This window comes from Niabella sp. ZPM-14 (genome assembly GCF_055693045.2).
Map to the genome: position 1 here is coordinate 744,508 of NZ_CM181148.1, position 57,671 is coordinate 802,178.

Consider the following 57,671-nt stretch of genomic DNA (forward strand, 5'->3'; position numbering starts at 1 on the left):
TCCTTAATCTTTTGAAGCACGGCGGGCCAGGCACTGGCATGCAGCTCCCGGTAGTATTGCTGCTTTTCCGGTTTCAACCCGGTAATGCTTGCATATCGTTTTACATGAACAGCGCTATCCGTATGGCCCGCTGATGTAACGGCTGCCCCGGTTGTATCTTTTTTACATTCGGATGGACCGCAGGCTGATAATAAGGCCGAAAGCAACAAGAGAAAATATAGCTTACTCATCTTCGTTTTATTTATCTTAAAAGTGGTTGAATATTCGTTTAACAGTGCCCGACCCGATTCAACCACGTTGAACTATTCCTTAATCCTTCATCATTCAATAATCGGAATGGTCTCGGCTGTTTTATTTAACTCCAGCACTACCACATAAGGCGTTTCAGATTTCGCAACCGGAATGATCATATGATCTTTTGTTTGTAAAATGTTTACTGCTTGCCCCTTCAATCGATAAGATTTAACAACGGTTCTTTCAGGAATCCTTTTTAAAGCAACGGCCGTGGTGTCTGTGTTCAATATATTTACATAGATTTTGTTTCCTTTCCTGGTGGTGGCAAAGCTGTTACCGGGTTGATAAGGCCCGCCCAGTGTTTCATAGATCGCTTCGCCATTTATTTTCAGCCAGTCGCCTATTTCTTTTAATCGGTCCACTTGTCGTTGCTCAATCCTGCCATCCATCATCGGGCCTACATTTAATAACAGGTTACCATTGCCGCCCGCCGTCCTGCCAAGAATAGAAAGGCTTTCCTGCAGCGACTTCATTTTATCGTTTGGCTTCCAGGCCCACTGCTGGCAGATCGTGAAGCAGCTTTCCCAGGGCATTTCCATATTCAGTTTTCCCACGGCCTGTTCCGGCGTATCATAATCCCCCACCATCTTCGTGTGGTCAATTTTTTTGTTATCGACCCCTGCCATTTCTTTTCCCAGCCTGTTGTTGGTTATAATGGAAGGCTTTAACTGGTGTAAATAGTTGTACATGTCTTTGCCCATCTCATTGGTCCAGGGGCTCTCCCATTGACCGTCAAACCACAACATATATGGATCATAGCTGGTGATCAATTCTTTCAATTGATTTTTCATGAACTGTACATACCGGCTCATGTTGGCTTTCGGGTCAGGATTGTTTCCTTCGTCCGGTGAGTGAACAGGATAATCAGGATGATACCAGTCCAGCACCGAATAGTAAATACAAAATCTGATCCCCTGTTTTTTACAGGCTTCGTTTAAAGCACCTACAATATCTTTCTTATAAGGCGTGTTCATGATGTTGTATTCTGTATACTTCGTGGGCCACAAACAAAATCCGTCGTGATGCCGCGCCGTAATGGTCAGGTATTTCATGCCCGCGTCTTTGGCTGCCTTTACCCATTGGTCGGCGTCAAAAAGCACAGGATTGAATTCTTTATACAGCTGATCATAGTCTTGTTTTGACACCTGCCGGCCGCGGCTCCACCCGATCTCTGTTCCCCGAAGCGCTACAGGCCCCCAGTGTATAAACATTCCGAAACGATCATCCATGAAGTCAGCGAGCGCTTTGGCATTATCTTTCGATTGCGCGTGTAGAGTCGAACAGCAACAGATCAAAAGCAAGGTAAGTACCGGTTGAAATAATTTCATGCGTTAATTTTTAGTATTTGTTTTTGTCAAAAGATCGCTCCAGCGATGAAGCAAAAATATTGTCTCGTTTTGATCGAAGATGGCACCTGATCTTTTCCAGGCGATCACCGGAATACCCAATACAAAACAGCCATTACGGCGATCAGTAAAAAGGATAGCACTTTGTAATTGCCCATTCCACTCCAACCCTTTGCCCGCAACGGCTCCCAAAAAGACTTCCAGTATAACTTACCGCTTTCTTCCGTATGCTGCACCGGAAACATCATCGAAAAGGCCACCTGCATGAGCACACAGCTACAGAACAGGTAAAACGCCATCATCATAAAAGGTATTGATCCGATAAAAGAATCTGTACCGCCGAGCTTGCTGGCAATAAACACGGCCACTCCCAATAGTGACCCCAACCATAGCGTATACTGCGCAGACTTTGCTGATGCTCTCTTCCAGAAAACGCCCATCAGAAAAACACAGGTAATGGGTGGCGCAATATGTGCAATCACATCATTGATCCCTACAAACAAGCTCTCATATTGATTGAGCAAAGGGAGCAAAGCAAGCGATACTATCAGCGCTACGCCTGCTGTCCAGCGGCCTGCAGCCACCAGCTTTTTATCTGTTACATCAGGTCTGAACCGTTTATATAGATCATAACTTGCCAGTGTTCCGATGGAGTTAAGCGCGCCGGCGATCTGGCTCATCAATCCGGAAAGCAACGCCGCCACGAGGATGCCGATCAGTCCTTTAGGAACGAGCTGGGTAATCATCAATGTATAGATGCCTTTAGAGTCAGGCACTTCATGTCCGTCGTGCAGGATCGTGGGCAAGCTGCTCAGATCCAACCCACCGGATTTATATAAGGCATATGCAAACAGTCCGGGCATGACGAAAATGAATACCGGTAATATCTTTATGAATCCGCAAAACAACGCGCCTGCCCGCGCATGATTCTCGTTTTTGGCGCCGAGCGCACGTTGGACAATGGTTTGATCGGCACACCAATACCAGATACCCAACACCGGGTATCCGAGGAAGACCGCCATCCAGCTCATGCCGCTGCTATCGCCTGCCGGTCGCATCATACTCACTTTGTCCATCGAACCTTCCTGTGCCAGGATATCGGTCATCGCTGTCCAACCACCCACTTTGTCCCAGGAAAACCAGGTAATGATAAGAGCACCGGCGATCAGCACCACGCTTTGAACGGTTTCCGTCACCACCACCGCTTTTAATCCGCCAATGATCGTATATAAACCCGTGAGTAAAGCAATAGCGATGACGCTTACGTACATATTGATACCAAACAGCGTTTCTAACACAATGCCGCCCGCCAGGAACGAAAATGCTATGTGGATGATAATGGCTGATATAATCGAAACGAATGCGAGCCAGTCACGGCAGGCCTTATTATATCGCCGCTCCAGGAAGTCCGGCAATGTAGACACACCGGAGCGTATATAAAACGGGATGAAAAACAGCGCCAGCAAAACCAGCGTAAAGGCCGCCATCCATTCAAAATTACCGTACAGCAGCCCTGTATCAAACCCACTCTGCGCCAGGCTTACGAGATGAATGCAGGAAATATTGGTGGCAAACAGGGCCAGCCCGATCATTGGCCAGCGCAGGGTTTTGCCAGCCAGAAAATATTCATTGCTGGTGGTGGCTTCTACCTGCCCTTTCTTTTTCCGTCCTGACCATAGCCCGATCGTCACTATAAAAACAATGTAGGCTATTGTTATGAAAATATCAATCGCTGAAATCATATGCAATCGTTATTTTTTTTATTTGGATGGTTGGTGATGAGTAATACATACGCGATGGAAGGATCTTCCCATATGATGTTTATGCTTCACGTTTTATCCGTCATTATCCCTCTTTCAAATCACAACTGCTTCCGGCCTCCTGCGGCGTAACGTACACACCATCTTTTATCTTAACTGGGTTTACAAAATAATTCTTTAAATGCGGAATGTGTTCTAAGAACAGGGCTTCATGGCCCATAGCGATATGGTTGAACAACACCAGGTGCTGGTGCAATTGCCCCATGTCGCCCACATGCGGAACCACCGGAACACCGAACTTTTTACACAACAAGCTTACGGTAATAAACTCGCTTACTCCGCCCACCCGCACGGCGTCTACCTGGATAAAACCTGCACATCCCGTCTGAAGGTAGTTCTTAAATACGATCCGGTTGGGCACGTGCTCGCCCAATGCCAGCTTAACCGGCGCAATGGCTTCCGACAAAGTGCGGTGGGCCAGAACATCATCGGGATGTGTCGGCTCCTCCACCCAATAAGGATTCATTTTTTTCAGCTCGTGGCAGATACTGATCGCCTGCGGTAAAGTCCACTGCTGATTAGCGTCCAGCATGACCTTTGTATCATCACCGGCCGTTTCCCGCACAATATGCGCGCGGCGGATGTCGCGTTGGGGATCGGCGGAACCTACTTTCAATTTCATTGCCGTGAAACCCGCTTCGATAGCCGCTTTACAGTTGCTCCTTACTTTTTCATCATCATAGTTGAACCAACCTACCGAAGTATCGTACCCGGGGTACCCGCTTTCTGTTATGCCGGCTCTCCCCCCGCGTGTGGCTTGCTGTTCCTCTAATATTTCAATCGCCTGCTCTCTCGTCAGCACATTTTCCAGGTAGGACAAATCGAGCGTATTGACGATGGCTTCCGGTGACAGATCGGTCAGCAATTTCCACAGGGGGACGCCTCTTTTTTTGGCCCACAGATCGTAACAGGCATTGGTCACGCTGGCCAATCCCAGGTGAACAACTCCTTTATGCGGTCCCAGCCAGCGGAATTGTTGTTCGTTAGAAGCGTTTCTGAACCAATTGCCAAAATCGCTCATCAGCTCTTCGATATCCCGCCCTTTTAGCGTGTCGGCATAAAATTTAGCTGCTTCCGCAACCAGCTCGTTTCCGGCACCCACGGTGAAAGCCAGACCAGTAGCGTGAATGCCACTATCGTCGACCAACCCTGTTGCAGCATAGGAGTACACGGGATCCTTATGGATCGCATCGCTGCCCGCGCCCGTAGCCAAAGGAAACCTTCTGTCGGCAATTTCAACTCGTTTAATCATTGTAATATTTATTATATCGGCTGCATCGGCCGTTCCTGCTCATAAGATGAAACGTTCGCGTTCAGTCCTGCATGCTGCGACGATAGCCCAGCTCGGCGCCGCCGCTGACAGGAAGCACGCATCCGGTGATAAAAGCAGCGCGTCCTGATAATAAAAAGACACAGGCATCAGCAATCACCTCTCCCTCGGGGCAGTAACCCAATGCATGGATCTTATTGAGATATTGTTCCATCAATTCTGGTTGGGGTTGCGCTGCCGTCCACGAACGCAGCATCGGTGTCCACACGCCGGCCGGCGCCACAGCATTCACTCTCACGCCTGCGGACGCATAATCTAACGCCATCGATTTGGTTAACGCATTAACGGCTCCTTTGGTCGCCGCATAAGCGGCATGCAGCTCCTGCCCTATTTCAGCGACCAGGCTGCTGGTGTTCAGAATGCTGCCGGAGGAACGCTTTAACGCATCGATCCCATATACGGTTGTATTATAAATGCCTTTTACGTTCACGTTAAAAAGGCGGTCAAAGTCCTCATCGCTGGTGTTGTGTAAGGGTAGCGAAGGATGCGCAATACCCGCATTATTATGAATGGCGTCCAGTTTTCCATACTCCTGAATCGTTTGCTCTATGGCATTCTTTACGTCGAAGGCGCTGCTGACATCACCTGAAATTCCCAGATGATGCGGTCCCAATTCGGTGATCACCTTTTCGATCTCTACTTCGTCCAGTGCAAAGACCACTACAGAAGCGCCCTCCCGCGCATAAGCTTTAGCACAATGATATCCGATCCCCGTTGATCCCCCGGTTATAAAAATGACTTTATCTCGTAATAACATGGCTAAGACACGCTTGATTTATTTTGTAAAAGTATCGATCCCTGCTTTAAAAAATATGGAGTATGCCCATTCATATATGGATTATTCTATGACCGCATAGCTCTATTCTAATTTGTTACCGTATATTGCAGTACAGCTGTAGCCTTGTTATAATGAAAAGTCTTAAAATAAAAGATGGATTTTCCGGTGAATTACAAATTAATATTCCCAGGGAGGTTATTATCAATCATCTCAGAAAAAAACAATTCCTGGGCAATTTGTTTATCACGCATATCGGGTATTTTCCAAAGGCCAGGTTTCACTACCGGGAGCGGCCACATGGTTGCGCCGACAATATTCTGATCTATTGTGTAGCAGGTAAAGGGCATTATCAGACCGCGACCGCACGCTACACATTGAAGAGCGGTGAGTTTTTCATTTTGCCCGCGGGAACGTCGCATATGTATGAGGCGGATCTCCGTGATCCGTGGACGATTTACTGGGTCCACTTTAGCGGCAACATGTTGAAGACACTCAATGAATGGATCAGCATCACCGATTTTGTAGCGCCCCAAAAGATCGCCTATGATAAAAAGATCGTAGAGCTCTGGAGCGATATTTATTACGCATTAGAGGTCGGACATGCGGAGCAAAACCTGGCGTATGCCAATCTGAGTCTTTATCGTTTCCTTACATTTTTTCTTTGCCCTGTCGAGATCAACCGCCCGCTGCCGCAAAGCGACGCAGTCAGCGAATCGATCGCCGACATGAAGGCTAACATAGGAAATGCTTTAACGGTAACGGATCTGGCCGAAAAGCAGGGACTGTCAACGTCGCATTACACCTCCCTGTTTAAAAATAAAACAGGTCGTACACCGATGGACTATTTTATCCGTTTAAAGATCCAGTTTGCCTGTCAATTGCTGAAACAGTCGGACCTGAAAATCGGAGTCATCGCGGCAGAATTGGGTTATGAGGACATCTTTTATTTTTCAAGGATCTTTAAAAAAGTGACGGGAAGCGCGCCCATGCTGTACCGGAGAAAGCATTCGGGAAAATGATTATCAGCGTTTTTGTGCGGCTACGAAAACAGCTGACGCCTTTCTCATCCTGTTAAGGTCTACCTTTGCGTCGTATTAAATCTGCTCTGTAAAAAATGAAAATTGCGTTTTGGTCTATCGGCAAAGCTCATGAAGCCTACGTTAAAGCCGGCGTCGAAGACTTTTCGAAAAGGGTGAACAACTACTTTAAACAGGAATGGGAGATCATTCCACCTGTGAAGCATGCGGCCAGGATGACTGTTGATGATGTGAAAAAACACGAAGGCGCGTTGGTGCTTTCAAAATTACAAAAGGAAGATTTTCTTATCGCCCTGGATGAACGAGGCACCCAACTGTCTTCTGAAGGGCTTGCCGCGCAACTGCAGCATTGCACCAACCTGTCGGCTAAACGGGTAGTCTTTCTGATCGGTGGCGCATTCGGGCTGGATGAACCCGTGTTGAAGAGAGCCAATTTTCAGTGGAGCCTTTCGAGGCTCGTGTTTCCGCACCAGTTGGTGCGATTGATCCTGGCAGAGCAGGTCTACCGCGCCTGCACCATCCTGAAGAATGAGAAGTATCATCATCAGTGACCGGCCGCTTACCGGCCGAACGCCGCTGCTGCAGCTCATTAGCGGGGTCGGATGGCAAGGTTGTTAACCAAAGCTCTGCTGAGCTTATCACTCAATCCTCTTCGATATGCCCGCTGAGAAAACTCTTCATTTCCGTCTGAAAATGAGCCGGCAGCATTGCGGTCTCCGGTGGAAAGTTTTTCTGCACATCTCGAAAACTTCTTTTAAATTTACAACAGAGCCGGATGCTGTATTCCCTCTTCCCAACGTAGCCTTACTGTTTTACAATGTGCGCCTGGCAACAGGCTGTAGGCACATGAAACACTGATGCCACAACGAGCGGAGGCACTTTAGAATTTTTATGTTGTGAACTACAAAGAATTTAAAGAAATTGCCCAACTTGCCAGGTGCGTCTGTGATGTTCCCATCGCCTTTATCAGTTTGTTAGACCAGGAAAACAATTATTTAACCGTAGCCGCGGGCATTGACACGCCCCAGGCAGCAATGGCTAATTGTTTTTATACGCACCAGGATAAGGAACAGATCAAAGAGATACAGAATCTATCTAAGGATCCTGAATGGCAGGAGAATGAACTGGTGGCTAATGCTCCCTTTCTTAAGTTCTACGCCGGCATTCCCCTGATACTTAACAACGGCCGCTTTCTTGGTTCGTTATGCCTGTTGGATATTAAGCCGAACTGGCTTTCAGAAACCAAGCGGGACACCCTGCGCATCCTGGCGCGACAGGTGATCCTGATCATGGAACTGGAGCTGGCTACGATCAACCTCGAGAAAAAGATCACCGAGATCAAAAATAAAAATGAGCGGTTGAGAACGATCGCCCAGATGCAATCTCATGAGATCAGGCAGCCCGTTTCCAATATCATCGGGCTGGTGAACCTGGTGGAAGAAACCCAGCATCCGATGAACGGCGAATGGTTGTCCATGTTATCTATTGCGACTAAAATGTTGGACGACCGCATCCACCGGATCGTCAATGAAACGCTGGACCGCCCTGATGTCAAAATGCTGAAGTATAATAAGATGGTGGAAGAGATCGAAGACTATGCTATCATTTTACTGGATGCAGATGGCCACGTGGAGAACTGGAACCTGGGCGCACAAAATATTAAAGGCTACACGGCGAAAGAAATCCTGGGCAAACACTTCCGCATCTTCTATACACCCGAAGATCAGAAAGCCGGACAATTTAACAAGCTGCTGGACCTCGCAGCGGAGAAAGGAGTCGCCCGGGATGAAGGCTGGCGCGTGAGGAAGGACGGTTCACGGTTTTGGGCCAAAGTGGTCATCACTGCCATTCACGACGACAACCGGCAGGTGATCGGGTACACCAAAGTAACGCGTGACATGACCGTTGCTAAAATCGAAAAACAGGAGCAATCTGTTTTTTATTAGGCTACCTCACTTTACGAACACCATCATCAAAAGCCACGGGCTCCTTTAATGATCGCCCTGGTAAAAGTTGATCGTTGTAACCGCCGCCTGGTGGCGTGTATCTCCGCAATTGCAGCATTTCCCGGAAGACCATTCTTTACTGCCACACACATAGCATACTTCTTCTGAAGATCTGGGAAACAGTTTCCTGAAGTCATAATCATGTTCGGGAATGATCAGCAGACCGGCCTTTTCTTCTTTTTCCCGGATGATCGTGAAACTGCCGCTGGCCTCGATAAACAGGCGTTTCACTTCGCCCAGGTGAACAATCTTCTCTGACCGGAGCGTGGAAAAAACGCGTTCCCGCGTCAGTGTCATTTTTTTCAGCATGCCCATATTTACCACACCATCTTTTACCAGCATGTCAATACTGCCCAATGCCCTGGACTCGAACTTCTGTTTGCGTCCCGCGCGCCGTGCAATCCCTCCGCCCACCAGCAATACTATTAAGGCGATGATGATCGTCGGTATTAAACCCCGTTCCGGCGCCTGGATGGGCGTGGCGACCGCAACGCCCAGCGTGATAAGGGATACCCGCTCGACCCGGTTGAGCTGCCCCGACATCCGGCTGCCCATCAGTCTCATCGCGATCATAAAGACGAGGAATATAAACAATGTGCGGATCACGATCTCTATGAAAAATTCAGGAGGGGCTTCCCCGATGATGATGCGCATCCAGTCATCGATCTTGATTTCTTTTTTATCCATCGGTTGATGTTTTTATGGCCTGAATAAATTCTTTTCGCTGACAATGTGGGCACCGGGTTGCTTCTTTCGGGACAAGCGTGCCGCATTCTACGCAGGCGAGCTTATCGGATGGAGATTGGCCTTCTAAAAGCTCAAGGCTTTCTTCCTGGGGGAAGATCGATAAACCTTCACACTCGCCGGAATATGCCAATATGGTAAAGACGCCGCGCGCCTCCAGGTACATGCGCTTGACCTCGCCCAGGTTGAATACATTTTTATTCCGGAGGACTGCAAATACCTGTTGCTTAGATAGCCGGTTCTTTCTCAGCGTCGCTTCCTTCAGCACGCCATCTTTAACCAGGATATTGACCTTCCCGTGTGTCAGCTGTTCAACCTTTTTGTTTTTGAAGGCCCAGTAATTAATGCCTCTTTGAAATATGACAGCAAGCAACAAAGCGAGAAAGGCCTGCAATATACCGCGTTCCGGAATTTGCATAGGCACCGATATGATCGCACCGAGCGTAAGCAATACGCCCATATCGGTATGATTAAGCTGTCCGGTCATTCGTTTGCCCAGCAACTTCATGGTGAGCAACAAGGCGAAAAATATAATGAGCGAGCGCACCAACACTTCTAACATGAACTCCGGCGGTACGTTGCCAAACAAGATGCGTTCCAGATCATTGAGGTGAATCTCTTCTTTTTTCATTCTTATATGTTATGGATGAGATGATAACTTGCCGATCGAGGTGTGACCGAAAATCGACAATCCGCGCGTGGATGGTGAAACTGATTCCCCACCTGCCGGTGGCCCTCGTTTTTTGAGTTGTAAAAAAGTGGATGTGAATGATAACGTTGCGTGAACGGGATTCCGCTGAAAGCCGGTCGGCACAGGACTTGTGTAGATACCGTATAAAAGAATCTTTTGTAACCCTGACAAAATGTATACGTATGCAACACCACACGACTACGATGACACCTACCTCTAAACCTTTATCCTGGCAGCATTACGGCCGTATCCAAAGCGCCAGCGTACAATCATGGCTTTTTAAGATCGACAAGAATGACGGGAACTTCGAGCTTTTCTTATCCAATCCGCTGGAAGAATACTTTATCGGCCGTTTTCCTAACGAAAGAGCCGCCAAGCATCAGGCGGACCGGCTACTTAGAACGATCATTCAGCGTCCTTCCCCTACCGGAGCGGGTGGCATGTAGCAACATCGCTACATGCCCTGGCCATCACGCTACACAAACGCACCGTATTCGGGTTTTGCGATTTCGTCAAACATATTAACCAGGCGATCCAGGCCCTCGGACAGCGCTTGTCCCTCCATCGCCTGCCCATGCCCGGGAATTACAAGTTTCGGATGCAGGTCCCGAAGCTTTACGATAGATGTATAAGCCTTATCCCAGTCTGTCGTAAAATACCGGGGCGGGCCGTTGACTTCGATGTCCTGGATGAGCACTTTATATAACGCATCCTGGCGGACGGTCACGAATGCATCACCGGAAAGCAAAACGCCGTCGCTTTCGCGGAACAAGGCGATCTGACCGGGCGCGTGACCAGGCGTGGGGATCCAACGCCAGTCGGGCAGAAAAGGTACGGTGCCATCCCAGGGCAACGCGATGAGGCGGTCTTTAATATCGATGGATTGATGCGGGTAAATGGAAGCCATTTTTGCCAACATACCGCCTTGTACAGTATTATCGGGTTCGGGGTAATCCTGCTCGCCGGTGAGATAGGGAAACTCCAGGATATGGGCGTATACCGGCACATTCCATTTTTCCAGCAGGTGTACAATATTACCGACATGATCAAAGTGGCCATGAGTCAGGATGATCGCCTGCGGCTGGCTTCCTTCACCAAATCTGTCGTAAGCAAGCTGTTCAATTTCTTCGCCGCAATGGGGCATGCCGGTATCTATCAACACCCAATCATTACTGCCGGGCGCTCCGATCATTACCACATTCACAATCTGATTCGTATAATAAAAAATGTCCGGGCGCAGCTCCCGGCCCGAATTGCTTTTTACCGAAGTAACCGGTATGAATTTGTCATCATCACTCTGTTTCATGCATCATTTTTTTTTGAATGTTATACGAAAGACCTAAACAATTATATCGCCACTTTAAGACGCCGCCGGCCCCGCAACGTTTGGAAGTGTTACCAGCGATACCGACAGGCATCTGAGACAGAAAACCCGCTCAGCGACTGCAGCTTACCTTCGTAGGCCCGCACTGCATCTCCTCCGCATAAGCAATTGGGACATAATATTTTCCGTAAAAGCACTCAAAATCAACCAGGCAGCGCGCTTCAGCCCAAAGATGTATTTATTTTTTTTGTCCGTTCCCGGAAGGAAAATGGTCAGCATGTCACACCACCGCTGCAAATGGAATTCCTTCCCCAAATTGAGCAACTGATGTATCAGCAGGCCCGTTACGACCTGGCAGCGCTGTAGGGCGCAGGCCTTTTCGAGACAGGCATGCTTTGTGAAGATTCAGGTAAATGACTTGTTTGACTTAAAATATGGATGATGCAGTTAGGACCCCGCATATTAAAGATTCTGAATAAAGCCTATGCCCCAAAAACCATGGTGGAACAGCGTTTCGAGAGATATGACCTGATGTTCATGACGAACGATGAGGGCATGCCGGTGCTGCTTTTCATGGGTAAAAAACAGCCTGACGGAAGGATCAAAGGAGATCGCTTCGCCAGGCGGTTGCTCAAAAAAGAGCAAATAGTGATTAAAGATCATTGGGATTATAAAGGCCGCACTTTCTGAAAGCGCTGCCAGACGGCTACCCGTATCAGATGCGCCAACTTTATTGATTCTGCGTAGAATCAACGCTGGAGCTTCTTCCAACGGCGACAGTGTCGGTCGTGGTATTTTGCGATACCGTATCTGCTGTTGCGCCCCGGTCAATATTCCGGATCTCTGAGCTTACACTATCTTCCAATCCAGGCTCTTCCGTGGGCGCATTGTTACAGGCCGCGAAAAAAACGATGCCTGCAACTATCAGTACATATTTCATTCTGTTGATTTTTAAGGTTTAAAAAATTGACTTCCGGTGTTGTTATCTGTAATGGCCTGTTAGTCATCAAAGTCGTCGTTACGATTGCGCTTTCCGCTGTTACCTCCCTTACCGCCTTTAATGGTATCCCGCTCGTCCAGCTCTTCGGGATTTCCTTCTGCCCCATAGTCATCCGTTTCTTCAGTATTGAAATTATCGTTGGCGTTTCTTCCGGTCGCGCCGGGCGTCGCATCTTGATTGTCCTTTGTTTTTTTATTAGTGTCCATGTTAATGCTTTTAATTTGATCAATAGGTTTCGTAACAACAGGGACAATGAGTATGCCGAAATGCCGGGGACTGTAATCACCTCCCCTCACCCCACTGACCGGCGGCATCTGTGAGCAATTGATGAAAGCTCACGTGATCAGCCGCTACCAGGCAACAGGCTTCTCCAAATGTCAGGTCTGGGAAAAGCGTTTTTTAAAACCCGAAGGATTTTCTCCGACAATCTTTTTAAACAACTTATTGAAATAGGATAGACTTTCAAAGCCGACTTCGTAACAGGCTTCGGTAACAGTCCCTCCTTTTAACAGCAGGGTCTTGGCCTGGGTGATCCTATACTGGTTTACAAAATCTGTGAAAGTGACATTGGTCTGCTTCTTAAAATAGCGGCAAAAGGCTGCAGTGCTCAAACAGACTTGCGAAGCGATGATATTTACGTCTGTCTTTTTATCGTAATTCGCATGGATATAGTCATAGACCGTTCCCATTCTGACTTTATCATGTGGGAAAAGCCCGACACTGGTATCCCGCTCGTTGAGCGTTGTGATCTCATCAGATTTCGCCAATAGCTGCAATACTTCGATCAGGTTGATCAGTTGCTCGAAGTGAGACAGGCTTTGCATTTGCTTTAATCTGCCTGCCACTTCCCGCTTGATCACATCCCCGAAAGAGAGCCCGAGCGCCGCCTTTTTTAAAAGGGTATGGATCTGCGAAAACTCCGGCGTTTCCTGAAATGCATTTCCTAAAAACGGTTCCTTTAACTGAACGACTATCTGGTGATAATCGGTCTCTATCCCATAATCAAAATTCAGGTGAGGAACATTAGGTCCGATCAGAACCAGATCACTACCTACGAAACTGGACACATGCTGCCCCACATGCCGGATGCCGGCAACGGCCTCTACAAAAACCAGCTCGTATTCAGGATGATAATGCCAGTAAAAATAATTTTTCAGACTTGGCTGAAAAATCTTGAATGATTGCCCCGGCCCGGGAAGTACTATCTCTTTTTGAATCTTCATTTTTGCTCTTTAAATATAGAAAAAATCGGCAAAAAGTATAAACCGGTCAATACAGAGCAAAAAATGGTCATTGCAACGGAAGTCATGGCCAGCGCGGTTAAGGACCTTTGCTATATTCTATCACATTTAAAGCAAGTCATATGAAACAAGAAACAACACCTGTAATGTTCCCCGATGTTCATAAAGAGATTCCGGGTAACCCGTCCACGTCGAAGACCAGTAAAATCAAGCTGAATGACAGGAGCAACGGCGTGCCGCTCCGGATGCTATCAGAAGAAGACTGGAAATTCTGGGAGCACAATGGTTATATCGTCGTCAAAAATGCGGTACCGAAAACCCAGACGGCACGACTGGCCAATTTTTTATGGGAATTTGAAGAGAAAGACCCCAATGATCCGGCCACCTGGTACACGCAACCCCGCGCAGCCATGAAAATGAAAGAACTCACGAACACCGGGATGGTCGAGGTATACAACCACCAATATTTATGGGATAACCGGCAGTACCCCAAAGTGCACCAGGCATTTACCGATATCTGGGGAACCGAAAAACTGTGGGTAACGATCGATCGATGCAATTTAAATTTCCCGATCCGGGAAGGACACGAATACAAAGGATTTATACACTGGGATTATGATCCTGAAACCAACCCGCAAAATGTCCAGGGCGTTTTGGCGCTGGCTGATCAGGTTGATGAAAATATGGGCGGCTTTCAGTGCGTGCCGGAACTTTACCGCGAATATGAAACATGGAAGTTGACACAGCCGGAAGACCGGGATCACTTTAAACCCGATGTAAGCGGCTTTGAAATCGTTAAAGTGCCTATGAACGCCGGCGATCTGCTCATCTTTAACAGTAAACAACCCCACGGAATACGTGCCAATACCAGCGGGAATAAGATCAGGATGGCACAGTATATCTCCATGATGCCGGCCGAAGAAGATAATGAGCCGCTTCGCCAGTGGCGTATCTCATCCTGGAGGGAAAGGCGCGCGCCGGAAGGATTTGCGTTCCCCGGCGACCCTCGAAACTGGGAGCAAACTAAATATCCAACCGCCGAACTGTCTCCACTGGGCAGAAAGCTTTTAGGTCTTGATCAATGGTGATGATTACCCGTAAGCGGCAGTAGCCACGGCTGCTGCTGCTTATAAAAAATTATCTTATGTGTTTAAAATCTTCTAAAAACACTTCGGGCTGCATGTCCTGTAAAATGGCCCATCCTTGCAAGAAAAGGCAGGAGCGGCTTTTTACAGATCTGGGATCACCAACGATTTCCCTTCTCCATGCTGCTCCCCTGGCAACTGAAACGGCTCCGGTCCATTTAAAAAAGAATGCCGATGAATTTCGGGTAGTGTCGGGCATTGTATCCGCCAAAAAAGTTTAATTTGCCTTAAACTTTTCCACTAATGCACAAGATTCTTTTTTCCATCTTCTTACTGTTCTCGCTTGTTGTCGTGTTGGGCTGCGCTTCTAAGGCATCGAAAAAAACTGAGCTGCAACAGGGTTGGGTAAAGCTTTTCAACGGCAAGGACCTGAACGACTGGTTCGTGAAGATCCACCATTATGAAACGGGCGACAACTACGCCAACACCTTTCGCGTGGAAGATGGCATGATCAAAGTGCGGTATGACCAGTATGATGTGTTCAATGAAAAATACGGGCACTTATATTACAAGACACCTTTTTCCAAATATCATTTGAAGCTGGAATACCGGTTCACCGGTGAATGGCGCAAAGACGCGCCGTCCTATACAATCCTGAACAGCGGCGTTATGTATCACAGCCAGGACCCGCGAACGATGCCTAAAGAGCAGGACTGGCCGATCTCTGTGGAGATGCAGTTCCTGGCAGGCCTTCCCGATGGCAAACCCCGTCCCACCGGGAATATGTGTTCGCCTGGTACGGAGATCGTCTACCAGGGGGCGCTTTATAACGGTCACTGTCTCAACTCCAGCTCCAAAACGTATCCGCCCGGCGAATGGGTGAAGGCAGAACTGATCGTATTGGCAGATTCGCTGATCACCCACGTCATTAATGGAGATACGGTGTTGCAATATTCAAAACCCAGCATCGGCGGCGGCGTGGCCAACCGGTACGACCCGGCACAAAAAACCGACGGCAAACCTCTGACCCGCGGTTATATTGCCTTGCAAAGCGAAGGACAGGAAATTGACTTCAGGAATATTGAATTGAAGGAATTACATTAATTGCCCCGGGCAGTGTCATCGCGATAGTGACAGATAACCCGAACCGCGTCAGCATACCTTCTTTGCCATACTATTTGTAATTTAGCGCCTTGATTTCTCAAAATACCATACAGGAAATACTTTCCCGCATTGACATTATTGATGTGGTGGGAGAGTTTGTGAAGCTGAAAAAGAGAGGCGCTAACTATCTTGGTAACTGTCCTTTCCATAATGAGAAGACCCCCTCGTTTACGGTGTCTCCTTCCAAAGAGATCTATAAATGTTTCGGCTGCGGAAAGAGCGGCAACACGATCAGCTTTGTGATGGAGCATGAAAAGTATAGCTACGTAGAAGCGCTGAAATGGCTGGCCGCGAAATATGGTGTGGAAGTGGAAGAGACCTTTGTCAGCCAGGAGCAAAAAGAACAATATCAAACGGCTGACAGCCTCTTTATTATCAACAGTTTCGCTGAAAAATTTTTTATCGATCAGCTGTTTCAAACAGAAGAAGGCCGGGACATCGGGCTGAGCTATTTTAAAGAACGGGGATTCCGGGAAGGGATCATCGAAAAATTCCGGTTGGGTTACGCTCCCGAAGCCAGAACGGCTTTTACCGACGAGGCGCTGACGAACCAGTACAACAGGGACCTGCTGCTCAAATCGGGCCTGATTGCGGAGCGTGGCGGACAGCTGCAGGATAATTACCGCGGACGGGTGATCTTCCCTATTCACAACAATAGCGGCAAGGTCATCGGTTTTGGCGCCCGCATCTTAAAAACCAATGAAAAGGCGCCAAAATATATTAACACGCCTGAAAACGAGCTCTACGTAAAAAGCAAGATTCTTTATGGCTCTTATTTCGCACGAACGGCCATTGACAAGGCCGATGAGTGCCTGCTTGTGGAAGGTTATACCGACGTGGTATCGCTGCACCAGGCAGGCATTGAAAATGTAGTAGCTTCGGGCGGAACTTCGCTGACCGTTGATCAGCTGCGCCTGGTGAAGAAATACACTAATAACCTCACGATCATCTATGACGGAGACAGCGCTGGTGTCAAGGCGGCGCTCCGCGGGCTGGATCTCGCGCTGGAAGAAGGGTTGAATGTGAAGCTGGTATTGATCCCCGACGGAGAAGACCCTGACAGTTATGTGAACAAAGTCGGCGCGTCTACCTTCGTGGATTTTGTACAGACCAATAAAAAAGATTTTATTCTTTTCCAGCTGGAACTTTCGCTGAAAGATGTAGGCAGTGACCCGGTGAAGAAATCGGAGCTGGTAAATAAAATCGCAGAATCCATTTCCCGCGTTAATAAGGCGGAAGACTTTACGAAACAGCAAGATTATATCAAGCAATCTGCCAGTATACTGAACATCGATGAGGTCGGCCTGAATGCGCTGGTGAACAAATACATCCGGGATCGCCTGTCCATGCAGGAAAGAAAATCGGCAGCCACGGATCCCGATAAGCAAACGATTGCGCAGGCCGAAGCGTCGAATTTTGACGACAACACTTTCGACATGTTGTTTAAAGACCAGCTCCAGGAGCGGGAACTGGCGCGCATCCTGCTGGAATATGGCAGCCGGCCCTGGGATGAACAAACCCTGACGGCAGAATTTGTCTTCAACGAAATTGATGAGCTCGACATCGAAGATAAAGATGTCTACCACCTCGTTCACACGATCAAATTGCTGCTACAGAACCGTCCGGAACAGTTTAACGATAAATACTTTATTTATAACGACGATAAGGCCCTGAGCACGTTTGTGATCTCTATATTGAACCACCCTTACGAGGAAAGCAAAAAGTGGATTGAGAAGGCGGGACAGAATATGGGTTACCAACGATCCTTGTTTCAGCAAGCCTATGACGAATTTGTGAGAACCGTAGCGGACGGCAACGAAGAAGAATTGAACCGTTACAAGCTCATTTCAGAAGACCGCACAAAAGACATTGTCATTTCTGCCATCCGCTACCTGAAGCTGAAAAAGATCAAACGCATGTTGCTGCAAAACCAGCAGGACATGGAACTGGATAAGAAATTTGAAAAGTTTCCGGAGCTGCATTTTATTCACCGGTCGCTGAAAGACATGGAGCGGGAAATAACCGACCAATTGGGTACGGTGATCTTACACTAAACTATAAGGGTGCATGATTCTTTTATTTTTACCACAGAGACCTCAAAGAGAATACACAAAGAAGCACAGAGAAAAAAAATAAAAATGTGATGCACACGATCGTCAGGAAACTAACAGAGATCAAGATTTAACTAAACTCAATGGTTTTCTCTGCCCTTAAGACCGGTTCAGCGCTGCAATGTGCGCCGCGATTAACTTTTTCTCCGGATCTGTAACCGCTAATGTCAGCGCTTTTTCAAAATGAGCGAGGGCTAACGCATGGTCGACCCCTTCATGAAGTTTGCCCAGTAACATATAATAAAAATGGTTTCGGCCGGTCCGAATACTTTCAGCAGCTTGTATAGCGGCTGCCTTTCCCTGCACTTTGGACAAGACATAGATCCGGTTCAAAGCCGCCATAGGCGCGTCTTCCAGCGCCAGTAGTTCGTCATAGAGCTGCAAAACCGTTCTCCATTTTTGGGGTGAATCCTCCCGGATTGTATGCCAGCTCGCGATCGCGGCTTCAAGATGGTATTTAGACAACGCTTCGCCAGCGCAGGCTATTTTCAGGTAATGGCGGCCGCGAAGTATCAGTTCATCGTTCCAAAGGCTGGTATCCTGATCTTTATATAAGATCAATTCGCCGTCACCGTTCAAACGCGCTTCAAATCGTGAAACATGAAAGCACATGAGTGATATTAAGGCATTGGCAGCCGCGGTATTGGTGATGGCATTGCTGATCAGCAGATGGCAAAGCCGCATTGCTTCCCAACACAGATCTTTGCGCAACACACTGTTTTGTGAAGTGGAATAATATCCTTCGTTGAACAAGAGATAGAGCATGGCCAGTACCGTGTCCATCCTATCGTTGATCTGATCGATGGTCGGGTAAGCAAGATCGATCTTTTCCTTTTTTAATGTCTCCTTAGAACGCTGGATCCTTTTATAAATGACTTCTTTATTGGTGAGGAAAGCATCTGCAATTTCCCGCGCGCCAAAGCCGCAAAGGAGGTTCAATGCCAGCGCGACCTGCGCCTCCCGGTTGAGGGCCGGATGACAAACAGCGAACATCATGGCCAGTTGGCTGTCGTTGATGTTCTTTTCAGAAAAATCAGGAGCGGCCCAGACATCCGCATTCTTGCTGAGGTCTGCGGCTATTTTTGCATCAAACAGCGCGATGCGCTGCAAATGGTTTTTCGTCTTGTTCTTGGCAACGGTGTACAGCCAGGCAACGGGATTTTCGGGAACCCCCTTTTGACCCCAGAGCTCCGTGGCGGTGAGGAAGGTATCGCTCACCAGGTCTTCCGCGGTTTCGATATGTTTCAAACCAAATAAGGAACAGAGCACAGCAACGATCTTCCTGTACTCTGTTCTGAATAGATGCGGTATCAGTTCCTGCTGCTGCATTTACAAGGCTTTGATGGCTCTCACTTCCACGTTGCCGCCGTAGCGAAAGACCGGGCAATCTTTCGCCAGCTCGGTTGCTTCTTCAATGGAGGCCGCGGTAACGATGATATAACCGCCTATCGCTTCTTTCAACTCCATGTAAGGCCCGTCTGTAACGATATTGCCGGGCTTTACAACTTTACCTGACCATTCCAGGCGATTGCCGCGGTTGTTTAAACGGTTGCGCGCAGCGATGCCGGAGATCCAGTCGATCCATCTTTGTGTGTCGGCCTGCATTTCTTCGGGCGACAATTGGGGAATGTTGTTTTCGTCCCTTCTGAATATAAATAGGAAATCATTCATAAAAGTTGTTTTAAAGTGGAAAGTTAAAGTACGGTTATTTAACGGCAAACTGTCCGGGTTGATAAGTTCCGACAGGAGCTCCAAACGCGATGTTGAACCGGTTATAAGTATTGATCGTCGTGACGGCCAGTGTCAGGTCTACCATTTCTTCTTCTGTAAATTGTTCAGTAGCCTGCTGGTAAACCGCGTCCGGCACCTCCCCATGCTCCAGGGTGGTTAGCGCTTCTGCCCATGATAAAGCCGCCCGTTCCTGATCAGAATAAAACGGCGCTTCTCTCCAGGCCGCCACTACAAAAAGCTTTTGTTCCGGCGCGCCTGCTGCCAGCAGATCTTTGGCGTGCATATCCAAACAAAAGGCACAGCCGTTCATTTGTGAAACCCGGAAATATACCAGGTGTAAAATTTTCTTGTCGATAGTGGATTTGGCCAGGTGCATCGCTACCGGTGATAGTGCTTTTAACACAGTGCCGCCTTTCTGTAAAAAATTAATTCTTTGTCCCATTTCTAAAAGTTTATGATGATAAAGCTTTATGACAATCGACACTTTTAAAACTGGACAGGAGGGGTAAACTTTTTTTAAAAAAACTTTAAGCGAAGATATTATTCAGGTATGCCGGCCTTCCTGCCAGGATTACGGTGTTCGACGGGACGAACTCTTATTAAAGGAGCCTGTTTGATAAACGGGACCGCGCCGGCGGGACGTATTCTGCACTTTTATTTAAGGATGACGCCCCACTCTGCCGCATGATAACCCGTTCTGGGCACTTTACCGGAGATGGTGTGGCCGCGTAGATAAACCGGCGTGTCACGCCCTTCTACCACGTAAAAAAGTCTTAAAAAATGTTCAGGCTCACTCGAGAAGTGAACGCGAATCAATGGTTCTATCAGTGAGCGCTCCTGGGGATAAATACAGTAATAGTTGCTGTTTGTAAACCTTGGTATCCAATAATCAATAAAGTCCTGGATCTCATGCTCCCTGAATTGATAGGCTGCCAGGTTCTTTCTGAAAAACTGTTCGAGGTTATCCTTCCTGATCATCCATCCTGTTTCCTCTTGCCATTCGTCGGGCTGTTGGCTTTCATAAAACAGGTAATCATATTTCCCATCAATTTTCCCTTCGGGCGTTACGTGCACATTCCAACCGGCACCATAATCGGGAATGGACTCGACGACGTTTCCTCCTTTGGGAAAGCTCAGCTTCACTGCCAGCTGGATGGGTTGGAGTGGATAAATGTAGAGATTCGGTTTGTAAACCAGAGTGCAGTCCTTGCATTTTTCAGGCTCGGGGTCTTTTTTACGGCAGCCGGTCATCAGGCAGGTAACAGCAACCAGCAAATAAGCCATTCTTGTAAAAAGGTTCATAACGTTTAGTTTCAGGTTTTTTATCCTAAACGGGCGATAACGGGTGCATAAGATTTTGTCCTGGGCGTTGTTTACACTTTTTTCATTCTGCGAAAGGGACGGAGCCGGATCATGTGTGACAACAAGAGCGATATTTCATGCCGGTCTTTGTGGCTTCAGCGGCCCCGCACTCATTCCTGGCGCTGGTAGCGCTTTCTGATCTGATGATTTGCCTGGTGCTTGCGTACGGAAACGGTCAGACGGAGACCGTCAGACCGGGTTAGGATATTATTTGAAATGTTCTGCTGAAAAATATTCAAAAGGTTAAACAACTTCCTACTCTGAGTGCTTTGCGAACAAATTTTTGCGCACTTTGCCGTAAAAAATCACATAAAAAGAAAAAATGTTATGCACCCGCAACAACTGCCAAACACAACAATACGATCATGATAGGCTTACCTGATATTTCAACAGGCTCAACAATTAAACAGATCATCACCTGCAACGATCTGATTGAATAATAACAAATAATCCACAAAGCCCGTTTGAGCGCGAAGAACCGGGGAGGAACAATTGCCATTCCTTATTTTTGTCGCCCATGTCAAAAGCGAAGAATCCTACAGAAACCCCGTTGATGCAGCAACATAAGGCTATTAAACAAAAATATCCTGATGCGGTGCTGTTGTTTCGTGTGGGCGATTTTTACGAAACCTTTGGCCAGGATGCCGTCGTTGCCTCGCAGGTGCTGGGCATTACGCTGACCAAAAGGAATAATGGCGCAGCGGCTTCGCTGGATCTGGCGGGGTTTCCCCATCATGCGCTGGACACTTACCTGCACAAGCTGGTGAAGGCGGGATACCGGGTAGCCATCTGCGACCAGCTGGAAGATCCCAAACAGGCGAAAGGTATTGTAAAGCGCGGGGTGACTGAAATGGTGACGCCCGGCACGGCTATCAATGACAAATTGCTGGAACACAAAAGCAATAATTTTCTCGCGGGACTTCATTTTGTGGATGACCATCATTTCGGACTGGCATTCCTGGACCTGTCGACGGGGGAATTTTTAATTGCGGAAGGTGACCGCGAATATGCTGACAAATTGCTGCAAAGCTTTTCTCCTTCGGAAGTGATCTTTCAGCGCCATCAACAGAAGAAATTCAAAGAGTTCTTTGGCGGCAAAATGTATGTCTACACGCTGGATGAATGGATCTTTGATGAAAACTACGCGCAGGATATTCTGTTGAAGCATTTCCAGACCCACTCGCTAAAGGGATTTGGCATTGAAGAACAAAAAGCCGGACTGACAGCAGCGGGCGCGATTATTCATTACCTGAAAGACACAGAACATCCCAACCTGCAACATATCACGTCGCTGCAAAGCATTCAACGAAATGATTTTTTGTGGATGGATCGCTTTACTATCCGTAACCTGGAATTGGTCAGCGGCAGCAGCGAAGGAAACCATACTTTATTAAAAACGCTGGACAACACCGCCTCCCCCATGGGCGCACGTATGTTGAAACGCTGGATATTGTTTCCTTTAACGAATATTCATAAGATCAACGAGCGGCTGGAACTGGTGGAAACCCTGATCAAAGAACCGGACCTGAGAAACGAACTGATACAGGGCATCAAGCATTGCGGGGATATTGAAAGACTGGTGGCGAAGATCCCCACGAAAAAAATTACGCCCCGCGAGGTACTGCAGCTCGCCAAAGGTTTGCAACAGGTGCATATCATCAAAGGCTTGTGCAGTCAACATGCTAATGCCTACCTGAAGCGCATAGGCGACGCATTGAACCCCTGCCCTGTCATCGCGGAAAAGATCTTGAAAGAGATCATCGAAAACCCTCCCGCCACCGCGGTCAAAGGCGGCTTTATCAGCCAGGGCATCAACACGACATTGGATGAGCTGCGCGACATATCGCAAAGCGGTAAAGCTTACTTATCTAAAATGCAGGCTACCGAGGCGGAGAAAACAGGGATCAATTCGTTAAAGATCGGATTCAACAACGTATTTGGTTATTACCTGGAAGTGACGAACAGCCACAAAAACCGCGTACCCGAAAGCTGGATCCGCAAGCAGACCCTGGCCAATGCTGAAAGATATATTACGCCGGAGCTGAAGGAGTACGAGGAAAAGATCACCGGCGCCGAAGAAAAAATATTGTCGCTGGAACAACAGTTATACGATCAGTTGCTGAACGAACTGTTTGACTACCTGCAACCGGTGCAAACCAATGGCAACCTGTTAGCGATCCTGGATTGTCTTTGCTGCTTTGCTTACAATGCGGTTCACTATCAATATAAAAAGCCGCAGTTGCATGAGGGTGACGACTGGCTGATCCGGGAGGCACGCCATCCCGTGATCGAACGCCATTTGCCGGTGGGAGAAAGTTATATTCATAACGATACGGAACTCAATAAAACGGATCAGCAGATCATTATTCTTACAGGGCCTAACATGAGTGGTAAATCTGCGCTGCTGCGGCAGACCGCGCTTGTTACCCTGATGGCGCACATCGGGAGCTTTGTGCCGGCGACGGAAGCAAAGATCTCGCTGACTGATAAGATCTTTACCCGGGTCGGCGCCTCGGACAATCTTAGCGGCGGCGAAAGTACCTTCATGGTGGAAATGAATGAAACAGCAGCCATTATCAATAATATTACGCCGCGCAGCCTGATCCTGCTCGACGAGATCGGGCGTGGCACTTCTACCTATGATGGCATCTCGATTGCCTGGAGCATTGTAGAACATTTACACCGGTCGCCTCATCAGCCGAAGACGCTGTTTGCAACGCATTACCACGAACTGAACGAGCTGGAGGAAAAGTTTGATCGCATCAAGAACTATCATATCACCAATAAGGAAGCCGGCAATAAAATTATCTTCCTGCGCAAACTGGCGCGGGGCGGCAGCACGCATAGCTTCGGTATTCATGTGGCGAAAATGGCGGGCATGCCTGCCTCCCTGATCAAGCGGGCTAACGAGATCCTGCAGCAACTGGAAGCGCAACATGTCAATGACGAGACGTCCGAAATACCGGAAGACCGGAAGCCGGAAAGTATTTCGGAAAAAGTAAAGCAGCTGAACACACCCCAGTTCCAGTTGTCTATTTTTGATGCGCATAGCCAGACCTTTGATGAGATCAGGCAATTACTGGCAGACATTGATATAAACCGCTTAACACCGGTAGAGGCTTTGCTGAAGCTGCAGGAGATCAAGAGCAAGATAAAATAGCTGAGGTCGAGCGAAGAAACCCCCACCTGGAACTGCGACTCAACGATCCTGCTCTCACCACTCGAGATCATTGATTAAAACCGATCCGGTCGAGGATGATCGCACCCCGAGGTTGTTTATTAAATATGAATTTGATCTGTTGGATTTCATCAGGGCGAAACCGCGAGTCGGACGCGAGAAAGCTGGAAAAAGGCATCTGAACAAACTGGAGCACGCGCTCCACCGGCATGTTCTTTCTCACGTCAGACAGGTAATTCCATTTAGCCAGTTCGGTCTTTAGCAAGGGTGCCATTACATAGAAATCTTTTAAGGTTTTGGTGACCGTACAAGACTTTGTTGTTACTTGTATCGAGAAGTTAATATCATTGATCTCATCACTGTTATTGGTAACAAAAAAGAACAGGCCCCGGGCACTGTCAATAGTCGTATTTCGCAAAGCACTGTCGGACATATTAACGGCATAATAGGGATACCGTTGCTGCGCCTTTTCATAATCCCAGTCCAGAAAAGCGCCGGCGTTTTCCTGGCCAAACTCTTCCCCATTCCTGAGCGGGAGCACTTTCTCCGCCCACTTCTTCAAACCCGCGGTTTCCATCCGGCATCCGGGCATGCTGGCGCTCAACAGGTCCTGGTCCTCTTCGAAATCCGCGAAATATTTAAACGAGTTGTCCTCATATTGATTGATATAGTAGGTGCGCGGCAGAAATGCAAACCCATTGCGGTAGTCTTTCAGCAAAGGCACATATTGTCTTTGCCCCTGAAGCGTCGCGTGTAGAAACGCAGAGATGTACATATCCGCGATCTTTCTTTGATCCTCCCCTTTGAGCAGCGTCGCTGAATTGACAAAATACTGGTTGGGGAACCGCTTATCTTTCACACCCCACGACGTATTGAATTGTCCGTGATTGGCCTTATAGATATACAGGATCGCTTTGAGATAATTTTGCGAAGAATCGAATTTGATCCGGTTGTACATTTTGATACCGGCGCAATAGTACACATCCTGGTCGTGGCTTCCATGGAGCAGCAGGTAGTTGACATTCTTCAACCTCAACGGGAACTCCACTCCCCTTGCCTGGCGGCCTGCGGGCGCAATCTGCACAATGCTTTTAATTGAGAAGTTGAAGTTAAATAAAGTACGGCCATCAAAAGGATAGCGATCTAATTTGTTAAGTGCAAAAGCAATCGCTACGGCATCCGCGCCCCTTGAATGCCCGACGAGGCAAATATTGTCCATATCCACCCTGCCTTCAAACGGGTTGCCGGGCGTAACGTTCCATTGCCGCCAGTATTCCAGGTGTTTTAAGATGAGCCAGGCGCGCGTGTTCATCTCGCCAAACCAAAAATCATCAAACCAGCTTTCATTCAGAAAATTCTCGTCGATCGATACTACGATAAATCCTTTACTGGCCAGCAGTTCGCCCATATATTCATATCCCGGGTCGGAAAAGTCTGTCATCAGGTGATTGCCATGCACAAACACTACCAGGGGAAATTTTCCCTTTTGCTTCGGATACCACACCCGGCCATTCAGCGGAAGACTGTCGATGCCGAACCCCCAATAGGACTTGCGGAAATACGACTTTATGGTAGACAACGGCTGCAGGAAAGAAGAGCCGTCAACGGAAGCAGTCCTGAGAGAAACCCCTTTGCTGTATTCTCGGCGTTGCTTATCCGTGCCGCTTCCATAGAAAAGCCGCTCTACTTCGTACATCCTTTTCTGCATGGGATCGGCCGTCTTTTCAAAAGAAGGCACCCGCTGCTGCCAATAGGCTTTGGAGACGGGGACCGCATGGTTGACGCCTTTGCTCAGGAGCAGGGAAAAAAGGATCACGTTGATGCCTAACGCAAAAAAAAGCAATACCAGCCGCTCTTTCAGATTGGCTTGCGGATTTAAGCCAATGCCTATCAGGATCCCGCAAATCAATTCGAGGAAAATAAAAGGGCGGTTAAACTTTTCATCCGGGAGAATGGCGGTCAATAGAAAAGTGCCGATGACAGCGATCACAATATATTTATTGGTGCGCCGGATAAACCGGTATAAATAATAAGCAACAATGAAAATGGCGAAGGTGATACATAATGATCCGAGCGCTACGAGAATCAGATCTACAACCAACGGCAGGCCCGTTCTTATAACCCCTGTAAAGTATAGAATGCAGATCAATGCGGCCAGCATACTGGCTACCAGCGCTCCTCTTGACGACCTGTTTAGAATTTCGAAACCTTTCTCAATAAATCGTTTAAGCCGTAATTTGGTTTTCTTCAGCATTCGGTATTAGTTGGGGCCTTGATAACATCTTTGTTATGACTAGTAAAATTAGCGGCTCTTGCCGACATTTAAGAAAAACAACAAGCGAATCTTTGCAGACCTGTATTCCCAACCTGTTGAGCCCGAACTACTCATTAACGATAATCGTAATGAAATGTATGGAAGAGCCGTAAATCTCCGCAGGAAATGGGTAATTTTTACTTTCTTTGCGGCCATGCTTTTTAACAAAAACATAATATTGGCAGGCAGCCTGCTCCTTGCGTCCTATGCACAGGCACAGCGCGCGTCTGATACGACGAATAAAGAGAAAACCACTGTTGCGTTTAACGATAAAGGACTGCAGTTTAAGAAGGGAGACGACTTCCTGATGACTTTCCGATTCCGGACACAGCTAAGAGCAGGCTATTTCAGCCGTCTGGATGATAAAAACGAGCCGGGGTTTGAAGCACTGGTGAGAAGAATGAGGCTCCGCTTCGAAGGTTACCTGCTATCACCTGAGCTGGAATACAAGATACAACTGAGCTTTGCCAACCGCGATATGGACCTGGAAAGTGGCGCTCCGCAGGTGGTAAGGGATGCCGTTTTCTATTATACGCCGAATCAAAACTGGTCGTTCGGGCTGGGTCAGACCAAGCTGCCCGGCAACCGCGAGAGGGTGAATTCTTCCGGTGAATTGCAAATGCCCGATCGCTCCATCGCCAATGGTGAGTTTACCGTTGACCGCGACTTTGGAATTTTTGTAGACCGTGATTTCGAGATCCGCAAACATGTGATACAGCTGCGCACCGCCATCTCTACTGGTGAAGGCCGCGGACAACTGAAGACAGATGACGGCCTGGCCTACACGGGTCGCGTTGAGTACATGCCGTTTGGTTACTTTAAAAACAAAGGCGATTATTTCGAAGGGGACCTTGATTTTGAAGAAACACCCAAAGTTTCGCTGGGCTTCACTTACACTAAAAACTTTAAGACCACCCGCACGGGCGGACAACTGGGAAAACCGATGGTGAGCGCTTATGATGAGGATGAAAAACTCTCCGCCAACATCCGTACGATCATGGCTGACGCAGTCTTCAAGTACAGCGGATGGGCGTTCCTGGGTGAGTATTATGACCGGAAAGTGGACGATTTTTCAGTGACCGATTTCAGCGATCGCCCCGAAGACCGACTGACTTTCCTGACCATGCCTGCGGGTACGGCCATCAATCTTCAGGGAAGTAAGATGGTGTCTAAAAAAGACGAAGTGGTGATCCGTTATACACAGGTAAAACCTCACAAAGAACTAACCCCTTACCAGTATCTTTTAAGAACGAAAGCCATCGGCTATTCGCATTATTTCAATAAACACAAGTTTAAAATACAGGGATACCTGGGGCTGGACGATCGAATTGATGACTCTGACGCCCTTGACGCAGTTGATGACTCTGAAGAACTGGACGACCCTTTCGAGAATCGATTAAATGCAATGATCCAGCTGGAGATTGGTATTTAAAGACTTTTATTCAAAGAATGATGTCTTTCTGTTCCTAAATTGAGGAACAAATGCGATTTAATGAACGAGATGATCATCGAAATGAGGAAGTGTTACATACTTCCCGGGAAAGAGTATAATCCGCTTGAGAAAAAAGACCACATCGAAAATTAAAACAGAAAGGATGTTGTCAATAGAAGACGCAAGAGGCATAGAGCAAAATGCTGATTAAAGAACGGCACTTCAATCATTGCAGTCTACGATCGTTGATATACGTGTTGTCTGTTACAGCCTGATTTCAAATCAGGCAAGAATTTATTCTGGCTATTTCCTGTCTTCAAAACTTTTCAGTTGGTGACGGAATAAATGCTGCTAAATCAAACCTTTCCGCTATCTTTTTGTTTCTAATTACCTGCTAAAAGCAAATACCTTTTCATGAAACTAGATATACTCGCTATTGGCGTGCATCCCGACGATGTGGAACTGGGTTGTGCGGGCACGCTGCTCAAGGAAATCAAAAACGGTAAAAAAGCCGGCATTATCGATCTGACGCAGGGCGAACTGGGAACGCGTGGCACGATCGAGACCCGCTATGCCGAAGCGGCAGCAGCGGCTGAGATACTGGGCGTGTCCGTCCGTGAGAACCTTAAAATGAGGGACGGTTTTTTCAAAAATGATGAAGCGCATCAACTGGTGCTCATCCAGGCTATCCGTAAATACCGCCCGGATATCATTTTAGGCAATGTGCTGACCGACCGTCACCCGGACCACGGGCGCGCCGGAAATCTGATCAATGACGCTTGCTTTCTTTCGGGTTTGGCAAAGATCGTCACTACCGATGAAGAGGGACGTCCCCAGGAAAAATGGCGGCCCCGCTACTTTTTACAATATATGCAGGATTGGTATCACGAACCTCAACTATTGGTCGATGTAAGCGACGAAGTGTCCCTAAAAATGAAGGCAATCGAAGCTTACGCTACGCAATTCCATACCAGCGAAAGCGAAGCGGACGGCCCGCAAACCTATATATCAACGCCCGATTTCAAAGAAAGCTTGCTGGCGAGAATGCGTATGATGGGGAAAAGAATCGGCGTAAAATATGCGGAAGCCTACATGACCCAGAAACAAATAGGAATCAATAGCCTGGACGCGCTTATCTTAAACGAAACATAAGGTTTTCTTCAGCAAGGAGACCGGAAAACTGCATTTTAATTACAGCCCCGGAAGCAACGCCATCACAGCGTTAACGACGGATCGATCTACGGTGGTAAAACAGCCCTCCCTGGAAGGTCAGGGCAAACGCCCCAGAGGGCCTGGTCAAATCGTCCCGGTCTGACCAGTTACCGGGCTATTTGAGCAGCCATGATGGACGAATTATACGCCCGCCCCGCCTGAAAGAGCAGGTATTTTTTCAAGAGTTTTACATTTTTTTTACCTTCGCGCCCATCCGAAATGGTTACCTTTGCAACCTTAATAATAAAGAATATCAATTAATGTCTATACCCAAGTTTGCCACACCTCCCGCTCCGTCGTTCCATACCGTTTTAAAAACGCGTATCAACGACTACTTTAAACAGCAAGGGAAACCTGGTACAGGCAATATCCGGCTTTATTCTAAAGCGCTGTTCCTGGTAGTGGGCTTTATCGCCTTGTATGTTCACCTGGTGTTTTTCACACCTGCGCCGGGATGGGCGATCTTTGAGTGCTTACTTTTAAGTCTTTTCACATCGGCCATCGGCTTTAATATCATGCACGACGGTGCACATGGCAGCTTCAGTAGCAAGCCCTGGGTGAATACCATCGCCGCTTCATCGTTGAATTTTTTAGGCGCCAACACCTTTATGTGGAAAATGAAACATAACGTGATCCACCACGCCTATACCAACATTGATGGGATCGACGATGACCTGGACGCGAAACCCTTTCTCAGACTTTGTGAAACTCAGAAATATTACAAGTTCCACAAGTACCAGCATCTGTATTTCTGGATGGCGTATTCTTTATTGTACCTGTTCTGGATCTTCTTTTCTGATTATAAAAAATATTTCACCAAAAAGGTGGGAGATATTCCGCTGAAAAAAATGACGACTAAAGACCAGATCGTTTTCTGGGGCTTTAAGATCTTACACCTGGTACTTTTTGTGGTAATACCGATCATCACTGTGGGCGCAAAAGCATGGGCCATCGGCTTTGTGAGTTACGGGCTATTCGCAGGATTTGTCCTGAGTATTGTGTTCCAGCTCGCACATACGGTTGAGCATACGCACTTCCCTGTACCCAATGCGGACACCAACAAGATCGATGATGAATGGGCCATACACCAGTTAAAAACAACTGCGAACTTTGCTACGAAAAACCGGCTGGCCTGCTGGTTTATGGGCGGCCTCAACTTCCAGGTAGAACATCACCTTTTCCCGAAGATCTCCCATATTCATTACCCCAGGATCAATAAGATCATCAAGAGCACCTGCAAAGAGTTTAACGTAAGTTATATCGAATACAACAAGGTGAAAGATGCGGTAATTTCGCATGTGTCCTACCTGAAGCAGTTAAGTGTTCCCCAATTGAGTCATTAAGCTTCTTACAAACAACGCTCAGGAAGAGCCGATCCCTGAAATAAGGTAATGGAGGGAATAGTGGGTGTCGGTTTTTGAGGGTTAACAACGGCCTGTTATTTAAAGAAAAGCGACTGATTGCTCAGTCGCACTTCATTTTGAAACCGAAACCAGAATTTTCGTGACACGAGCGTTTCCGGCGCACGCTGTAAAAAGACAAAATTGCTGCCAGTAAAAGGCGGCTGCTTTATTAGTCCGCGCTTCCGCTTATTTCCAGAGGTGCATTTTCTTTTTCTTCCCTTTCGACACCAAAGTCAGCAGCAGGCCCAACAATGCTGCCCCGGCGGCGATATATAACCATTGTTCACGGGTAGGCCCGCCCTTTTTCATAAAATGCTTCTGCTTTTGAATATCCGTAACGCGGCGAATGAATTCAGAAACGTTTCCGTTGTCATACATCCCGTATGCGTCTATCAATGTTCCTTTCTGCCCGTCATAAGCGCTCAGCAGATACAGGATGGAGTTATCGGCAGGATCGCTCTCTCCTTCAAACCGGTAAAAATTATCGACCATAACCTCTTCAGGGTCATAATAGGTGTCTTTGCCATCCCATAACATCCCATTGCTCTGAACATTAAAATTCAGTGTATATCCTTTTTCGACAGCGTGATTGGTCGCTGAAGACAACGTGGTCATTTTCTGCGAAGAGGTTTCTTCTTTCAACGTCTTATCTGTTTTCATTGTATGAGGTTTTAATAAATGGGTTGTGGTTATCCTGATTCGTTTGGCAGCACGCCCCGTGTTTACGCTTTCGAGTTTGACGGCGCACTTTGTGTAGCTATATGGCAAAAATGTTGCCGGAGTAAAGGCGATGGCTATACATATTTTTTTGTGGAATAAAAATATTTACAGCTCCGGCCGCAACCCCTGAGCATATTTCTACACGTAGTGGCGACAAAATTACCCAGCGCTCAATTGTTTATTTCGGCCGTTCGTCCCGCTGGTATAATGTTTGGTCCTTTCCCGATAGTTGCCTGGCGGTCCCGCCAGGATAAATGAACCCCTAAAACGTTTAACTATGCAAAGAGACGGCGCCAGAAAAAGCCTTTGGCAACAGGAGGTGAAAACATTCGACCTGCCTGGCATGTCGGAATTATACGACGTAGCGATTGTTGGTGGCGGTATTACCGGGTATTCCTGCGCCATCAAGCTGCAGGAGGCCGGACAGAAATGTATCCTGATTGAAGCTTCCAATTCAGGATTCGGCACCACGGGCGGAACGACCGCTCACATCAACACCTTTTTTGACGCTACCTACGACCAGGTCATCAGTGATTTCGGGACGGAAGGTGCACAGCAGCTGGCACGTGCCGGTCATCAGGCTTTAAAAGACATCAAAGAAAATATCAGTAACTACCAGATCCGTTGCGAATTCAGTGAGCATCCCGGCTACCTGATGGCGCTGGATGATCAACAAGCCCGGATGCTGGAAAAAATATGGGAAGCATCCAATCAAGTAGGTATAGAGATGGCCTACACAGAGGAATGCCCCTTTCCCATCCCATTTGTGAAAGCGGTAAAAACGGAACTACAGGGGCAGTTCCACCCCTTGAAATATATCGGTGGACTCGCAACGGCTTTTGTTGAACGGGGTGGTCATATCGCAGATGGCTGCCGTGTGACCGGTACCGATGATTCTTACAATGATCTTGTCGTTAACACCTCGTCCGGACCGATCATCGCCCGGAAACTGATCTACGCTACACATACCCCTCCGGGCGTTAATATTCTTCATTTCCGTAACGCTCCTTACCGCAGTTACGCCTTAGCAGCAAAGTTAAAAGGATTTTATCCGCAAGCGCTGGGCTACGACCTCGAAGAGCCTTATCATTACTACCGTTCGCAGGTGATCGATGGTAAGACCTTCCTGATTGCCGGCGGTGAGGACCATAAAACGGGACATGAGGAGGACACAGGCACACGCTTTACGGCACTGGAGCATCATGTTCGTGAGCGTTTTGACGTCGATACCGTCGAATACAGCTGGTCCAGCCAGTATTATGAATCTGCCGACGGGCTTCCTTATATTGGTCATTTGCCGGGTGCCGACGAAAGGATCTTTGTGGCCACCGGATATACGGGCAATGGCATGACCTATGGTACGATAGCAGGGCGCATACTCGCCGATCTCATCGTCACCGGGCAAAGTGATTATGCGCAGCTTTTCAGCCCTTCGCGTGTTAAGCCCATAGCCGGCTTCAGCAATTTTGTGAAGGAAGGAGCAGACGTGGTCGCGACATTTGTGAAAGACAAAGTGTTTACGGAAAAGCTGCAGTCACTGGCAGATCTTACTACCGGTGAAGCGAAGACGATTAAATATGAAGGGGCGCTCTACGCCATGTATAAAGACGAACGAGGCAGGGTTCATGCGGTAAACAGCACTTGTCCTCACACCAAATGTAATGTACATTGGAACGGGGCGGAAAAAACCTGGGATTGCCCCTGCCACGGATCGCGGTTCGGACTGAACGGCCGGATGCTGACGGCACCGGCAGTTTCCGACCTGGAGCGGATCAATTTTATAGAAGACGATCCCGAAGAAGAAGGTTTTTAAAAGCCCTTGTTGTACCTCAAAAGAGACTTACACGATGTAATGGCCAGCCAGGAAGAAATCATAACCGCGATCACTGTGTTTGCGGATAATGCTCACGGTCAGCAAACCCGGAAATATACGCCTGACCGGTATATCGTGCATCCGGTGAGGGTGATGAACACCTGCAGGCAATATACTAATGATATTTCAATACTGTCTGCCGCATTGCTGCACGATGTCCTCGAAGATACAGAAACGACAGACGCGCAGATCAGCGATTTCCTGGGAAGCTATTTATCGCCGGAAGAGGTCCGGAAAAGCCTGAAGCTGGTAATCGAACTAACGGATGTATATGTAAAAAAAGATTATCCGCATCTGAACCGCTATAAAAGAAAACGGATGGAGCTGAAACGTATTGCAGCGACCAGTAGCGAAGCGCAGACGATCAAGTATGCGGACATCATCGATAATTGTAATGAAATTGTGGAGCACGATCCGGATTTTGCTAAACGGTATTTAGAGGAATGCCGCGATATCTTGCACACGGCCGATCGTGGCAATATCTCCCTGCGGGGCATAGCGATGGAAACCGTGGCAGCAGGTCTAAACAGGATGAAGCATCAGCCGCGATCAGAAACAAATGGTCAGAAGCGCGTATGATAGAGACGACGCAACGAAGGCCTGGAAGAAAACAAAGTAGGATGCCATAGAAAATGCCAGGCTTTAAGCCTGGCATTATATCATCGATAAATGATCTGATTACTGTTTAATGGATTGAGACTTATCTTCTGTTACAAAGATATCTTCGTTTTCCCGCTTCATCAGGTACTTTTCCCTGGCCAGCTTTTCGATTACCACAGGATCTGTCTCTAACTCAGATTTTATTTTTCTAAGCTCGGAAAGTTCCTGCTGATAATGCTCCTTGCTCTGGTTGAGGTTTTTCAACTCTTCCCTTCGCTCCATCGTAGTAATGAGATCATTCTTGTCTAAGAATAACATCACTCCAAGGAAGGCCACTGATGTGATAAAGTACTTATTGGTAAGAAAACGAGACACCCGGCTCAGCGCTTTCCGCTTCCGCGGCGGCGCTGCCTGAATAACAGGTTCCTTTTCCGAAACAAAGTCTACAAATTCTTCCATGGTATCAATTAATAGTTAATAATCCCCAGTTCATCAGTGAACCATCAACTATTTACTTTTTATTTACCAAATTTAATCTTTCCGGCAGGATAAATGGCGCTCTCGCCCAATAATTCTTCGATCCTGATCAATTGGTTGTATTTCGCGATCCTGTCAGTACGGCTGGCGGAACCGGTTTTGATTTGTCCGCAGTTCAGTGCCACAGCCAGATCCGCGATGGTAGTATCTTCTGTCTCACCACTGCGATGGCTCATGATAGTGTTGTATCCATTATGCTGAGCCAGGGTAACGGCGTTGATGGTTTCGGTAATCGTACCGATCTGGTTTACCTTCACCAGCAATCCGTTTGCTGTATTGCTGTCAATACCTTGCTGCAGGCGCTCTACGTTGGTTACAAACAGATCATCACCTACCAGCTGACATTTGCTGCCGATAGTTTCTGTAAGCATTTTCCAACCTTTCCAATCATCTTCTGCCATACCATCTTCGATGCTGGCAATCGGGTATTTTTTCACCCAGCTTTCCCAGTATTGAACGAGCTCTTCGCTGCTCATGGTCTTACCGGAGCTTTTATGGAACACATATTTTTTCTTTTTCGCGTCCCACAGTTCGCTGTTCGCAGCGTCCATAGCGATCACGATTTGTGAACCAGCTTTGTAACCCGCTGCTCCAATGGCGTCCAGTACGGTTTCTATCGCTTCTTCGTTGCTTTGGATATTAGGTGCGAAACCGCCTTCATCACCAACGTTTGTGCTATATCCTTTCTTCTTTAATACAGATTTCAATGCATGGAAGATCTCAACGCCCCAACGCAGCCCTTCACTGAAAGTAGACGCGCCAACAGGCATGATCATAAACTCCTGGAAATCGATTTTATTATCGGCGTGCGCACCACCATTCAGAATGTTCATCATGGGGATAGGCAATGTTTTAGCATTGGTACCGCCGATATAGCGATACAGGGGCAAGCCTGCTTCTTCAGCTGCTGCCTTTGCTGCCGCCATACTCACGGCTAACAGCGCGTTAGCGCCCAGCTTGCCTTTGTTAGGAGTACCGTCTAACTGGATCATCAGCTGATCGATTCCTGTCTGATCTGCTACATCGTAACCCAGTAATGCAGGAGCAATCACAGTGTTTACGTTTTTTACCGCTTTTAAAGTTCCTTTACCCAAATACTTTTTCTTATCGCCGTCGCGAAGCTCAACCGCTTCGTGAATACCGGTGCTGGCTCCGCTTGGAACAGCGGCACGGCCTAATGCACCTTCGTCGGTGATAACATCCACTTCGATCGTGGGGTTACCACGGCTATCTAAAATTTGTCTGGCAAAAACCTCTGAAATGTAACTCATGAATTATCTGTTTAAGATGTAATTTTTCAATTTGAGCCGCAATTTAATTAATACTTTGCGTATCTAATACACAAATCATTAAAAAATTAAGTCACAACTGTGGAAAATGCGAAAGTTTTCTGCAGACGATCAATAGGTTTGTTCCAGCTCTACCCCTATCCTCCCCTGGAAATGGGTGAGCGGCATTTGCAGCTTATATAAGCTCATCCTGAGCTGAAGGATCTGCGGAAACTGCGCTTTCAGTTTCGCGGCCAGCTCCGACAAAAAGTTTTCGAGCAGCTCGCGGGGTTGCAGCATTTCGTTCTTAGCCAGCTCATAAACGGTAGCGTAATTGATCGTCTCCCCGATATCAGTGATGACGGCCGCTTTTGAACGGAAGCCCACCGCGATATTTAGTTCAAACTCGTTGCCTAACTTTTTTTCCTCCTCGTACATGCCATGATAAGCGAAGAACTGCAGTTTTTCGAGATGTAGGGTAATGAGCATTATTGGGTAAGATTATAGTTTGCGACCAGTATTGATGCGAAACTGGTTCATAATTTTTCCGGCTTTTTAGTCATATCGAAGAGTGAGCCTTTCAAGGGTTATTCCATCCCCCGTCAGGCTCTTATTCTTACGCTCCTGCCTTCATCGTCTTCGACACTCGCAAGTTAAAATTAAAAAAGTTCCCGGATCAGGAACTTTCTATGAAGTCCGGTCAGACGGGGACCGTCAGACCGGGTTTTACTACAATGATAGTCAGACCAGAAGACCGCCAGGAATGATGAATCAAATAACGGTCAGACGCGGACTGTCGGACCGGGTTTTACTACAATGATGGCCAGACCAGAAGACCGCCGGGACTGATGAATCAGATAACGGTCAGACGCGGACTGTCGGACCGGGGGTGTAGTGCTTACAGGCCTTTTTCTCCCAGATACCTTTCCGCATCTAACGCGGCCATACAACCGCTTCCGGCCGCTGTAACCGCCTGGCGATAGATCTTGTCCTGCACATCACCTGCGGCGAAAACGCCAGCGATATTGGTCTTGGAAGTACCCGGAATGGTTTTAATGTAGCCGGTTTCATCCATATCAAGGAAATCTTTGAAGATATCTGAATTAGGCTGGTGCCCGATCGCTACAAAAAAGGCGCTAACAGGAATTTCGCTTACTTCCTGTGTTTGATTGTTGCGCACCCGAACGCCGGTCACTTTGTTATCTCCTAATATTTCTTCGGTTTCCGTGTTGAAATAGACCTTGATATTAGGCGTATTGAACACGCGGTCCTGCATGATCTTACTGGCCCGCATTTCATCCTTCCGTACCAACATGTGTACATTGGTTACGATCTTTGAAAGATACAGCGCTTCTTCCGCAGCGGTGTCTCCCGCTCCCACAATGGCCGCTTCTTTTCCCTTGAAGAAAAATCCGTCACAAACCGCACAGGCGCTCACGCCAAATCCGTTCAGCTTTTCTTCGCTGGGCAGGCCCAGCCATTTTGCTGACGCTCCGGTGGAGATGATCACAGCGTCTGCCTCTATTAATTTTTCGTCATCGATCCATACTTTATGCGGATGACCGGAAAAGTCAACCTTCGTGGCAAGTCCGTAACGGATATCGGCACCCATACGTTTTGCCTGTTTTTCAAAATCGATCATCATTTCCGGGCCCTGCACACCATCCGCGTAGCCGGGATAGTTTTCCACTTCGGTAGTGATCGTCAACTGTCCGCCGGGTTGTATGCCCTGGTATAATACGGGCTTCAGGTTGGCACGGGCCGCATAAATAGCCGCTGTGTAACCTGCGGGTCCTGATCCTATAATTAAACAATGAACTCTTTCTACAGTCTCGTCTGCCATATATAATTTGATTTGAATAAATACAAAAATAGAGGGAAAAGGTTTAGCCAGTACGGCTAAACGATAATTTAAGAGCAATGCTCCGGACAAAGCCAGGTGGTTCGACCCGTTATTTATGCTTTTTGAATGCTGCTTCTGCGCTTTCTATTGCCGCCCTGTAGCCTGCGCGATCGGCAAAGACCTGTGGATGATACGCATCGCCCGGACGATGTTTGGCCTGCAGATCAAACTGGCTGGCATGCGCAGCGACCCACAAATCGAACCGGATATCTTTCATGGCTTTCAGCGTATAAGCATAGTCTTTCCTGATATCAGGATAAGCAGGAATTTCAGCAAACCCCTTGTCAGTAACGATCGTGGGGATGTTAGCGATGAGCACTTTGTAGGTCCTGGCGGAATCTTTTACGTCTAACAGGTAACTGCACGAGCCTTTGGTATGACCCGGATGATGCAACAGTGTCAGTTTCGCATCGCCCAGCGTGACCACATCCCTATCTTTTAATAAACGGTCGGGCACAATCGGTTCAAAGGCAACACCCATATAACCGAACGCGTAATCCGACTTTCCGCCGTCCTTTAACACCTGCACGTCTCCGGCAGCTGCATAAAACCGAGCACCGGTTTCTTTCCGGATCGCGGCGAGCGCACCTACATGGTCGTAGTGTGCCTGGTTAGTGAGCAAGATCTTGATATCCTTATAACGGAAGCCCAGCGCTTCTATGTTCTGTTGGATCTGCACCCGCGAATCGGCCAGACCGGTATTGATCAGTATAAGTCCCTTGTCCGTCGTCACCAGGTAACAAGCCAGATCGTAAGTACCTACATAATATAAATTTCCGGCGATGCGGAAGGGCTTGAAGGGCTGCGACCATTCCTCAGGATTATTTTGGGGTTCAACTGCGGTCTGGGCCTGCAGTGACAACAACATTAACAACGCGGCAAAAAGGCTTAGAGTTTTTTTCACAAAAAAGGTTTATTAAAATAATAATACAAATACTGACGACAAACGCTTCATGGTTAGAAAAGGAGCGTACAAAATACGCTCCTTCAAGTTACTTTTCTGGTATCGATGTATTACGTCATACACCGCCTCCCTATTTATATCCAGGATTCGAATATACCGAACTGTTCACTGCTCATGATCATTCCTCATATTTCATTCCCAGGTTATACATCGTAAAGGCCCAGATATCAGCGGCTTCTTCAATCACTTTGCTGGTGGGCTTTCCGGCGCCATGCCCCGCATTCGTTTCGATGCGAATCAATACCGGGTTTTCACCCTTATGATATTCCTGTAATCTTGCCGCAAACTTGAACGAGTGGGCAGGAACCACGCGATCGTCGTGATCTCCCGTAGTAACAATGGTAGCGGGATATGACGTTCCTTTTTTGAGGTTGTGGTAAGGAGAATACTTGTACAGGTAGGGAAAATACTTAGCAGAGTCCGAGCTGCCATACTCTACTGCCCAACCCCATCCAACAGTGAACTTGTGGTAGCGCAACATATCTAACACGCCCACCTGCGGGATGGCTACTTTGAAAAGGTCAGGCCGTTGCGTCATGGCAGCGCCTACCAGCAGACCACCATTGCTGCCTCCGCGGATGGCGATCTTTTGATTGTTGGTGTATTTGTTTTTAATCAGGTATTCGGCCGCTCCGATGAAGTCATCAAACACATTCTGCTTGTTCAACAACATGCCGGCCTTATGCCAATCTTCTCCGTACTCATTACCGCCGCGCAGGTTCACCACTACGTACATACCTCCCTGCTCTACAAAAAAAGCATTGCTCACACTGAAGCCAGGTGTCATAGGAATGTTGAAACCGCCATAGCCATACAGCAACACAGGATTATTACCATCCTTCTTTAACCCCTTTTTATGCGTTACGAACATCGGCACCTTAGTTCCGTCTTTACTGGTAAAGAACAACTGCTCCGTAACGATATCGTCGGTGCTCATATTGATCTCCGTTTTCTTATACAATTCAGATTTGCCGCTCGCAATATCGTACCGGTAAATAGAAGGCGGTGTCGCAAAAGAGGAATAGCTATAGAAAAACTCCTTATCATCTTTTTCTGCTCCAAACCCGCCAGCAGAGCCTATTCCAGGCAATTTGATCTCGCGGATCTTCTGGCCTTTATAATCATATTGATAAATGCGGCTGGACGCGTCTTTAAGATAGCTGGTAAATAAGTTGCCACCACCAGTACCTACTCCGAGTAATACTTCTTTTTGTTCAGGAATAATAGTCTTCCAGTTTTCACGCGCCGGATTTTTCGGATCTACGATCACGACGCGGTAATTCGGCGCCTGGTAGTTAGTTTTCAGCAGCAATTTATCGCCGTCATTTTCCACTACATCAGACTCCGTATCGAATCCTTTTACCAACAATTGAAACGTCGTTTGCGAAGGGTCTTTCAAATCGCGATACCAGAGTTCTCCGCCACTCGTGCCTTCTGAAATATTTAGAATTAAAAACCGCTCATCTTCTGTGAGGCCGCAGCCGAAGTATCTTTTGGGATGTTCCTTGTCTTCATAGATCAGCTGATCCTGGCTTTGCGGCGTTCCGATTTTGTGATAATATACTTTTTGAAACTCGTTGGCCTTGCTCAGTTTCAGCTTTTCATCGGGTTGATCATACGCGCTGTAATAAAAGCCGTCTTCTCCTTTCCACGCGGCGCCTCCAAACTTGGTCCACTCTATTTTGTCGCTCAGCAACTTTTTACTTTCGACGTCCATCACGAAGATTTCTGTCCAGTCGCTGCCCGCTTTTGAAATGGAATAGGCCAGCAATTTGCCCGACTTGCTAAAAGAGATTCCACTTAAAGCCACAATACCCTCAGCGCTTAATGTATTGGGATCGATGAACACTTCAGGAGCAGTATCCAGATCTTTGCTACGATACATAACGGATTGATTTTGCAGGCCGTCATTCTTGAAGAAATAATACCAGTCACCCTTTTTAAAAGGCGCACCAAACTTGGGATAGTTCCAGAGCTTTTCAAGCCGCTGTTCGATCTGTTGCCGGAACGGGATTCCGGCCAGGTAGGCATCGGTCACTTTGTTTTGCTCGATCACCCATTGTTTGGTAGCTGCTGCATTATCATCTTCCAGCCAGCGATACGGATCTTCTACCTTCGTTCCGAAATAATCATCGGTCACTATTTTCTTTTCTGTCTCGGGATATTGGATTTGCGCTTGTATTTCCATTGTTGTAAAAATCGCGATAAGCGGTAAAAGTTGTTTCATTCGTATATTTTTTTGTTTGTCCGCCGCGGCAGACGTTTTTGGTTGAATGCCTGCCCCGTGCCGGTTCAGACGGATAACACCTGATATATATTTATATCTGTATGTGAGAATCACACGGGCGTTTCATCCGTACATTATTTAATTTTTTGATTGCGCCGGATAACCGCCCGGCAATGAAAAAACTCATTTTATCCCGATGGTCTCATGAAGTTTTTGTTAATTACGCTTTCAAATGTATTGTATATCTTCAATAAATCGATTACCGGCCATCAAATTCTGAAAACAATCAAAGTGTTTTACGCACACAATGGTATTTTTAATATATTTGGAGCTTACAATTTATAAAACCCAATTATGCAACAAAGTATTTTGATTCTCGCTGCCGGTGGGCCCGCACCCGGCATTAACACAGTAATTAGCTCTGTATCGAAGATTTTTTTAAAAGGCGGATATAAAGTAATTGGCCTTCACGATGGTTACAAAAACCTGTTTACCGGAAACGCGTCGACACTTGATATAGATTTTGAAACTGCCGATACGGCTTTAACCCGCGGTGGTTCTATCTTACGGATGAGCCGCTACAAACCTAAAAACGAAGAGTTCACTACTGACTTTTTCGTGAATAATAATGTAAAATTGTTAGTGACGATCGGTGGTGATGATACCGCTTCAACAGCCAACCGAATCTCACAATTCCTGACAGAAAATAAATTCCCGGTTCAGAACATCCACGTTCCTAAAACTATTGACAACGATCTTCCGCTGCCGGACAACCAACCGACTTTTGGCTACCAAAGTGCTACTGAAGAAGGCGTGAGGATCACGAAAACCGTTTATGAAGATGCCAAGACATCTGCAAACTGGTTTGTGGTTTCTGCCATGGGACGCGAAGCAGGTCACCTCGCTTTCAGCATTGGTACTTCCTGCCATCTGCCCATGATCGTGATGCCTGAAATGTTCACCAAGGCGGCGCTGAACTTTGACAACATCACGAAGCTGATCGTGTCGGCTATCCTAAAAAGAAAGATCCTCGGCATCAGTTACGGTGTAGCGATCGTGAGTGAAGGTATCTTCCACTTTATGACCGACGAGGTGATCAAAGAATCGGGCGTGCAATTCACGTACGACGCACATGGCCATCCGGAATTGGGCAATGTAAGTAAAGCACATATATATAATGTATTGCTGCAAAATAAATTAAAAGAGTTAGGTCTGGACATCAAATGCCGTCCGGTAGAGCTGGGTTACGAACTTCGTTGCTTACCTCCTGCTGCGTTCGATCTTCAGTATTGCACCATGTTAGGTACCGGCGTTAAAAAATTATTTGACCAGGGTCTGACAGGTTGTGTGGTAACGGTGAACAATAAAGGAGAAGTAAATCCGTTGTTCCTTAAAGATGTAACCGGCGAAAATGGCAAAGTTAAAACCCGACTGGTGAACATTGAAGATGCAAAAACGAAAATGGTGATCGAAGACAACCTGCAATACTTAACCGAAGACGATGTAGAAGCAGCAAAACAATTTGTAAGCAATCCCGAAGAGTTCGTATTTTCGACCATCCTCAACTGGAAATAAGGTAACTTTAAACTTATCATAAAGAGCTGCTCCGTGCGGCTCTTATGCTTTTACATAAACATCATTTTTAGGTTTATCAGAAAGTATCAATCAATTACAAAAAATATTATGGCTAAAAAATTAGCATCGAAAAAAGCCGCTGCCAAAGCGGATGAAACGTTTGCAAGGACCAAGATCGTTGCCACCGTAGGCCCTGCCTGTAATACGTACGAAAAACTGGCAGACCTTGTAAGAGCGGGTGTGAATGTGTTCCGGCTCAACTTTTCTCACGGGGAGCACGACGAGAAAAAGAAGATCATAGAGTACATCCGGGCGATTAATAAAGAACATAAAACTCACGTGGCAATCCTGGGTGACCTGCAGGGCCCTAAGCTGCGCGTAGGTGAAATAGAAGGTGGTGGCATGCCCGTAAGCCCTGGCGACAAATTTATTTTTACCAGCCAGAAGATCATCGGCAATAAAGAAAAGCTGTACATCCATTACCCCAACTTTCACAAGGACGTGAAAGTGGGTAACAAGATCATGATCGATGATGGAAAGCTGGAAGTGATCGTTAAAAAGATACTGCCTAACAACGATGTTCAGGTGGAAGTGTTGCTGGGCGGATATATTTCCTCCAAAAAAGGAGTAAACCTTCCTGATACCAAGATCTCTTTACCTGCACTTACCCCGAAGGATCTGAAAGACCTGGATTTCATCATTAAAGAACAGCTGGATTGGGTCGCCCTGAGCTTTGTTCGTCAGACGGAAGATATCCTGAAGCTTAGAAAAATCCTGGATAAAAATAAGAGCAAGACCAAGGTTATCGCTAAAATTGAAATGCCTGAAGCGATTCCAAATATCCGCGACATCATCAATGCTTCGGATGGTATCATGATCGCCCGTGGCGACCTGGGTGTGGAGCTTCCGGTAGAGAAAGTACCTTTGATCCAGAAGAACATCATCAAGAAATGTATTCACCGTGCGAAGCCTGTTATCGTGGCTACGCAGATGATGGAAAGCATGATCGACCGTACGAAGCCCAACCGCAGTGAGATCACGGATGTGGCAAATGCGGTACTGGAAGGAACGGACGCAGTGATGCTGAGCGGAGAAACCGCAACCGGTTTACATCCGACGCTGGTAGTAGAAACCATGCGCAAGATCATCCTGGAAATTGAAAAGACTGAATACAATTATGACCTGGATGAGGTGTTGCAGCCACAGCCTCACTCCCCTACCCTCACGAGTGACGCCGTTTGTTACAACGCCTGCAACCTGGCAAAAGATGTGGCAGCCAATGCATTGATCGGTATGACACAAAGTGGTTACACGGGTTTCATGTTGAGCAGCTATCGTCCAAAAGTGCCTTTGTACATTTTCACGAAACATCAAAGCCTGATCAATCAAATGAGCCTCGCCTGGGGTGTTCGCGCGTTTCTTTACGACGACGACGAAAGACAACTGGATACGATCTTCTCTGACCAGATCAACATCCTGAAGAAAAATGCGTTCCTGCAGAAAGGTGATATCGCGGTAAGTACAGGCAGCACGCCGGTGCACCTGAAAATTCCTACCAATACTATTAAGATCACGAAAATAGAGGACTAATTCAGACCTTTTAAAAAGCACAAAAGCTATACAGCGATTTACGCCGTATAGCTTTTTTTATACCCCTCAGTTTTATCAAATAATAACCATTAAAAAAGCCGCTCTGTCTGGGACAAAGCGGCTTTTTTGATCCATAGATCTCTCAGAGATTATAACTCCCTGATCTTAATATTTCTGAACCAGACGTTGTTGCCATGATCCTGCAGGCCAATATGACCCACTTTCATTTTACCGAAATCCGGCGCATTTTTAAATTTACTGTTAGCGATCAACTCACGCCAGTTATCATTCCACATCATCGTGCTGATCACGTGAACATCGTTCAGGTATACATCCAGCTGGCCATTGACGCAGCGGATCAGGTAATGATTCCATTCCAGCGGCGCGTTTGCTGCTTTTTCCTTCGCAGGGATCAGATCGTATAGATCGCCTGCCTGGTGCTTGAATATCCTTCCGTCAGGATGTCCTTCGTTGTCCACGATCTGGATCTCAGGACCCGTTTCCCACATCCAACGGTATTTGTCTTTATTCTCATTGCTGTAAATGATCACACCGCTATTGCCGTTTTTGTCGATCTTCCAATCCAGCTGCAATTCAAAGTTACCATACTCTTTATCGCTTACAATATCACCACCCGTCTTGGCGCTACCATCTTTGTTAGCATCCAGATACAACGTTCCGTTGGCCGTTTTCCAGGCCGTTCCGATCGACTTGGACCCGTAACCGTGCCATCCGTCTGTGCTGGTGCCATCAAACAACAATTTCCAGCCCGCTGCTTTTTCCTGAGCGCTCAACACGTTCATCGCTGCCTCTGGTGCCGGTTTAGCCGGTTCTTCGGGTTTCGTTTCTGGAGCAGGTGTGGCCGGAGGAAGCTCCTGCACGGGCTCGGGAGTTGTAGACGGAGGTGTGTTGCGGTACACGCGGGGAGCGCAGGAATGCATCACCAGCGCGGATGCGGCAATGCATGCAATAGATGCTATTTTATTCATTTTTTTCACTTGGAATTGTTTCTATAATTAGTTCTAACAAAAAGGATTTTGCATCAGCCGGAAAAAATCGCTCCTCCAACCAACAAAGACCCTTATTTTTTAAGCAAAAGGATATATTGTACCATTTCTTTAGCTTCCGCTTCGGATACGTTAGGATGCGGCGTCATAGGGATCTCACCCCAAACACCGGAACCGCCTTCGATCACTTTTTTGGCGAGCTTTGTAATAGTCGCGTCATCCGCTCCTGCATACTTATTTGCTACGTCTCTATACGCAGGGCCTGTAAGCTTTTCGTCGATTTTATGACAAGTAGGGCATTGATATTTTCCGGTAAGTTCGAGACCTTTTTGATAAACCGGATTAGAGGATAAGTCGCTGGATGATGAAGCAGTACCAGCTGTGGATGAGGACTCCGTGTCTGCTTTTTTCTCAGCTCCTTCGTCTCCACAAGATGCTGCAGCAATAACAGTTAAAATAGAAAGCGAGAGTAAAATTTTCTTCATATAAAATTTTTGTGGCTAAAAGTATAAATTATTATTGAAGCCCTAAGACTTTTTTGTTAAAATCACTGTCTGCGCCCGTGGCAGCGAAATCATCGAACGCTTTATCGGTAACGCGGATAATATGTTTCCTGATAAATTCAGCACCTTCCCTGGCGCCGTCTTCCGGATGCTTGAGGCAGCACTCCCACTCCATCACCGCCCATCCTTTGTAATCGTATTCGGCCAGCTTTGAAAAGATCGTTTTAAAATCTACCTGTCCATCGCCCGGGCTCCGGTAACGACCGGCTCTTTTGAGCCAGCTTTGATAACCACCAAAAGTTCCCTGCTTGCCGGTGGAGTTGAACTCGGCATCTTTTACGTGGAAGGCGCGGATGCGCTCATGATAGAAATCGATATACTGAATATAGTCGAGCTGTTGCAATACAAAGTGTGAGGGGTCATAAAGCAGGCAGGCCCTTTTATGATTGTTGACCTTTTCGAGGAACATTTCGTAGGTTTCCCCGTCAAACAGGTCTTCGCCCGGATGGATCTCATAACAAACGTCCACACCGCACTCGTCAAAATAATCAAGAATCGGTGTCCATCTTCTGGCCAGCTCTGTAAACCCTTCGTCTACCAGTCCGGCAGGTCGCTGAGGCCACGGATGGAATGTATGCCACAATAATGATCCGCTGAACGTTGCATGCGCATTCAAGCCTAAATTTTCAGAAGCTTTTGCAGCATATTTTAACTGCTGTACGGCCCACTCGGTACGTGCTTTGGCATTGCCACGCACTTCCTGTGGCGCAAAGCCATCAAAAAGATCATCGTATGCAGGATGTACCGCCACCAGCTGCCCCTGGAGGTGGGTGGACAGCTCAGATATTTCCAGGCCACTCGCCATCGCCAGGCCTTTGATCTCATCTGTATAGGTCTTACTTTCCGCTGCAAGTTTCAGATCAAAAATATGCGGATCGCTTGTCGGGATCTGTACGGCTACAAAGCCTTTCTCTGCTGCCCAGAGACAGATCGATTCAAAATTATTAAACGGTGGTTTGTCGCCGAGAAACTGGGCTAAAAAAATACCGGGACCTTTTAATGTTGTCATGCAAAATCGTTTTCAAATGAGCGATAAATCTATAAAAATTATTCCGATTACACCGTTTCAACAAAAATAATTTAAGAAGTTTTAACCCTTAAAAGGTATTTTTGTTGACATTATCACACGCACAAACTCTGCCAAGTTTTTTGATGAAGCCCTCTCCACACGCACTTCTTAAAAAGATCGCCAGCCTGATTGCCCGTATGAAGTATCCCAAAGTACCGGAACATTATTTTTATTTCTTCCGCGACACGATCGTTTGCAAAATGGTGCAACAGCGCTATTTTTTTTCAGATTATATCCGGAAGAAAAAATATAAGGTGATCGACTTCAAAGGTGAGTTCGGAAATGAAATACAATTCGCTTTGCCGCATGCTTACTGGCATTATAAGAACGGCACCCTTCTACAAACGGTTTCTTTTGCGGACACGAAAGAGCTCTATTTCTTCTCTGAACATCATCTGGAATCGAATACCAACAGGACTAACGAAGGCAATTACAATTTCGAGCTGCCGAGAATTTTATACAGCCAGGACTACCAGATGGATAAATGGTTGCCTGTCCCTTTTAAGGAACAGTATCGTAACAGCGTTTATCAATATGACAAGCCAATACTGATCATTGCCAATCGGTACAACAGTGAGTGGGACGGCCCACCGGTAAGCTATTTCAGCATCGAGGTGCTGGACCAGATGATCGCATCGTTAAAGGATCGATATCAGATCATTTATAACCGACCGCGGGTAAAAGATATTGTCAACGACAATAGTGTCGTGTATGATCTTAACGAGCTGGAATGGCTGAAAAGAACGCATCCCGAAGTCCTATACCTAACGGATCTATACGAGGAAAATAAGATCGGAGCCAACAACTTTAATCACTTCCAGCTCTGCGTGTATGCCAATTGCGAACACTTTATTTCAATTCACGGTGGCACCGCGACGCTGGCCAGCTATTTTGGCGGTACCAATCTCATCTTCTCAAAAAAAGGTCCCGAACATTATTTTAATTGCTATCAGAAACTATACCCGCAGTTCTCCGGCGCGGCGATTTTTCACGCGGCCACCGAGAGTGACTTGATGAAGCAGGTCAACGAGCTGTTTTAAAGATATTTGATTAACGAACAGGGTTGCAATCTCTTAGTCTACTACCTGTGTCCTTAACAGATCTTCAAAAACATCTCTTCTCCGGATCAGGCGCGGTTGTCCGTTCTGTACTAATACTTCGGCTGGTTTAAAGCGGGAATTGTAGTTGCTCGACATTTCAAAGCCATAAGCACCGGCGTTATAAAACACGAGCTTATCGCCCTCGTTCACTTCCGCCAAAGGCCTGGACCAGGCGAAGGTATCCGTTTCACATATGTTGCCCGTAATGGTATATTCTTTTACAGGGCCAGCAGGGTTACTGAGGTTTTCAATACGGTGATAAGCATCGTAAAACATGGGACGGATCAGGTGGTTAAAGCCACTGTTAACCCCCGCAAATGTAGTAGCAGAAGTTTCTTTCAACACGTTCACCGTCGTAATGAAATAGCCGCTTTCACTTACTAAGAACTTGCCCGGCTCGAACCATATTTCCAGGTGTTTGGTTGCTTCATTCGATTCAAAAGTGTGCAACACTTTTTGAGCCAGCTCCTCAATATCGATAAAGGGATCGTCCTCTTTATAGGCTACTTTGAAGCCACCGCCCAGGTCGATCGATTTCAGCTTTGGAAAATGAGGGATGATGTCAAACAATACTTCAATTCCGTTGACAAAGACGTCGGCGTCTTTGATATCACTACCCGTGTGAATATGCAGGTTGGCAATATTGATGTCATATTTTGCTACCACATCAAGAAGCTGATCCATCTGATCCACCGGGATACCAAACTTGCTTTTATCATGCCCTGTGGAGATCTTCAGATTGCCACCCGCCATGATGTTTGGACGCAGCCTCACGCCTACCGGGTGCGTGCTTCCGAACCTTTCCCCAAACTTTTGGAGGTTGGATAAGCTGTCAATATTGATGATCACTCCCAGTGACTGGGCTTCTTCAATTTCCTCAAAACTGATCCCGTTGCTGGTATAAAGAATGTTAGCAGGCGCAAAACCCGCATACAAAGCCAGCTTCACTTCGTTGATAGAGCTGCAGTCTATGTTACATCCTTCAGCCTTCAACACCTTCAAAACATTCACGTTGGTTAATGCCTTGCACGCATAGAAAAAGCGAACTTTCCGGCTATTGAAAGCAGATACCAATCTTTTATATTGTGCAGCGATCTTGTCTGCATTATAAACATACAAAGGGGTGCCAAACTCGTTGGCTATGGCTACCAATTGCTCGTGATTCAACATATGATCCATAATAGTAGATATAAAAAAAGCAGTAAAATTACTGCCTGTGCTTACTTCTTTTAAAAATCAAGTATTTTAATAAGCAGGCTGATCTTCGTCGCCCTCCTTCTTCTCTTCGTCGTCTTCTGAGGCTTCGTCCTGCGCCTCGCTACCGGGAATTTCTTCCGTTACCTGCTTCTTTTCATCGTCAAACGCCACTTCATCTTCCTCCTCTTGTTCGTTGCCCACTGCCGGTACTTCTTCTTCGTTAACAGACGCTTCCAGTGTCTCCGGATCGGGCAGTTCGCCTGCGGCCGCATCATCTCCGTTATCCGGCGTATGTTCTGTTACTGCGTTTTCAATCAATTCACCTGTTTCGGATACAGCCAGCGGATTTCCTTCCTCGTCGATGATTACTTCATCATTGTTCACTTCGACGCCATTCACGATAGTTGGCTCTACCATTTGTTCGGCCAGAACTTCCTTGATCTTTGGCAACTCATCAGATGAGTTGATACCGAAGTAATCCATAAAGGCCTTGGAAGTCGCATAAACCAACGGATGGCCCGGCAACTTTTCGTTACGGCCACTTATGATGATCAATTCTTTTTCCAGTAACTTCTGAATCGCATAATCCGCGCTCACTCCTCTGATCGCTTCTACCTCACCTTTGGTAACAGGTTGTTTATAAGCAATGATCGCCAGGGTCTCCAAAGCCGCTGCAGAAAGCCGCTTCATGAACTTGTCGCCGTTCAGTTGCGCGATCGTTTTGTGATATTCTTTTTTGGTCAGGAACTGCCATCCGCCTCCACTTTGTATGACTTCGAACGGATAGAACTCAGAAACATATTTTTCTTTGATTCCGTCAACCGCAGCTTCCACCTGGTCCAGGGTGATTTTATCCTCCATAAAGCCAAAAGCATTGTTGAGCAAATCCGTCACTTCGAGGGAAGAGAGCGGCTTTTCACTTGCAAAAATCAATGCTTCAATATGTGGGATTAATTCTGCTATTTCCATGATCAAAGTTGTAAGCCCGCCTGACCGGACGGGCAGGGTTAAAAAATTTAAAAGGTTTAAAAGTGTTGCTTCTAAAATTAAACCTCTAAACTTAAAACCGCAAACATTTAACTTTTATCCCTGCAATGCTGCGGCACCGCTTACAATTTCCGTAAGCTCGGTGGTAATAGCAGCCTGTCTTGCACGGTTATAAGACAGTTTCAGGTTGCGCAACATTTCGTTGGCATTCTCACTTGCTTTATCCATGGAAGTCATACGGGCGCCATGTTCGGATGCATGCGAGTCCAGCACTGCTTTGTAAAGTTGTGTATTGAGGATCTTGGGCATCAGCTCGGCAATCAGCTCTGCCTTGTTGGGATCAAATATAAAATCGGCTTTGGGCGCTCCTTTTTGTTGTTCCACTTTGGGAATAGGAAGGAACTGCTCTGCAGTAAAGAGCTGCGTAGCCGCGTTTTTGAACTGGCTGTAAACGATCTCGATCGCGTCAAATTGCTTCTCTTCGTAAGCCTTCATTGCAGCGAGAGAAATTTTATGCACGTTGTCGAAGCTAAGATTCAAAAAGATATCCTTGTGCTCATCGTTGGTTTTATAGCCGAATTTAGTAAGGGCCTCATATCCTTTTTTTCCCAGGTTCCAGATGGTCACATTTCCTTTGTCAAACTGGCTCTGGTATTTCTCGCGAATCACATTTCTGGCCAGCTTTACCACGTTGGAGTTGAAAGCGCCTGCAAGACCGCGGTCGCTCGTGATCACGATCAACAATACCTTCTCTACCGGTCTTTCTTCCGCCAAAGCCATCTTGATTTCCCCGTCGCTGTTGCTAACGATATTACTCAACACATCCTGGAGCTTCTGAGCGTAGGGACGCATCTGAACAATAGCATCCTGCGCACGGCGGAATTTGGCAGCGCTCACCATTTTCATTGCTTTGGTGATCTGCTGCATACTTTGCACAGAGGATATACGATTTCGAACTTCTTTTAACTGGCCTGCCATTCTTTAGAATCTTTGGTTTTCAGGGCGCAAAAGTACGTGCAAAACGCCAATTTTCAATATATAAATAAAATATGTGGAAAAGGTTGTTGTATCCTGTAGTCAGGGCGGATAGGAGCGCGATAGCTCGTTCATAAAGAGATCAAGACCTTATTGAGCTTAACACTTGAGTAAATTTCGCATCGCGTCAATATTCACCATCAAAGTCGCTGGTATTCCTGTTGTTAAAAAGCGTACCTACGTCAAAAATGAGCCCGGTAATTTCAAAGTGAAAAACTTCATGTAAATTTGACTGAATTTGAAGCCATGAATGCAACAGACCTGAAAATCGACTTGATAAATAAAATTGCTCAACTCCAGGAAATACATATCATGGAAGAAATCCACCAGTTTTTAGATTTCGAGTTAGACAAGGGGGTTTTCCAACTCAGTGAGGCTCAAAAATCCAGAATAATGGAAGCTAAAAACGACGAGGTCTTAAGTGAAGACCAAGCTAACGAAGATATTGCTAAATGGCTACTAGAAAAATAACCTGGACCCAAAAGGCTAACCACGAACGTAAGGAAATTCTTTATTACTGGACTGAACGCAACAAATCCAGTAGCTACAGCATAAAGTTAAACCGACTTATTATCGAAATCATTAAACAGCTAGCTAAGAATCCTACAATCGGACGCCAGACAGATTTTGAGGACGTTCGAGTCAAGTCAATCCGCAATTATTTACTTTTTTATGAGTTCGATGACAAAAAAATCAAAGTACTATCTATATGGGATAGCCGACGAAGCGAGTCCACACTAAAAGTTGAATAAGCCTGATTTGTACATCAGGCCGCTTTCAGTTTTTGCAACCTGATCCGACGGAACATGCTGATCAGGGTTCCGATCACCAGGAAGATCACCCCTCCCCAAACCAGGTTGATGTAGGGAAACTTATAAGCCTTCAGCGTCAGGTATTCCAGCACATCGTTCGACTCTTTCACACCGATTGTTACCGAGTTGTTACCCGCGTCTTCCAATCGTAATACCAGACTTTGCGCCATTACCGTATCCTGAGTTTGATACAGCGTTTTACCGCCGTTGCGGATCAGCAGCAGGTCAGAAGTATAAGACGGACCGTTAAGCTCCTGCACTTTCACCGACGCCGTATAGCCGGTATCAGCCGCACTAAAGCCTGCAACAGGCAGGTTATTTTTAGCCGCCAGCTTTTCAACCGTGATGAAACCTTTGCTGTAGAAAATGGTATCATTTGCGGGTATAGTATTCGGTTTAAAACGGGCCGTATCGTTTTGCGCGTCAGGTTTGTAGAATGAAGAAACATACGTAAACACATCATGGTTCCAGTAATGTTTGCTGGAAGGGTTCGCCATCAGTCCCTCATTACCTTTATAGTTCACGAAGGCATTTGGCATGAGCGTAAAGGTCTCGTTGTTCTCTTTAGACTTAAAATTGATCTTGAAAAACGTTTGCTCTTTTTTGGGGTGAGCCGAATCTCCGACATAAGTTACCATATAATGGTTCATCTGCATCGGCACGCCCTTCACCAGTGTCAGGTTTTCACCGGTCTTTTCTTTGCTTTCTTCGCCGAAGGGCACAGCGATACCGCTGGTGTTCCAGGAAAGGATCTCCTTTTTCGAAGACGAAAGGATCATGCCTACCAGCATCAAACCGAACCCAAAGTGGGCAATCGATCCGCCGCTGTTCTTCAGCTTACCATTCATGCCGATCCAGATATAGGCCGCGTTCGCCACTGTAGCATACACGGTAGCCACCAGCGCCAGCCAGATATTGATCAGGAAACCCATTCCGTGAACGTCATAATTGATCTTCACCACCACGAGGATAAACGTGGCCACCAACGCACTGATGATAGCCGGGGTCAGCATGCGATTCATGAAATATTTGGTGTCGGTCGATTTGTATTTCAGGTACTGCGTCACAGCAGTCAGAATGCCGATCACGAAGGCCACCAGCACCTGGATCTTATTATAATTAAATTCATCGTTCTCACCCGGCGCTTTATTAGAATCGAATAACTTATTAAATACCGGAAGAGAGGTCTGAAAAATAATGATCATCGCTGCCAGGAAAAACACCAGCGAACCGATGAACATCCAGAACTCGCGCGATGATGCCGCCTCTTCTTTTTTGACCGCAGGCACCATTTTGTTCATCAGGACGATATAAGTGATGATACCGCCGAGGATCACATAAAGCGGGAATCCAGGTATTTTTTCTGCCAGGAAATAAGTGGCTAACGACATCACCAACGTAACGCCGGTGATGATCAGCCGCTGGCGACCGGTTTGAGCGGAAAAGAAAGGTGGCAGCCACACAAAAACGATCAGGAAAAGGAATAGCTGCCCGTTCATGCCGATATCCGCAAACGCGTGCACCGAAGAATCACCCAGTACACCACTTTTGGTCAGGAAGGTGGAGTAGACAATAAATATAAACGACAACGCGAGAAACAGGAAAGAAGAACGCAACGAATAGCCACTGTGCTTATAGATCAGCATCGTGTGCAAACCGGATACCATGATCATCCAGGGTACCAGCGAAGCATTTTCCACCGGGTCCCAGGCCCAGTAACCGCCGAAGTTCAGCGACTCATAAGCCCATTTCGCACCCATCATAATCCCCAAACCGAAGATCGCCACGGAAAAAAGTGTCCAGGGAATCGCCCTCGTTACCCAACCTTTAATGTCTTTTGTCCACAGACCCGCCATCGCAAAGGCAAAGGGAATCAGTGTAGACGCGAAACCCAGGAACAGCACCGGCGGGTGAATCACCATCCAGTAATTCTGAAGCAATGGATTCAGATCGTTTCCGTCCGTCACAAGTGTTAGATAATCGGGTCGGATAGGTTGAGAAATGTCAAAATTCACGTGAATAGCGGGCGCCTGATCCAACACACCCGAATCTCTTAACAATATAAACGGATTGGAACCGATTTTTACATCGAATACATAAATACCCACGATCATCGTCGCCAGGAAAAATTGCGCGAAACTCACCACAGACATCACGGGCGCTTCCCATTGTTTCTCCCGCTTAATAATGATCAGTCCCAGCACACAATGCCAGAAGGCCCAGAGAAGCGTACTTCCCTCCTGTCCTTCCCAGAAGGCGCTCATAATATACTTGAACTCCAGAGAAAGGCTGGTGTGTTGCCAGGCGTATTTGTATTCAAAAAGATGGTGATAGAGTATATGTAACAGTGCGGCAAAAATGACTACCACCGACAACACTTCCGTAAAAAAAGACAGTCGTGCCAGTTTCATCCAGCCGGCTTTAGCATCAGGCGCAGCCTGAACAGCCTTGAAATAGGCAAAAGCGGCAGTGAGCGAAGCAACCAGCGATACCAAAATAAAAAAATGTCCTATCTGACCAGGCAAAAGATGCTCGCCTACGTATTCCATAATTATTACTGTTTAACTGTAGTGGCCCGGGCAACGGCGTTATAAGTAGATGAATCTTTAGTATTTCCGGGGTGTTTGGAAGGGTCCTGATCTTTGTATTTGCTCGGACACTTGGTTTGAATACTTTGGCAAATGAATTTTCCGTCCTCGTACTTGCCTTTCATCACCAAACGTTCACTCAACTCAAAATTCTCCGGCTTCGGGCTGTGATAAATCACCTCGATCTTATCGCCCAGCGTGTCTACAGCCGTAAAAGAAAGATAATTGGGATTCTTGATCGCATCGTACACCATTGGCTGAGATTTGTCCCATTTAGCCATTAGATGAACAAATTTGCCAGGTTTCGACCTTGCAATGGCCACCGTATCATAGGTAGTGGTAGTTTGCAAAAAGCTTACGAGAACGGCGATGGCAGCAGCTGTCAGAACCAACAAAACAATGTGTATTTTCTTCATTGTACGCTTGAAAAATTTTCGCAAAATTAAGGCAAAGCGCCCGGTTTTAGAAGTTAACAACAATGAAGATGATTTGTTGGAGAAATGTAAAAAAATTGTTGGCGGCCGGAATGATTTAACCGGTTAACCCGACCGACGCGCCTCCTAAGATAGAAGCATCAGGCAAAATCCGATAATTACCAGATACTTCCTGTCCAGATAAATGCTTTGAAACCTGTAGCCGGCTGATGCGCGCCAATCAGCATCGTCTTCTCCAGCTGGATCGATGTTGCCCGTTGCGTAAGCGTGTTTAGATCCTGTTCTGTAGGTGTTTCCTTCACTTCTATGGCCGTTTCCTCATTAAAGATAAAATCGATTTCCTGGCCGGTCTTTTTCTGATAATACTGGAGACGGCCGAGTGGCTTTAACTGCGCTGCTACCGCGTTTTCAAATACCTGCCCTCTCGACAACCTGTTTTCGGAAAGGGTGTTTAAAATCCCCATGTCACTGAAATAGACTTTCTTTTGCTGCGATATCTCCCTGTCGATATTACGGGTAAATGGCTGCACCTGGTAAATGAGGTAGGTTTGCTCCAGCAGCTGGATATAGGACGCTACCTTTTGACGGTTAATGCCGGATATATTATTAATCTTAGTATAATCCACTTTGTTGCCAGACCTGGCCGACAATAACTTTATCAGTTTGTACAATTCCTCGCCGACTGAATAGTCCGACAGCAATTTTACATCCAATTCAATATAAGAGTTGATAATATCATGTAACAGATCTTGTTTATCACGCTCATCTTTTTCCAATACGACTTCCGGAAAACCGCCGAAAGTCAGGTATTCTGCATACCAATCCTTTGCCCTGCTATACCACACATCATTGAAAGTTTTCCACTGATACTGCTCAAAAATGTCCACACCAAAATTCTTGAAGCTTAGAAATTCATTAAAATTCAGCGGATACATTTCAAATATTTTCTTGCGGCCTGCAAGGCTTTCAGAGAACCGGTTTTTCATGTAGTAGGAACTTGAACCGGTTACTATAAACTTGACAGTATAAGTATCATATAAATATTTAATGAGGCTGGGCAGGTTTTCCACTAATTGAATTTCGTCAAAAGCGATGATACAAGGCTTTGTAAAATCTAAACCCCGCAGTTCCAGCGCTTCCCTGATCTCCTCATAATCAGGCCGGTTCAATAATAATCGAATTTCAATCCGTTCGCAATCCAGGTACAGACAGTTACTATGTTTCGCGCGGCTTAAAACATACTTTACAGCAGTGCTTTTGCCCACGCGTCGCATCCCGGTGATGACCGTCACCTGTTTTTTTTGCAAATGCGCTACCAGTTCTTTATAAATATGGCGTTCGTTCATCACTTATTGCTCAGAATAAAAACGCAAAGTAATACTATTTGATTAAATTTTTATCAAATAGTATTACTTTATGATTAGATTGAAATCTATAGTTGAGAAAAAATTTTATACTAACAATTGTTAGTTTTTGACAAAATCCCCTTTTCTTTGTATCTTTTATTGAAGTAAAACAACAATACCTTGTATCGCATCATTTCCCATATTAACACCCAATCCTCTGATTTTCTTGCTAATAAAGAGCACTATGCCTCCATTTTGCAGGTTTGGCGCGAACGCATGGCCGCAGTGACTCGCCCGGAAGAAAATTCGCCGATCAAAAAACACCGGGAACGGGGCAAGCTGCTCGCCCGGGAACGCATCGACCAGCTAATCGACCCGAACACCCCTTTTCTTGAATTGTCGCCGCTCGCAGCCTTCGGCACCCATGATGACCAGTTTCCCTCCGCGGGCATCGTAACCGGCATCGGGTTAGTGCAGGGCCGGGAAGTGATGATCGTGGCCAACGATGCCACGGTAAAGGGAGGCACCTACATGCAGTACACGATTAAAAAACATGTGCGGGCGCAGGAAATAGCGATGGAAAATCATCTGCCCTGCATTTACCTGGTCGATTCCGGCGGCGCCTTTTTACCGGAACAGGACAAGGTTTTTCCGGACCGGTTCGACTTTGGCCGTTTTTTCTACAACCAGGCCAGGATGTCTGCGGCCGGTATTCCCCAGATAGCTGTGGTGATGGGCTCCTGCACGGCCGGCGGCGCCTATGTCCCGGCCATGTGCGACGAAACCATTATTGTGCGCAACCAGGGAACCATCTTTATTGGGGGTCCGCCCCTGGTAAAGGCGGCAACAGGGGAAGAAGTCAGTGCGGAAGACCTGGGCGGCGCTGTCGTGCACACGTCTGTTTCGGGTGTGGCCGACCACATTGCAGAAAATGACCGCCATGCCGTCGCCATTTGCCGAAACCTGGTGTCCACTTTTGCTCCCCCGGTAAAGCAGATCATACAAGCAGTTGACATCGAAGCGCCGCATTACGATCCGAAGGAATTGTATGGCATCATCCAAGCCGACCTCAAAAAGCAGGTGGACGTGAAAGAGATCATCGCCAGGATCGTTGATGGAAGCCGGTTTCATGAGTTCAAAGAAAACTATGCACCTACCCTTGTCACGGGTTTTGCGCACATTATGGGTTTCCCCGTGGGCATCATTGCCAATAACGGTGTGCTTTTTGGGGAGTCTGCATTAAAAGGGGCGCATTTTGTCGAATTGTGTACTGCGAGGAAAACGCCGATCCTGTTCCTGCAGAATATCACAGGTTTTATCGTAGGCAAAGAATATGAGCGGAGGGGCATTGCAAGGGACGGTGCCAAAATGGTGCACGCAGTCGCCAATGCCAATGTGCCCAAATTTACTGTGGTCATCGGCGGCTCCTTTGGCGCAGGCAATTACGCCATGTGCGGACGCGCTTATGACCCCAGGTTTTTATTCATGTGGCCACACGCCAAGATTTCCGTGATGGGTGGCGAACAGGCGGCAGACGTGTTGACATCGGTAAAAGAAGAGCAGCTCAAGGCTAAAGGAAAAGTGTTTCCCGGCGCAGAGAAAGATGAGTTGCGGCAATCTATCCTGGATAAATATGAAGCGGAAGGATCCGCTTATTACAGCACGGCACGTAT

At 46.9% G+C, this 57,671-nt stretch carries 53 protein-coding genes (2 of these 53 only partly in view); 21 read left to right on the top strand and 32 right to left on the bottom strand.

The window, feature by feature from the left end:
- From ACU37H_RS03080 to ACU37H_RS03100, 5 genes are all read right to left on the bottom strand, one after another.
- Positions 1 to 230, bottom strand: the start of a protein-coding gene (locus tag ACU37H_RS03080; protein ID WP_472702895.1) for an L-rhamnose mutarotase. 235 nt of this gene lie to the left of the window's left edge; 230 of the gene's 465 nt are visible here — the first part of the coding sequence; its start codon is at positions 228 to 230; its stop codon lies off the left edge, out of view.
- 90 nt (positions 231 to 320) lie between these two features.
- Positions 321 to 1,622, bottom strand: coding sequence for an alpha-L-fucosidase (locus tag ACU37H_RS03085; RefSeq protein WP_472702896.1), 1,302 nt, complete (start codon positions 1,620 to 1,622; stop codon positions 321 to 323).
- Between the two features lie 104 nt (positions 1,623 to 1,726).
- Positions 1,727 to 3,382, bottom strand: coding sequence for a sodium:solute symporter (locus ACU37H_RS03090; protein ID WP_472702897.1), 1,656 nt, complete (start codon positions 3,380 to 3,382; stop codon positions 1,727 to 1,729).
- A 103-nt stretch (positions 3,383 to 3,485) separates the two neighbouring features.
- A complete protein-coding gene (locus ACU37H_RS03095; protein WP_472702898.1) occupies positions 3,486 to 4,712 on the bottom strand; it encodes an enolase C-terminal domain-like protein in 1,227 nt (408 codons plus the stop codon).
- A gap of 61 nt (positions 4,713 to 4,773) precedes the next feature.
- Positions 4,774 to 5,547: an SDR family NAD(P)-dependent oxidoreductase gene (locus ACU37H_RS03100; RefSeq protein ID WP_472702899.1), complete on the bottom strand. Its 774-nt coding sequence runs from the start codon at positions 5,545 to 5,547 to the stop codon at positions 4,774 to 4,776.
- A 152-nt stretch (positions 5,548 to 5,699) separates the two neighbouring features.
- On the opposite strand from ACU37H_RS03100, the gene ACU37H_RS03105 reads away from it, so the two are divergent.
- The 3 genes from ACU37H_RS03105 to ACU37H_RS03115 all read left to right on the top strand — a co-directional run bounded on the left by ACU37H_RS03105 (position 5,700) and on the right by ACU37H_RS03115 (position 8,551).
- A complete protein-coding gene (locus ACU37H_RS03105) occupies positions 5,700 to 6,587 on the top strand; it encodes an AraC family transcriptional regulator (RefSeq protein WP_472702900.1) in 888 nt (295 codons plus the stop codon).
- Between the two features lie 95 nt (positions 6,588 to 6,682).
- On the top strand, positions 6,683 to 7,156 hold the full coding sequence (locus ACU37H_RS03110) for a 23S rRNA (pseudouridine(1915)-N(3))-methyltransferase RlmH (protein ID WP_472702901.1): 474 nt from the start codon (positions 6,683 to 6,685) through the stop codon (positions 7,154 to 7,156).
- Positions 7,157 to 7,501: 345 nt separating this feature from the next.
- The gene (locus ACU37H_RS03115) at positions 7,502 to 8,551 is read left to right on the top strand and encodes a GAF and PAS domain-containing protein (RefSeq protein ID WP_472702902.1); all 1,050 of its coding nucleotides are present in this window, start codon (positions 7,502 to 7,504) and stop codon (positions 8,549 to 8,551) included.
- Positions 8,552 to 8,596: 45 nt separating this feature from the next.
- Here the strand turns inward: ACU37H_RS03115 and ACU37H_RS03120 are convergent, their stop codons facing one another.
- Together ACU37H_RS03120 and ACU37H_RS03125 are read right to left on the bottom strand one after the other, a co-directional pair.
- Positions 8,597 to 9,298, bottom strand: coding sequence for a DUF421 domain-containing protein (locus ACU37H_RS03120; protein WP_472702903.1), 702 nt, complete (start codon positions 9,296 to 9,298; stop codon positions 8,597 to 8,599).
- Entirely contained in the window at positions 9,291 to 9,986 is a 696-nt protein-coding gene (locus ACU37H_RS03125; protein ID WP_472702904.1) for a DUF421 domain-containing protein, read from the bottom strand. The genes ACU37H_RS03120 and ACU37H_RS03125 overlap by 8 nt, the downstream gene beginning before the upstream one ends.
- Positions 9,987 to 10,228: 242 nt before the next feature.
- Between ACU37H_RS03125 and ACU37H_RS03130 the strand changes: the two genes are divergently transcribed.
- Positions 10,229 to 10,492: a hypothetical protein gene (locus ACU37H_RS03130; RefSeq protein ID WP_472702905.1), complete on the top strand. Its 264-nt coding sequence runs from the start codon at positions 10,229 to 10,231 to the stop codon at positions 10,490 to 10,492.
- A 29-nt stretch (positions 10,493 to 10,521) separates the two neighbouring features.
- Here ACU37H_RS03130 and ACU37H_RS03135 read toward each other — a convergent pair whose 3' ends face one another.
- Positions 10,522 to 11,352, bottom strand: a complete 831-nt coding sequence (locus ACU37H_RS03135) for an MBL fold metallo-hydrolase (RefSeq protein ID WP_472702906.1) — start codon at positions 11,350 to 11,352, stop codon at positions 10,522 to 10,524.
- A 186-nt stretch (positions 11,353 to 11,538) separates the two neighbouring features.
- On the opposite strand from ACU37H_RS03135, the gene ACU37H_RS03140 reads away from it, so the two are divergent.
- Positions 11,539 to 11,736 carry a hypothetical protein gene (locus ACU37H_RS03140; protein WP_472702907.1) on the top strand — a complete coding sequence of 66 codons (198 nt, stop codon included), beginning with the start codon at positions 11,539 to 11,541 and terminating at the stop codon, positions 11,734 to 11,736.
- A 72-nt stretch (positions 11,737 to 11,808) separates the two neighbouring features.
- The gene (locus ACU37H_RS03145; protein WP_494407582.1) at positions 11,809 to 12,060 is read left to right on the top strand and encodes a hypothetical protein; all 252 of its coding nucleotides are present in this window, start codon (positions 11,809 to 11,811) and stop codon (positions 12,058 to 12,060) included.
- A 40-nt stretch (positions 12,061 to 12,100) separates the two neighbouring features.
- Here the strand turns inward: ACU37H_RS03145 and ACU37H_RS03150 are convergent, their stop codons facing one another.
- The 3 genes from ACU37H_RS03150 to ACU37H_RS03160 form a co-directional block, all read right to left on the bottom strand.
- Complete coding sequence (locus ACU37H_RS03150; protein WP_472702909.1) at positions 12,101 to 12,310, bottom strand: hypothetical protein; 210 nt, start codon at positions 12,308 to 12,310, stop codon at positions 12,101 to 12,103.
- Between the two features lie 59 nt (positions 12,311 to 12,369).
- Positions 12,370 to 12,576, bottom strand: coding sequence for a hypothetical protein (locus ACU37H_RS03155; protein WP_472702910.1), 207 nt, complete (start codon positions 12,574 to 12,576; stop codon positions 12,370 to 12,372).
- A gap of 171 nt (positions 12,577 to 12,747) precedes the next feature.
- The gene (locus tag ACU37H_RS03160; protein WP_472702911.1) at positions 12,748 to 13,593 is read right to left on the bottom strand and encodes a helix-turn-helix domain-containing protein; all 846 of its coding nucleotides are present in this window, start codon (positions 13,591 to 13,593) and stop codon (positions 12,748 to 12,750) included.
- 140 nt (positions 13,594 to 13,733) lie between these two features.
- Here ACU37H_RS03160 and ACU37H_RS03165 point away from each other — a divergent pair, with 140 nt between their 5' ends.
- The 3 genes from ACU37H_RS03165 to dnaG all read left to right on the top strand — a co-directional run bounded on the left by ACU37H_RS03165 (position 13,734) and on the right by dnaG (position 17,914).
- Positions 13,734 to 14,699 carry a phytanoyl-CoA dioxygenase family protein gene (locus ACU37H_RS03165; RefSeq protein ID WP_472702912.1) on the top strand — a complete coding sequence of 322 codons (966 nt, stop codon included), beginning with the start codon at positions 13,734 to 13,736 and terminating at the stop codon, positions 14,697 to 14,699.
- Positions 14,700 to 14,999: 300 nt separating this feature from the next.
- The gene (locus tag ACU37H_RS03170; RefSeq protein WP_472702913.1) at positions 15,000 to 15,800 is read left to right on the top strand and encodes a 3-keto-disaccharide hydrolase; all 801 of its coding nucleotides are present in this window, start codon (positions 15,000 to 15,002) and stop codon (positions 15,798 to 15,800) included.
- Between the two features lie 89 nt (positions 15,801 to 15,889).
- A complete protein-coding gene (dnaG, locus tag ACU37H_RS03175) occupies positions 15,890 to 17,914 on the top strand; it encodes a DNA primase (RefSeq protein WP_472702914.1) in 2,025 nt (674 codons plus the stop codon).
- A gap of 156 nt (positions 17,915 to 18,070) precedes the next feature.
- Here the strand turns inward: dnaG and ACU37H_RS03180 are convergent, their stop codons facing one another.
- From ACU37H_RS03180 to ACU37H_RS03195, 4 genes are all read right to left on the bottom strand, one after another.
- On the bottom strand, positions 18,071 to 19,300 hold the full coding sequence (locus ACU37H_RS03180; RefSeq protein WP_472702915.1) for an RNA polymerase sigma factor: 1,230 nt from the start codon (positions 19,298 to 19,300) through the stop codon (positions 18,071 to 18,073).
- On the bottom strand, positions 19,301 to 19,642 hold the full coding sequence (locus ACU37H_RS03185; RefSeq protein ID WP_472702916.1) for a YciI family protein: 342 nt from the start codon (positions 19,640 to 19,642) through the stop codon (positions 19,301 to 19,303).
- A 34-nt stretch (positions 19,643 to 19,676) separates the two neighbouring features.
- Positions 19,677 to 20,144 (bottom strand): carboxymuconolactone decarboxylase family protein, encoded by a 468-nt coding sequence (locus ACU37H_RS03190; RefSeq protein ID WP_472702917.1) that lies wholly within the window; start codon positions 20,142 to 20,144, stop codon positions 19,677 to 19,679.
- 212 nt (positions 20,145 to 20,356) lie between these two features.
- Positions 20,357 to 21,004 carry a hypothetical protein gene (locus tag ACU37H_RS03195; protein ID WP_472702918.1) on the bottom strand — a complete coding sequence of 216 codons (648 nt, stop codon included), beginning with the start codon at positions 21,002 to 21,004 and terminating at the stop codon, positions 20,357 to 20,359.
- A gap of 577 nt (positions 21,005 to 21,581) precedes the next feature.
- On the opposite strand from ACU37H_RS03195, the gene mutS reads away from it, so the two are divergent.
- Positions 21,582 to 24,224: a DNA mismatch repair protein MutS gene (mutS, locus tag ACU37H_RS03200; RefSeq protein WP_472702919.1), complete on the top strand. Its 2,643-nt coding sequence runs from the start codon at positions 21,582 to 21,584 to the stop codon at positions 24,222 to 24,224.
- A 67-nt stretch (positions 24,225 to 24,291) separates the two neighbouring features.
- Here mutS and ACU37H_RS03205 read toward each other — a convergent pair whose 3' ends face one another.
- Entirely contained in the window at positions 24,292 to 26,496 is a 2,205-nt protein-coding gene (locus ACU37H_RS03205; RefSeq protein WP_472702920.1) for an alpha/beta hydrolase family protein, read from the bottom strand.
- Between the two features lie 58 nt (positions 26,497 to 26,554).
- Between ACU37H_RS03205 and ACU37H_RS03210 the strand changes: the two genes are divergently transcribed.
- The 3 genes from ACU37H_RS03210 to ACU37H_RS03220 all read left to right on the top strand — a co-directional run bounded on the left by ACU37H_RS03210 (position 26,555) and on the right by ACU37H_RS03220 (position 30,543).
- Complete coding sequence (locus tag ACU37H_RS03210; protein WP_472702921.1) at positions 26,555 to 27,988, top strand: porin; 1,434 nt, start codon at positions 26,555 to 26,557, stop codon at positions 27,986 to 27,988.
- A 414-nt stretch (positions 27,989 to 28,402) separates the two neighbouring features.
- Positions 28,403 to 29,140 carry a bacillithiol biosynthesis deacetylase BshB1 gene (bshB1, locus tag ACU37H_RS03215; protein ID WP_472702922.1) on the top strand — a complete coding sequence of 246 codons (738 nt, stop codon included), beginning with the start codon at positions 28,403 to 28,405 and terminating at the stop codon, positions 29,138 to 29,140.
- Positions 29,141 to 29,460: 320 nt separating this feature from the next.
- Positions 29,461 to 30,543 carry a fatty acid desaturase family protein gene (locus tag ACU37H_RS03220; protein WP_472702923.1) on the top strand — a complete coding sequence of 361 codons (1,083 nt, stop codon included), beginning with the start codon at positions 29,461 to 29,463 and terminating at the stop codon, positions 30,541 to 30,543.
- Between the two features lie 246 nt (positions 30,544 to 30,789).
- On the opposite strand, the gene ACU37H_RS03225 is transcribed toward ACU37H_RS03220, so the two are convergent.
- Positions 30,790 to 31,263 (bottom strand): hypothetical protein, encoded by a 474-nt coding sequence (locus tag ACU37H_RS03225; RefSeq protein WP_472702924.1) that lies wholly within the window; start codon positions 31,261 to 31,263, stop codon positions 30,790 to 30,792.
- A 337-nt stretch (positions 31,264 to 31,600) separates the two neighbouring features.
- Between ACU37H_RS03225 and ACU37H_RS03230 the strand changes: the two genes are divergently transcribed.
- Both ACU37H_RS03230 and ACU37H_RS03235 read left to right on the top strand, forming a co-directional pair.
- Positions 31,601 to 33,136, top strand: a complete 1,536-nt coding sequence (locus tag ACU37H_RS03230; RefSeq protein ID WP_472702925.1) for an FAD-dependent oxidoreductase — start codon at positions 31,601 to 31,603, stop codon at positions 33,134 to 33,136.
- A 9-nt stretch (positions 33,137 to 33,145) separates the two neighbouring features.
- Complete coding sequence (locus tag ACU37H_RS03235; protein WP_472702926.1) at positions 33,146 to 33,775, top strand: HD domain-containing protein; 630 nt, start codon at positions 33,146 to 33,148, stop codon at positions 33,773 to 33,775.
- Between the two features lie 99 nt (positions 33,776 to 33,874).
- On the opposite strand, the gene ACU37H_RS03240 is transcribed toward ACU37H_RS03235, so the two are convergent.
- The 6 genes from ACU37H_RS03240 to ACU37H_RS03265 all read right to left on the bottom strand — a co-directional run bounded on the left by ACU37H_RS03240 (position 33,875) and on the right by ACU37H_RS03265 (position 40,695).
- Positions 33,875 to 34,255 (bottom strand): FtsB family cell division protein, encoded by a 381-nt coding sequence (locus ACU37H_RS03240; RefSeq protein ID WP_472702927.1) that lies wholly within the window; start codon positions 34,253 to 34,255, stop codon positions 33,875 to 33,877.
- 59 nt (positions 34,256 to 34,314) lie between these two features.
- Positions 34,315 to 35,604 (bottom strand): phosphopyruvate hydratase, encoded by a 1,290-nt coding sequence (eno, locus tag ACU37H_RS03245; protein WP_472702928.1) that lies wholly within the window; start codon positions 35,602 to 35,604, stop codon positions 34,315 to 34,317.
- Between the two features lie 129 nt (positions 35,605 to 35,733).
- Positions 35,734 to 36,090: a dihydroneopterin aldolase gene (gene folB, locus ACU37H_RS03250; RefSeq protein WP_472702929.1), complete on the bottom strand. Its 357-nt coding sequence runs from the start codon at positions 36,088 to 36,090 to the stop codon at positions 35,734 to 35,736.
- A 409-nt stretch (positions 36,091 to 36,499) separates the two neighbouring features.
- A complete protein-coding gene (trxB, locus tag ACU37H_RS03255; RefSeq protein WP_472702930.1) occupies positions 36,500 to 37,444 on the bottom strand; it encodes a thioredoxin-disulfide reductase in 945 nt (314 codons plus the stop codon).
- 109 nt (positions 37,445 to 37,553) lie between these two features.
- Positions 37,554 to 38,372 (bottom strand): subclass B3 metallo-beta-lactamase, encoded by an 819-nt coding sequence (gene bla / locus ACU37H_RS03260; RefSeq protein WP_472703327.1) that lies wholly within the window; start codon positions 38,370 to 38,372, stop codon positions 37,554 to 37,556.
- A 214-nt stretch (positions 38,373 to 38,586) separates the two neighbouring features.
- Entirely contained in the window at positions 38,587 to 40,695 is a 2,109-nt protein-coding gene (locus ACU37H_RS03265; RefSeq protein WP_472702931.1) for a prolyl oligopeptidase family serine peptidase, read from the bottom strand.
- A 354-nt stretch (positions 40,696 to 41,049) separates the two neighbouring features.
- Between ACU37H_RS03265 and ACU37H_RS03270 the strand changes: the two genes are divergently transcribed.
- Both ACU37H_RS03270 and pyk read left to right on the top strand, forming a co-directional pair.
- Positions 41,050 to 42,270, top strand: coding sequence for a 6-phosphofructokinase (locus ACU37H_RS03270; RefSeq protein ID WP_472702932.1), 1,221 nt, complete (start codon positions 41,050 to 41,052; stop codon positions 42,268 to 42,270).
- A 108-nt stretch (positions 42,271 to 42,378) separates the two neighbouring features.
- A complete protein-coding gene (pyk, locus tag ACU37H_RS03275; RefSeq protein ID WP_472702933.1) occupies positions 42,379 to 43,860 on the top strand; it encodes a pyruvate kinase in 1,482 nt (493 codons plus the stop codon).
- A gap of 149 nt (positions 43,861 to 44,009) precedes the next feature.
- On the opposite strand, the gene ACU37H_RS03280 is transcribed toward pyk, so the two are convergent.
- From ACU37H_RS03280 to ACU37H_RS03290, 3 genes are all read right to left on the bottom strand, one after another.
- Positions 44,010 to 44,849 carry a 3-keto-alpha-glucoside-1,2-lyase-like domain-containing protein gene (locus ACU37H_RS03280; RefSeq protein WP_472702934.1) on the bottom strand — a complete coding sequence of 280 codons (840 nt, stop codon included), beginning with the start codon at positions 44,847 to 44,849 and terminating at the stop codon, positions 44,010 to 44,012.
- Positions 44,850 to 44,941: 92 nt separating this feature from the next.
- The gene (locus ACU37H_RS03285; RefSeq protein WP_472702935.1) at positions 44,942 to 45,352 is read right to left on the bottom strand and encodes a c-type cytochrome; all 411 of its coding nucleotides are present in this window, start codon (positions 45,350 to 45,352) and stop codon (positions 44,942 to 44,944) included.
- 31 nt (positions 45,353 to 45,383) lie between these two features.
- The gene (locus tag ACU37H_RS03290) at positions 45,384 to 46,439 is read right to left on the bottom strand and encodes a sugar phosphate isomerase/epimerase family protein (protein ID WP_472702936.1); all 1,056 of its coding nucleotides are present in this window, start codon (positions 46,437 to 46,439) and stop codon (positions 45,384 to 45,386) included.
- A gap of 143 nt (positions 46,440 to 46,582) precedes the next feature.
- Between ACU37H_RS03290 and ACU37H_RS03295 the strand changes: the two genes are divergently transcribed.
- Positions 46,583 to 47,539: a hypothetical protein gene (locus ACU37H_RS03295; protein ID WP_472702937.1), complete on the top strand. Its 957-nt coding sequence runs from the start codon at positions 46,583 to 46,585 to the stop codon at positions 47,537 to 47,539.
- Positions 47,540 to 47,572: 33 nt separating this feature from the next.
- On the opposite strand, the gene lysA is transcribed toward ACU37H_RS03295, so the two are convergent.
- The 3 genes from lysA to atpG all read right to left on the bottom strand — a co-directional run bounded on the left by lysA (position 47,573) and on the right by atpG (position 50,761).
- Positions 47,573 to 48,778: a diaminopimelate decarboxylase gene (gene lysA / locus ACU37H_RS03300; protein WP_472702938.1), complete on the bottom strand. Its 1,206-nt coding sequence runs from the start codon at positions 48,776 to 48,778 to the stop codon at positions 47,573 to 47,575.
- A gap of 66 nt (positions 48,779 to 48,844) precedes the next feature.
- Entirely contained in the window at positions 48,845 to 49,765 is a 921-nt protein-coding gene (gene scpB, locus ACU37H_RS03305; protein ID WP_472702939.1) for an SMC-Scp complex subunit ScpB, read from the bottom strand.
- Positions 49,766 to 49,879: 114 nt separating this feature from the next.
- Positions 49,880 to 50,761 (bottom strand): ATP synthase F1 subunit gamma, encoded by an 882-nt coding sequence (gene atpG / locus ACU37H_RS03310; RefSeq protein WP_472702940.1) that lies wholly within the window; start codon positions 50,759 to 50,761, stop codon positions 49,880 to 49,882.
- A gap of 285 nt (positions 50,762 to 51,046) precedes the next feature.
- Here atpG and ACU37H_RS03315 point away from each other — a divergent pair, with 285 nt between their 5' ends.
- Together ACU37H_RS03315 and ACU37H_RS03320 are read left to right on the top strand one after the other, a co-directional pair.
- Complete coding sequence (locus tag ACU37H_RS03315; protein WP_472702941.1) at positions 51,047 to 51,289, top strand: hypothetical protein; 243 nt, start codon at positions 51,047 to 51,049, stop codon at positions 51,287 to 51,289.
- A complete protein-coding gene (locus ACU37H_RS03320; RefSeq protein WP_472702942.1) occupies positions 51,271 to 51,570 on the top strand; it encodes a type II toxin-antitoxin system RelE/ParE family toxin in 300 nt (99 codons plus the stop codon). Before ACU37H_RS03315 ends, ACU37H_RS03320 begins: the two co-directional genes overlap by 19 nt.
- Before the next feature lie 14 nt (positions 51,571 to 51,584).
- Here ACU37H_RS03320 and ccsA read toward each other — a convergent pair whose 3' ends face one another.
- The 3 genes from ccsA to ACU37H_RS03335 all read right to left on the bottom strand — a co-directional run bounded on the left by ccsA (position 51,585) and on the right by ACU37H_RS03335 (position 55,998).
- Positions 51,585 to 54,179 (bottom strand): cytochrome c biogenesis protein CcsA, encoded by a 2,595-nt coding sequence (gene ccsA, locus ACU37H_RS03325; RefSeq protein ID WP_472702943.1) that lies wholly within the window; start codon positions 54,177 to 54,179, stop codon positions 51,585 to 51,587.
- 5 nt (positions 54,180 to 54,184) lie between these two features.
- Positions 54,185 to 54,634, bottom strand: a complete 450-nt coding sequence (locus ACU37H_RS03330; RefSeq protein WP_472702944.1) for a cytochrome c maturation protein CcmE domain-containing protein — start codon at positions 54,632 to 54,634, stop codon at positions 54,185 to 54,187.
- A gap of 176 nt (positions 54,635 to 54,810) precedes the next feature.
- Positions 54,811 to 55,998, bottom strand: a complete 1,188-nt coding sequence (locus tag ACU37H_RS03335) for an ATP-binding protein (RefSeq protein WP_472702945.1) — start codon at positions 55,996 to 55,998, stop codon at positions 54,811 to 54,813.
- Between the two features lie 180 nt (positions 55,999 to 56,178).
- Here ACU37H_RS03335 and ACU37H_RS03340 point away from each other — a divergent pair, with 180 nt between their 5' ends.
- Positions 56,179 to 57,671 carry the 5' portion of a carboxyl transferase domain-containing protein gene (locus ACU37H_RS03340; RefSeq protein ID WP_472702946.1) on the top strand. The gene runs 115 nt beyond the window's last position, so 1,493 of the gene's 1,608 nt are visible here — the first part of the coding sequence; its start codon is at positions 56,179 to 56,181; its stop codon lies beyond the right edge, outside the window.

Bases quoted from the DNA above. Each gene is read 5' to 3' on its own strand.
- ACU37H_RS03085 (WP_472702896.1), bottom strand. From the start codon at position 1,622: ATGAAATTATTTCAACCGGTACTTACCTTGCTTTTGATCTGTTGCTGT.
- ACU37H_RS03090 (WP_472702897.1), bottom strand. From the start codon at position 3,382: ATGATTTCAGCGATTGATATTTTCATAACAATAGCCTACATTGTTTTT.
- ACU37H_RS03095 (WP_472702898.1), bottom strand. From the start codon at position 4,712: ATGATTAAACGAGTTGAAATTGCCGACAGAAGGTTTCCTTTGGCTACG.
- ACU37H_RS03100 (WP_472702899.1), bottom strand. From the start codon at position 5,547: ATGTTATTACGAGATAAAGTCATTTTTATAACCGGGGGATCAACGGGG.
- ACU37H_RS03105 (WP_472702900.1), top strand. From the start codon at position 5,700: ATGAAAAGTCTTAAAATAAAAGATGGATTTTCCGGTGAATTACAAATT.
- ACU37H_RS03110 (WP_472702901.1), top strand. From the start codon at position 6,683: ATGAAAATTGCGTTTTGGTCTATCGGCAAAGCTCATGAAGCCTACGTT.
- ACU37H_RS03120 (WP_472702903.1), bottom strand. From the start codon at position 9,298: ATGGATAAAAAAGAAATCAAGATCGATGACTGGATGCGCATCATCATC.
- ACU37H_RS03125 (WP_472702904.1), bottom strand. From the start codon at position 9,986: ATGAAAAAAGAAGAGATTCACCTCAATGATCTGGAACGCATCTTGTTT.
- ACU37H_RS03130 (WP_472702905.1), top strand. From the start codon at position 10,229: ATGCAACACCACACGACTACGATGACACCTACCTCTAAACCTTTATCC.
- ACU37H_RS03135 (WP_472702906.1), bottom strand. From the start codon at position 11,352: ATGAAACAGAGTGATGATGACAAATTCATACCGGTTACTTCGGTAAAA.
- ACU37H_RS03145 (WP_494407582.1), top strand. From the start codon at position 11,809: ATGATGCAGTTAGGACCCCGCATATTAAAGATTCTGAATAAAGCCTAT.
- ACU37H_RS03150 (WP_472702909.1), bottom strand. From the start codon at position 12,310: ATGAAATATGTACTGATAGTTGCAGGCATCGTTTTTTTCGCGGCCTGT.
- ACU37H_RS03155 (WP_472702910.1), bottom strand. From the start codon at position 12,576: ATGGACACTAATAAAAAAACAAAGGACAATCAAGATGCGACGCCCGGC.
- ACU37H_RS03160 (WP_472702911.1), bottom strand. From the start codon at position 13,593: ATGAAGATTCAAAAAGAGATAGTACTTCCCGGGCCGGGGCAATCATTC.
- ACU37H_RS03165 (WP_472702912.1), top strand. From the start codon at position 13,734: ATGAAACAAGAAACAACACCTGTAATGTTCCCCGATGTTCATAAAGAG.
- ACU37H_RS03170 (WP_472702913.1), top strand. From the start codon at position 15,000: ATGCACAAGATTCTTTTTTCCATCTTCTTACTGTTCTCGCTTGTTGTC.
- ACU37H_RS03180 (WP_472702915.1), bottom strand. From the start codon at position 19,300: ATGCAGCAGCAGGAACTGATACCGCATCTATTCAGAACAGAGTACAGG.
- ACU37H_RS03185 (WP_472702916.1), bottom strand. From the start codon at position 19,642: ATGAATGATTTCCTATTTATATTCAGAAGGGACGAAAACAACATTCCC.
- ACU37H_RS03190 (WP_472702917.1), bottom strand. From the start codon at position 20,144: ATGGGACAAAGAATTAATTTTTTACAGAAAGGCGGCACTGTGTTAAAA.
- ACU37H_RS03195 (WP_472702918.1), bottom strand. From the start codon at position 21,004: ATGAACCTTTTTACAAGAATGGCTTATTTGCTGGTTGCTGTTACCTGC.
- mutS (WP_472702919.1), top strand. From the start codon at position 21,582: ATGTCAAAAGCGAAGAATCCTACAGAAACCCCGTTGATGCAGCAACAT.
- ACU37H_RS03205 (WP_472702920.1), bottom strand. From the start codon at position 26,496: ATGCTGAAGAAAACCAAATTACGGCTTAAACGATTTATTGAGAAAGGT.
- bshB1 (WP_472702922.1), top strand. From the start codon at position 28,403: ATGAAACTAGATATACTCGCTATTGGCGTGCATCCCGACGATGTGGAA.
- ACU37H_RS03220 (WP_472702923.1), top strand. From the start codon at position 29,461: ATGTCTATACCCAAGTTTGCCACACCTCCCGCTCCGTCGTTCCATACC.
- ACU37H_RS03225 (WP_472702924.1), bottom strand. From the start codon at position 31,263: ATGAAAACAGATAAGACGTTGAAAGAAGAAACCTCTTCGCAGAAAATG.
- ACU37H_RS03230 (WP_472702925.1), top strand. From the start codon at position 31,601: ATGCAAAGAGACGGCGCCAGAAAAAGCCTTTGGCAACAGGAGGTGAAA.
- ACU37H_RS03240 (WP_472702927.1), bottom strand. From the start codon at position 34,255: ATGGAAGAATTTGTAGACTTTGTTTCGGAAAAGGAACCTGTTATTCAG.
- eno (WP_472702928.1), bottom strand. From the start codon at position 35,604: ATGAGTTACATTTCAGAGGTTTTTGCCAGACAAATTTTAGATAGCCGT.
- folB (WP_472702929.1), bottom strand. From the start codon at position 36,090: ATGCTCATTACCCTACATCTCGAAAAACTGCAGTTCTTCGCTTATCAT.
- trxB (WP_472702930.1), bottom strand. From the start codon at position 37,444: ATGGCAGACGAGACTGTAGAAAGAGTTCATTGTTTAATTATAGGATCA.
- bla (WP_472703327.1), bottom strand. From the start codon at position 38,372: ATGTTGTTGTCACTGCAGGCCCAGACCGCAGTTGAACCCCAAAATAAT.
- ACU37H_RS03265 (WP_472702931.1), bottom strand. From the start codon at position 40,695: ATGAAACAACTTTTACCGCTTATCGCGATTTTTACAACAATGGAAATA.
- ACU37H_RS03270 (WP_472702932.1), top strand. From the start codon at position 41,050: ATGCAACAAAGTATTTTGATTCTCGCTGCCGGTGGGCCCGCACCCGGC.
- pyk (WP_472702933.1), top strand. From the start codon at position 42,379: ATGGCTAAAAAATTAGCATCGAAAAAAGCCGCTGCCAAAGCGGATGAA.
- ACU37H_RS03280 (WP_472702934.1), bottom strand. From the start codon at position 44,849: ATGAATAAAATAGCATCTATTGCATGCATTGCCGCATCCGCGCTGGTG.
- ACU37H_RS03285 (WP_472702935.1), bottom strand. From the start codon at position 45,352: ATGAAGAAAATTTTACTCTCGCTTTCTATTTTAACTGTTATTGCTGCA.
- ACU37H_RS03290 (WP_472702936.1), bottom strand. From the start codon at position 46,439: ATGACAACATTAAAAGGTCCCGGTATTTTTTTAGCCCAGTTTCTCGGC.
- ACU37H_RS03295 (WP_472702937.1), top strand. From the start codon at position 46,583: ATGAAGCCCTCTCCACACGCACTTCTTAAAAAGATCGCCAGCCTGATT.
- lysA (WP_472702938.1), bottom strand. From the start codon at position 48,778: ATGGATCATATGTTGAATCACGAGCAATTGGTAGCCATAGCCAACGAG.
- scpB (WP_472702939.1), bottom strand. From the start codon at position 49,765: ATGGAAATAGCAGAATTAATCCCACATATTGAAGCATTGATTTTTGCA.
- atpG (WP_472702940.1), bottom strand. From the start codon at position 50,761: ATGGCAGGCCAGTTAAAAGAAGTTCGAAATCGTATATCCTCTGTGCAA.
- ACU37H_RS03320 (WP_472702942.1), top strand. From the start codon at position 51,271: ATGGCTACTAGAAAAATAACCTGGACCCAAAAGGCTAACCACGAACGT.
- ccsA (WP_472702943.1), bottom strand. From the start codon at position 54,179: ATGGAATACGTAGGCGAGCATCTTTTGCCTGGTCAGATAGGACATTTT.
- ACU37H_RS03330 (WP_472702944.1), bottom strand. From the start codon at position 54,634: ATGAAGAAAATACACATTGTTTTGTTGGTTCTGACAGCTGCTGCCATC.
- ACU37H_RS03335 (WP_472702945.1), bottom strand. From the start codon at position 55,998: ATGAACGAACGCCATATTTATAAAGAACTGGTAGCGCATTTGCAAAAA.